Annotated in this window: 55 protein-coding genes (1 of these 55 running past the window's edge); 31 read left to right on the top strand and 24 right to left on the bottom strand. The window is 47.1% G+C overall.

Features of this window, described 5'->3' with window-relative positions; all coding sequences use genetic code 11:
- The 3 genes from glnL to glnA form a co-directional block, all read right to left on the bottom strand.
- On the bottom strand, positions 1-592 hold the 5' portion of the coding sequence (glnL, locus tag AACV20_RS01705) for a nitrogen regulation protein NR(II) (protein WP_170907846.1). Its footprint begins 455 nt before the window's first position; the window shows 592 of its 1047 coding nt (coding positions 1-592); it begins with the start codon at positions 590-592; its stop codon lies beyond the left edge, outside the window.
- Positions 593-726: 134 nt separating this feature from the next.
- The gene (locus AACV20_RS01700; protein WP_212752643.1) at positions 727-1284 is read right to left on the bottom strand and encodes a DUF4124 domain-containing protein; all 558 of its coding nucleotides are present in this window, start codon (positions 1282-1284) and stop codon (positions 727-729) included.
- A 172-nt stretch (positions 1285-1456) separates the two neighbouring features.
- Positions 1457-2866, bottom strand: coding sequence for a glutamate--ammonia ligase (glnA, locus tag AACV20_RS01695; protein ID WP_017048710.1), 1410 nt, complete (start codon positions 2864-2866; stop codon positions 1457-1459).
- A 500-nt stretch (positions 2867-3366) separates the two neighbouring features.
- On the opposite strand from glnA, the gene typA reads away from it, so the two are divergent.
- From typA to AACV20_RS01675, 4 genes are all read left to right on the top strand, one after another.
- A complete protein-coding gene (gene typA, locus AACV20_RS01690) occupies positions 3367-5190 on the top strand; it encodes a translational GTPase TypA (RefSeq protein WP_010319743.1) in 1824 nt (607 codons plus the stop codon).
- A gap of 133 nt (positions 5191-5323) precedes the next feature.
- Positions 5324-6238 carry a virulence factor BrkB family protein gene (locus AACV20_RS01685; protein ID WP_170907844.1) on the top strand — a complete coding sequence of 305 codons (915 nt, stop codon included), beginning with the start codon at positions 5324-5326 and terminating at the stop codon, positions 6236-6238.
- Positions 6210-6644 (top strand): D-aminoacyl-tRNA deacylase, encoded by a 435-nt coding sequence (gene dtd / locus AACV20_RS01680; RefSeq protein WP_013855445.1) that lies wholly within the window; start codon positions 6210-6212, stop codon positions 6642-6644. Before AACV20_RS01685 ends, dtd begins: the two co-directional genes overlap by 29 nt.
- A gap of 72 nt (positions 6645-6716) precedes the next feature.
- Entirely contained in the window at positions 6717-7649 is a 933-nt protein-coding gene (locus AACV20_RS01675; protein WP_017048711.1) for a bifunctional GNAT family N-acetyltransferase/hotdog fold thioesterase, read from the top strand.
- Here AACV20_RS01675 and AACV20_RS01670 read toward each other — a convergent pair.
- The 4 genes from AACV20_RS01670 to hslR all read right to left on the bottom strand — a co-directional run bounded on the left by AACV20_RS01670 (position 7610) and on the right by hslR (position 12911).
- Positions 7610-9544, bottom strand: a complete 1935-nt coding sequence (locus AACV20_RS01670) for an AsmA family protein (protein ID WP_170907843.1) — start codon at positions 9542-9544, stop codon at positions 7610-7612. The two genes, AACV20_RS01675 and AACV20_RS01670, sit on opposite strands and share 40 nt — an antisense overlap.
- A 107-nt stretch (positions 9545-9651) precedes the next feature.
- Positions 9652-11280: a phosphoenolpyruvate carboxykinase (ATP) gene (gene pckA, locus AACV20_RS01665; protein ID WP_013855443.1), complete on the bottom strand. Its 1629-nt coding sequence runs from the start codon at positions 11278-11280 to the stop codon at positions 9652-9654.
- A 337-nt stretch (positions 11281-11617) separates the two neighbouring features.
- Positions 11618-12493, bottom strand: coding sequence for an Hsp33 family molecular chaperone HslO (hslO, locus tag AACV20_RS01660; protein ID WP_170907842.1), 876 nt, complete (start codon positions 12491-12493; stop codon positions 11618-11620).
- Between the two features lie 31 nt (positions 12494-12524).
- A complete protein-coding gene (hslR, locus tag AACV20_RS01655; RefSeq protein WP_026028320.1) occupies positions 12525-12911 on the bottom strand; it encodes a ribosome-associated heat shock protein Hsp15 in 387 nt (128 codons plus the stop codon).
- A gap of 337 nt (positions 12912-13248) precedes the next feature.
- Between hslR and gspC the strand changes: the two genes are divergently transcribed.
- Genes gspC through AACV20_RS01595 form a run of 12 tightly spaced genes read left to right on the top strand, consistent with a single transcriptional unit; the run spans position 13249 to position 24475 of the window.
- Positions 13249-14145, top strand: a complete 897-nt coding sequence (gspC, locus tag AACV20_RS01650; RefSeq protein WP_231140402.1) for a type II secretion system protein GspC — start codon at positions 13249-13251, stop codon at positions 14143-14145.
- A 38-nt stretch (positions 14146-14183) separates the two neighbouring features.
- Positions 14184-16217 (top strand): type II secretion system secretin GspD, encoded by a 2034-nt coding sequence (gene gspD, locus AACV20_RS01645; protein WP_170889710.1) that lies wholly within the window; start codon positions 14184-14186, stop codon positions 16215-16217.
- The gene (gene gspE, locus AACV20_RS01640; RefSeq protein WP_170907841.1) at positions 16214-17713 is read left to right on the top strand and encodes a type II secretion system ATPase GspE; all 1500 of its coding nucleotides are present in this window, start codon (positions 16214-16216) and stop codon (positions 17711-17713) included. Before gspD ends, gspE begins: the two co-directional genes overlap by 4 nt.
- On the top strand, positions 17713-18933 hold the full coding sequence (gspF, locus tag AACV20_RS01635) for a type II secretion system inner membrane protein GspF (protein ID WP_017045694.1): 1221 nt from the start codon (positions 17713-17715) through the stop codon (positions 18931-18933). Before gspE ends, gspF begins: the two co-directional genes overlap by 1 nt.
- A gap of 50 nt (positions 18934-18983) precedes the next feature.
- On the top strand, positions 18984-19427 hold the full coding sequence (gspG, locus tag AACV20_RS01630; RefSeq protein WP_010319321.1) for a type II secretion system major pseudopilin GspG: 444 nt from the start codon (positions 18984-18986) through the stop codon (positions 19425-19427).
- A gap of 34 nt (positions 19428-19461) precedes the next feature.
- Positions 19462-20040 (top strand): type II secretion system minor pseudopilin GspH, encoded by a 579-nt coding sequence (gene gspH / locus AACV20_RS01625; protein WP_013855434.1) that lies wholly within the window; start codon positions 19462-19464, stop codon positions 20038-20040.
- Positions 20024-20386: a type II secretion system minor pseudopilin GspI gene (gene gspI, locus AACV20_RS01620; protein ID WP_017045697.1), complete on the top strand. Its 363-nt coding sequence runs from the start codon at positions 20024-20026 to the stop codon at positions 20384-20386. Before gspH ends, gspI begins: the two co-directional genes overlap by 17 nt.
- Positions 20373-21026, top strand: coding sequence for a type II secretion system minor pseudopilin GspJ (gspJ, locus tag AACV20_RS01615; protein WP_047688025.1), 654 nt, complete (start codon positions 20373-20375; stop codon positions 21024-21026). Before gspI ends, gspJ begins: the two co-directional genes overlap by 14 nt.
- Positions 21013-22032, top strand: a complete 1020-nt coding sequence (gene gspK, locus AACV20_RS01610; protein ID WP_017048718.1) for a type II secretion system minor pseudopilin GspK — start codon at positions 21013-21015, stop codon at positions 22030-22032. Before gspJ ends, gspK begins: the two co-directional genes overlap by 14 nt.
- Positions 22001-23212, top strand: coding sequence for a type II secretion system protein GspL (gene gspL / locus AACV20_RS01605; protein WP_170907840.1), 1212 nt, complete (start codon positions 22001-22003; stop codon positions 23210-23212). Before gspK ends, gspL begins: the two co-directional genes overlap by 32 nt.
- 10 nt (positions 23213-23222) lie before the next feature.
- Positions 23223-23720, top strand: a complete 498-nt coding sequence (locus AACV20_RS01600) for a type II secretion system protein M (RefSeq protein ID WP_170907839.1) — start codon at positions 23223-23225, stop codon at positions 23718-23720.
- Complete coding sequence (locus AACV20_RS01595) at positions 23717-24475, top strand: type II secretion system protein N (RefSeq protein ID WP_170907838.1); 759 nt, start codon at positions 23717-23719, stop codon at positions 24473-24475. Before AACV20_RS01600 ends, AACV20_RS01595 begins: the two co-directional genes overlap by 4 nt.
- Positions 24476-24557: 82 nt before the next feature.
- Here AACV20_RS01595 and cysQ read toward each other — a convergent pair whose 3' ends face one another.
- The 4 genes from cysQ to AACV20_RS01575 all read right to left on the bottom strand — a co-directional run bounded on the left by cysQ (position 24558) and on the right by AACV20_RS01575 (position 27499).
- Positions 24558-25385: a 3'(2'),5'-bisphosphate nucleotidase CysQ gene (cysQ, locus tag AACV20_RS01590; protein WP_010319313.1), complete on the bottom strand. Its 828-nt coding sequence runs from the start codon at positions 25383-25385 to the stop codon at positions 24558-24560.
- A 24-nt stretch (positions 25386-25409) separates the two neighbouring features.
- Positions 25410-25955 (bottom strand): ADP compounds hydrolase NudE, encoded by a 546-nt coding sequence (gene nudE, locus AACV20_RS01585; RefSeq protein WP_013855426.1) that lies wholly within the window; start codon positions 25953-25955, stop codon positions 25410-25412.
- 155 nt (positions 25956-26110) lie between these two features.
- Entirely contained in the window at positions 26111-26698 is a 588-nt protein-coding gene (gene nfuA / locus AACV20_RS01580; protein ID WP_013855425.1) for a Fe-S biogenesis protein NfuA, read from the bottom strand.
- Between the two features lie 99 nt (positions 26699-26797).
- Positions 26798-27499, bottom strand: coding sequence for an amidophosphoribosyltransferase (locus tag AACV20_RS01575; RefSeq protein WP_013855424.1), 702 nt, complete (start codon positions 27497-27499; stop codon positions 26798-26800).
- Between the two features lie 146 nt (positions 27500-27645).
- Between AACV20_RS01575 and bioH the strand changes: the two genes are divergently transcribed.
- Positions 27646-28410, top strand: a complete 765-nt coding sequence (gene bioH, locus AACV20_RS01570) for a pimeloyl-ACP methyl ester esterase BioH (protein WP_170907837.1) — start codon at positions 27646-27648, stop codon at positions 28408-28410.
- Positions 28411-28677: 267 nt separating this feature from the next.
- Positions 28678-29148, top strand: a complete 471-nt coding sequence (locus tag AACV20_RS01565) for a hypothetical protein (protein ID WP_026027513.1) — start codon at positions 28678-28680, stop codon at positions 29146-29148.
- A gap of 149 nt (positions 29149-29297) precedes the next feature.
- Here AACV20_RS01565 and AACV20_RS01560 read toward each other — a convergent pair whose 3' ends face one another.
- Complete coding sequence (locus AACV20_RS01560; protein WP_094129120.1) at positions 29298-31628, bottom strand: Tex family protein; 2331 nt, start codon at positions 31626-31628, stop codon at positions 29298-29300.
- 343 nt (positions 31629-31971) lie between these two features.
- Here AACV20_RS01560 and greB point away from each other — a divergent pair, with 343 nt between their 5' ends.
- Positions 31972-32454: a transcription elongation factor GreB gene (gene greB, locus AACV20_RS01555; protein ID WP_010319306.1), complete on the top strand. Its 483-nt coding sequence runs from the start codon at positions 31972-31974 to the stop codon at positions 32452-32454.
- A gap of 51 nt (positions 32455-32505) precedes the next feature.
- On the opposite strand, the gene AACV20_RS01550 is transcribed toward greB, so the two are convergent.
- The 3 genes from AACV20_RS01550 to AACV20_RS01545 are packed head-to-tail and all read right to left on the bottom strand — an operon-like array spanning position 32506 to position 34013.
- Complete coding sequence (locus AACV20_RS01550; protein WP_170907836.1) at positions 32506-33546, bottom strand: AbrB family transcriptional regulator; 1041 nt, start codon at positions 33544-33546, stop codon at positions 32506-32508.
- 11 nt (positions 33547-33557) lie between these two features.
- Positions 33558-33656 (bottom strand): NUDIX domain-containing protein, encoded by a 99-nt coding sequence (locus AACV20_RS17590; RefSeq protein WP_256375990.1) that lies wholly within the window; start codon positions 33654-33656, stop codon positions 33558-33560.
- A 6-nt stretch (positions 33657-33662) separates the two neighbouring features.
- Positions 33663-34013, bottom strand: a complete 351-nt coding sequence (locus tag AACV20_RS01545; protein WP_017048724.1) for a GlpM family protein — start codon at positions 34011-34013, stop codon at positions 33663-33665.
- 181 nt (positions 34014-34194) lie between these two features.
- On the opposite strand from AACV20_RS01545, the gene AACV20_RS01540 reads away from it, so the two are divergent.
- Positions 34195-34959, top strand: coding sequence for a tRNA (adenine(22)-N(1))-methyltransferase (locus AACV20_RS01540; RefSeq protein ID WP_249929779.1), 765 nt, complete (start codon positions 34195-34197; stop codon positions 34957-34959).
- A complete protein-coding gene (locus AACV20_RS01535) occupies positions 34943-35875 on the top strand; it encodes a LysR family transcriptional regulator (RefSeq protein WP_170907834.1) in 933 nt (310 codons plus the stop codon). The genes AACV20_RS01540 and AACV20_RS01535 overlap by 17 nt, the downstream gene beginning before the upstream one ends.
- Before the next feature lie 7 nt (positions 35876-35882).
- Here the strand turns inward: AACV20_RS01535 and AACV20_RS01530 are convergent, their stop codons facing one another.
- Together AACV20_RS01530 and AACV20_RS01525 are read right to left on the bottom strand one after the other, a co-directional pair.
- Positions 35883-36173, bottom strand: coding sequence for a putative quinol monooxygenase (locus AACV20_RS01530; RefSeq protein ID WP_013855414.1), 291 nt, complete (start codon positions 36171-36173; stop codon positions 35883-35885).
- 3 nt (positions 36174-36176) lie between these two features.
- Entirely contained in the window at positions 36177-36830 is a 654-nt protein-coding gene (locus AACV20_RS01525) for an oxygen-insensitive NAD(P)H-dependent nitroreductase NfsB (RefSeq protein WP_017049380.1), read from the bottom strand.
- Between the two features lie 282 nt (positions 36831-37112).
- Here AACV20_RS01525 and AACV20_RS01520 point away from each other — a divergent pair, with 282 nt between their 5' ends.
- The 3 genes from AACV20_RS01520 to envZ all read left to right on the top strand — a co-directional run bounded on the left by AACV20_RS01520 (position 37113) and on the right by envZ (position 40355).
- Positions 37113-38099: a DUF3187 family protein gene (locus AACV20_RS01520; protein ID WP_088728569.1), complete on the top strand. Its 987-nt coding sequence runs from the start codon at positions 37113-37115 to the stop codon at positions 38097-38099.
- A 151-nt stretch (positions 38100-38250) separates the two neighbouring features.
- Complete coding sequence (ompR, locus tag AACV20_RS01515; RefSeq protein WP_010319303.1) at positions 38251-38970, top strand: osmolarity response regulator transcription factor OmpR; 720 nt, start codon at positions 38251-38253, stop codon at positions 38968-38970.
- An 80-nt stretch (positions 38971-39050) separates the two neighbouring features.
- Positions 39051-40355: a two-component system sensor histidine kinase EnvZ gene (gene envZ, locus AACV20_RS01510; protein WP_013855410.1), complete on the top strand. Its 1305-nt coding sequence runs from the start codon at positions 39051-39053 to the stop codon at positions 40353-40355.
- A 103-nt stretch (positions 40356-40458) separates the two neighbouring features.
- Here the strand turns inward: envZ and AACV20_RS01505 are convergent, their stop codons facing one another.
- From AACV20_RS01505 to gmk, 5 genes are all read right to left on the bottom strand, one after another.
- The gene (locus tag AACV20_RS01505) at positions 40459-41853 is read right to left on the bottom strand and encodes a uracil-xanthine permease family protein (protein ID WP_047688004.1); all 1395 of its coding nucleotides are present in this window, start codon (positions 41851-41853) and stop codon (positions 40459-40461) included.
- A gap of 218 nt (positions 41854-42071) precedes the next feature.
- Positions 42072-44150 (bottom strand): ATP-dependent DNA helicase RecG, encoded by a 2079-nt coding sequence (gene recG / locus AACV20_RS01500; protein WP_026028451.1) that lies wholly within the window; start codon positions 44148-44150, stop codon positions 42072-42074.
- A 207-nt stretch (positions 44151-44357) separates the two neighbouring features.
- Entirely contained in the window at positions 44358-46478 is a 2121-nt protein-coding gene (gene spoT, locus AACV20_RS01495; protein ID WP_017045712.1) for a bifunctional GTP diphosphokinase/guanosine-3',5'-bis pyrophosphate 3'-pyrophosphohydrolase, read from the bottom strand.
- A 39-nt stretch (positions 46479-46517) separates the two neighbouring features.
- Positions 46518-46790, bottom strand: coding sequence for a DNA-directed RNA polymerase subunit omega (gene rpoZ, locus AACV20_RS01490; protein ID WP_013855406.1), 273 nt, complete (start codon positions 46788-46790; stop codon positions 46518-46520).
- 103 nt (positions 46791-46893) lie between these two features.
- Entirely contained in the window at positions 46894-47517 is a 624-nt protein-coding gene (gmk, locus tag AACV20_RS01485) for a guanylate kinase (RefSeq protein WP_017044367.1), read from the bottom strand.
- Positions 47518-47908: 391 nt separating this feature from the next.
- Between gmk and AACV20_RS01480 the strand changes: the two genes are divergently transcribed.
- The gene (locus tag AACV20_RS01480) at positions 47909-48583 is read left to right on the top strand and encodes a 7-cyano-7-deazaguanine/7-aminomethyl-7-deazaguanine transporter (RefSeq protein ID WP_026028324.1); all 675 of its coding nucleotides are present in this window, start codon (positions 47909-47911) and stop codon (positions 48581-48583) included.
- 105 nt (positions 48584-48688) lie between these two features.
- Here the strand turns inward: AACV20_RS01480 and gppA are convergent, their stop codons facing one another.
- Together gppA and rhlB are read right to left on the bottom strand one after the other, a co-directional pair.
- Positions 48689-50182 (bottom strand): guanosine-5'-triphosphate,3'-diphosphate diphosphatase, encoded by a 1494-nt coding sequence (gppA, locus tag AACV20_RS01475; RefSeq protein WP_019281051.1) that lies wholly within the window; start codon positions 50180-50182, stop codon positions 48689-48691.
- 7 nt (positions 50183-50189) lie between these two features.
- The gene (rhlB, locus tag AACV20_RS01470) at positions 50190-51500 is read right to left on the bottom strand and encodes an ATP-dependent RNA helicase RhlB (RefSeq protein WP_170907849.1); all 1311 of its coding nucleotides are present in this window, start codon (positions 51498-51500) and stop codon (positions 50190-50192) included.
- A gap of 111 nt (positions 51501-51611) precedes the next feature.
- On the opposite strand from rhlB, the gene trxA reads away from it, so the two are divergent.
- From trxA to fre, 6 genes are all read left to right on the top strand, one after another.
- A complete protein-coding gene (gene trxA, locus AACV20_RS01465) occupies positions 51612-51938 on the top strand; it encodes a thioredoxin TrxA (RefSeq protein ID WP_170907833.1) in 327 nt (108 codons plus the stop codon).
- A 199-nt stretch (positions 51939-52137) separates the two neighbouring features.
- Positions 52138-53397, top strand: coding sequence for a transcription termination factor Rho (gene rho / locus AACV20_RS01460; protein WP_010319292.1), 1260 nt, complete (start codon positions 52138-52140; stop codon positions 53395-53397).
- A gap of 108 nt (positions 53398-53505) precedes the next feature.
- Positions 53506-54501 carry a hypothetical protein gene (locus AACV20_RS01455; RefSeq protein WP_170899610.1) on the top strand — a complete coding sequence of 332 codons (996 nt, stop codon included), beginning with the start codon at positions 53506-53508 and terminating at the stop codon, positions 54499-54501.
- 77 nt (positions 54502-54578) lie between these two features.
- Positions 54579-56435 carry a 4-hydroxy-3-polyprenylbenzoate decarboxylase gene (gene ubiD / locus AACV20_RS01450; RefSeq protein ID WP_170907832.1) on the top strand — a complete coding sequence of 619 codons (1857 nt, stop codon included), beginning with the start codon at positions 54579-54581 and terminating at the stop codon, positions 56433-56435.
- Entirely contained in the window at positions 56432-56701 is a 270-nt protein-coding gene (locus tag AACV20_RS01445) for a 2Fe-2S iron-sulfur cluster-binding protein (RefSeq protein ID WP_013855397.1), read from the top strand. The genes ubiD and AACV20_RS01445 overlap by 4 nt, the downstream gene beginning before the upstream one ends.
- Positions 56702-56715: 14 nt before the next feature.
- A complete protein-coding gene (gene fre / locus AACV20_RS01440) occupies positions 56716-57423 on the top strand; it encodes an NAD(P)H-flavin reductase (protein ID WP_017044373.1) in 708 nt (235 codons plus the stop codon).
- Positions 57424-57671: the final 248 nt, after the last annotated feature.

Here is a 57671-nt window from a genome sequence, read left to right as displayed (position 1 = left end):
TTTCAGAGCACTTCTTGCCCGGTTTTTGTGGGCCGAGCAAACGATCAACGAGCGCACGCAGTCGATCGGCTTGTTCAATAATAATTTGGGTGTACTCAGTGAGACTGTGGTCCGGCAACATTCTTTCTAGCAGTTGCGCCGCTCCGCGTAGCCCACCCAATGGGTTTTTAATTTCATGCGCCAGCCCGCGAACTAAGAGTTTTGCCGCTTGCTGTTGGGCGTGCTGATTGAGCTCTTGTGTTAACCGTCGTTGTTGACCAATTTTGCGCATTTCGACCAAAAGCATCAGCTCGCGTTGCCAAGATATAGGGCTCACGGTCACTTCCAGCATCAGTGGCTTACCATCGACCACAAACGTAACATCGCTATCAGTAATACTTTGGCCACTTTGCAACGGCTGAGAAAGCAGCGCTAAATCAAGAGAAGCGTGCTGGATGAGTTTTGACAGTGGTTGGTTGATAATTCGCTTAGCACTTTGGGAGAAGAGTTGTTCAGCCGCTGGATTGGCATAACGGATACAAAGAGACTCATCGAGCATCAAGGTGGCGGTAACGATATTATTTAAAATCGTTTGGCTTAGCTCACAATTCACGTTTTCATCCTTGTCCGTGTTCCCAAATGATGCAATGCACAACTTTGGTGCATTGCATGGCTAAGTATGGCGCATCGGTGTCAGAAGAAAAAGTGAAACCTGTTGTTATATCGAGCTTATTGGCGAAGAGTTCATCACTTGATGCTGGCTCGATGTAAATGCACCGTCACAGGGTTAGACGATGCAATAATCTTGCCGTTTACAACTACTTGAATTAAAAAGCGATGCGTTCCTCTATCTAGATTTTTCAGCGTCCAAGTAGGTTGAGTGGTGGGAGCGCCATAGGCCTTGTCATTCATGACTAATTGCAACTGTTCACTGACGGTTAAGTTGCGATTGAGTTCGGCGTTGATTGAAATAACGCCCGCATTGCTGCGTAAGGTTTCATCGTCAGCCGGAGAGCGAATTGCAATGGTCAGCGGTTCTATTTTGTTGACATGGGTTGCGGATTTTTCCTGTGGCAGATTTTTGGTGAGGTCAGTGACGGGGTGAGAGGTTTCAAAGGTTGGCTCAGGAGCATCGGCTTGAAAATCAGGAATCGAAATTTGCTTTGCTCCCTTATCTTGTGGGACATCGCTAAGATGCAACACGCCGTTTGCATCCACCCACGTATAGACGTTTTGTGCAATTGAAATCGCGGAATAAAGCATGATGAGTGTTAGGAGTAAAATTCGGATCAAATTCACAGTCATCCCCCTATATAGAGATGTTTTCACGTTAAGGGTATCGGCTTTCGAGTGCCGTTATTGTTGTAACGCTAATGTTACGACGTCCGGAATTAACCCCAAATATGAAAAAGGCTCACCTGCGAGGCGAGCCTGATAAATCCGTAACCTAAGTTACATTTTGCACCAAAGCTAAGAATTATACCGAGTAGTACAATTCAAATTCTAGTGGGTGAACGGCCATGTTGACGCGTTCTACATCTTTTGCTTTTAGCGTGATGTATGAGTTGATGAAATCATCAGAGAATACGCCGCCAGCGGTCAGGAATTCACGATCTTCATCCAGTGCTTTTAGTGCCACTTCAAGTGACTCGGCTACTTTTGGAATCTCAGCGGCTTCTTCTGCTGGTAGGTCGTACAAATCTTTATCCATCGCTTCTCCTGGATGGATTTTGTTCTTGATACCATCAAGACCAGCCATTAGAAGAGCGGCAAACGCTAGGTATGGGTTTGCTGCTGGATCTGGGAAACGAGCTTCGATACGACGTGCTTTCGGGCTTGGTACTACTGGAATACGGATAGACGCAGAACGGTTACGAGCCGAGTAAGCTAGCATTACCGGTGCTTCAAACCCAGGGACAAGGCGCTTGTACGAGTTTGTTGATGGGTTAGCAAATGCGTTGATGGCACGCGCGTGCTTGATGATACCGCCAATGTAGTAAAGCGCTAAGTCAGATAGACCGCCGTACTTGTCACCAGCAAATAGGTTTACACCATCTTTTGCAAGAGATTGGTGAACGTGCATACCTGAACCGTTGTCGCCAACAAGAGGCTTAGGCATGAAGGTTGCTGTTTTACCAAAGGCGTGCGCAACGTTGTGCACCACGTATTTGTAGATTTGGATCTCATCGGCTTTAGTAGTTAGCGTATTAAAGCGAGTGGCGATTTCGTTTTGACCTGCGGTCGCTACTTCATGGTGGTGAGCTTCAACGACGAGGCCCATCTCTTCCATGATCAAACACATGGCTGAACGGATGTCTTGTGATGAGTCAACCGGTGCAACAGGGAAATAACCACCTTTCACACCAGGGCGGTGACCTTTGTTACCACCTTCAATTTCAGCGCCAGTGTTCCAAGCCGCTTCGATATCATCAATTTTGAATGAGGCACCAGACATATTGTTGGTGTATTTCACGTCATCAAAAAGGAAGAACTCTGGCTCTGGACCGACAAGAACGGTGTCTGCGATCCCTGTTGAACGCATGTAATCTTCTGCGCGTTTTGCGATAGAGCGTGGGTCACGATCGTAGCCTTGCATGGTTGCAGGCTCTAGAATGTCACAACGAATGTTAAGTGTTGCGTCTTCTGTGAACGGGTCAAGAACTGCACTTAATGCATCAGGCATCATCACCATGTCAGACTCATTGATTCCTTTCCAGCCAGCAACGGATGAACCATCGAACATCTTACCTTCTTCGAAGAAGTCTGCGTCGACTTGATGAGCAGGAATAGAGATATGTTGCTCTTTGCCTTTCGTGTCGGTAAAGCGCAGGTCAACAAACTTAACTTCGTTTTCTTGGATCAGCGATAGAACGTTTTCTACTGACATCTTGGATAACCTCCAGTGTTATTAAAGCGGTAATGGCCCGAATCGAATTGAAACTAGCATTGATTAATTTCATTCTAAACTTATTAATCGATGCTGTTTCTAATAAAGCTAAATTCGTGCCAATTAAATTAATCCTTTAATTTCAAGTGCTTTGATTGTTCTTTGTCGAATTAAAATGCTTCTCTGCACCAAAAAGATCCTTATTTGCACTATTTTGGTGCCTTGAGTTTTATGTTGCACCATTAACTACCAAAGCGCACACTATTCAGCCTAGGTTTACTAGGCTTGTCAATGCTGATTTAGTCCATTTTGATGCAATTTGTTTTAAAGCAAGTAGCGGACTAAGCTTGTGGTGAGCGAAAATCAGCGCGATAGATCACATATTTCTAGGTTTTTCGCCAAAATCTGGTACATTATTGACCGTTTTTTTAATCAAGTTCTATGCTCGTTGCGGCCTCATGCCGAAGCGAGTTACTCCCTTAATAAGTGAAGCAAAATCCATGGCTACTCCACAGATTGATAAATTAAGAAATATCGCGATCATCGCACACGTTGACCACGGTAAAACAACGTTGGTTGATAAACTGCTGCAACAGTCAGGTACGTTAGAGTCTCGCGGTAATACGGAAGAGCGGGTCATGGACTCGAACGATATCGAGAAAGAGCGCGGTATCACTATCCTTGCAAAAAATACAGCCATTAACTGGAATGATTTCCGTATCAACATCGTAGATACTCCAGGACACGCCGACTTCGGTGGTGAAGTTGAGCGTATCATGTCAATGGTTGACTCTGTTTTGCTGATTGTTGATGCGGTTGATGGCCCAATGCCACAAACTCGCTTCGTAACACAAAAAGCCTTTGCTCACGGTTTGAAACCAATCGTTGTTATTAACAAAATTGACCGTCCTGGCGCTCGCCCTGATTGGGTTATGGATCAAGTGTTCGATCTGTTCGACAACCTTGGTGCAACGGATGAGCAGCTCGACTTTAAAGTGGTTTATGCCTCTGCACTGAACGGTTGGGCGACACTTAACGAAGGTGAAGTTGGCGAAAACATGGAACCTTTGTTCCAAGCGATCGTTGACAATGTAGAGTCACCACAAGTTGACCTTGATGGCCCACTACAAATGCAAGTTTCTCAACTTGATTACAGCTCTTACGTTGGTGTTATCGGTGTTTGTCGTGTGACTCGTGGTAGCGTAAAAGCGAACCAACAAGTAACAGTTGTCGGCGCTGATGGTAAGAAACGTAACGGTAAAGTTGGTACAGTTCTGGGTTATCTTGGCCTTGAGCGTAACGAAGTTGAACAAGCTAACGCTGGCGACATCATTGCGGTAACAGGTTTAGGTGAACTGAAAATTTCAGACACCATTTGTGACCAAAACTGTGTTGAAGCCATGGTGCCGCTATCCGTTGATGAACCGACAGTGACCATGACTTTCCAAGTCAATACCTCACCGTTTGCAGGTAAAGAAGGTAAATACGTGACTTCACGTAATATCCTTGAGCGTCTGCAAAAAGAGCTTGTTCATAACGTAGCATTGCGTGTTGAAGAAACCGACAACCCAGATCGCTTCCGCGTTTCAGGTCGTGGTGAACTTCACCTATCAATCCTGATTGAGAACATGCGTCGTGAAGGCTTTGAACTTGCGGTTTCTCGTCCTGAAGTTATTTTGAAGGAAGAAGACGGCCAGAAAATGGAACCGTTCGAAACCGTAACGATCGATGTGATGGAAGAGAGCCAAGGCGGCGTGATGGAGAAGATCGGCCTACGTAAAGGTGAGCTGACGAACATGACTCCAGACGGCAAAGGCCGTGTGCGTCTTGATTTCATGATGCCTTCTCGCGGTTTGATTGGTTTCCAAACAGAATTCATGACCTTAACCTCAGGTTCAGGTTTGCTTTACCATACGTTTGATCATTACGGCCTACACAAAGGCGGTAACATTGGTCAACGTAACAACGGCGTGTTGATCTCTAACGCGACAGGTAAAGCGTTGACTTACGCTCTGTTCAACCTACAAGAGCGCGGTCGCCTATTTACTGAGCACGCAGATGAAGTGTACGAAGGCCAAGTGATCGGTATCCACAACCGTTCTAACGACCTAACAGTGAACTGCTTGAAAGGCAAGCAGCTGACAAACGTTCGTGCTTCTGGTACTGATGAAGCGCAAGTATTGTCACCTGCAATCAAGTTTACACTTGAGCAAGCACTTGAGTTTATTGACGACGATGAACTAGTGGAAGTGACCCCACAGAGCATTCGTATCCGTAAACGTCATTTGACTGAAAATGATCGTAAACGTGCAAGCCGTGGCTAATACCGTCATGGTATAAGTTAACGAGTTAATCTAAGGGCGAGGAGTGTACTTCTCGCCTTTTGCTTATCTGCAATATAGTCAGTTTTAGGTATAGAATGGTGATTGATGATAAAAATAAGCAGGGAGAAGGCATTTGAAAATCAAAAAGCTTGGCAAACAATGTTTACTGTTTACGCGTTATTTACTCAGCCGGATGGGTCATGACCGCGTCAATGTTAATGCGGGCTATTTGGCTTATATCACGTTGTTGTCGATCGTACCTATGCTTACCGTGCTGTTATCAATTCTCTCCTCATTTTCTATTTTTGCCAATGTCGGTATGGTTATTCAAGATTTTGTGATCACCCATTTTGTGCCTGCCGCAGGCGATGTAGTGCGAGAGGCGTTGCTCGAATTTATCGCGAATACAGGTAAGATGACGGCCGTGGGCGGGGTATTTTTATTCGTTGCAGCTTTAATGCTGATTTCTAATATTGACAAGAATTTGAACTACATTTGGCGAGTTAAAGATAAACGGCGCATGGTGCTCTCTTTTTCAATGTATTGGATGGTTCTTACGCTCGGGCCAATTTTAGTCGGCGCGAGTATTGCGGCAACCTCGTATATTACCTCACTCAAGATTATTGACAGCGAAGCACTCTCTGGTGCTTATAATTTGTTGCTGCGCTGGCTACCTTTTATTTTGTCATTCTCTGCTTTTGTCGGTTTGTACCTGCTGGTGCCGAATAAAAAAGTGCATCTTTCACACGCCTTGGTCGGGGCAATGGTGGCGGCTATTTTATTTGAGTTCAGTAAAAAAGGGTTTGCTGCTTATATTACTCAGTTTCCCTCCTATCAACTGATTTACGGCGCACTGGCGGCGATCCCTATTCTGTTTGTGTGGGTCTACTTATGCTGGATGATTGTGCTCGTTGGGGCGGAGGTGACGGCGACTTTGGGTGAAAAAGAGCACTGGAGCAATGAGCAAGAAATGCTAAACTCATTGCCTATCTCCGAGCAAATGATAAAGGGAAATCAGAGTGATAGCGTTGATCCAGAGAGTGAGTGAAGCGGCGGTACGTGTTGATGGGGAAGTGGTTGGCGAAATCAATCAAGGCTTACTGGTGCTACTTGGGGTCGAAAGAGATGACGATGAGGCAAAGGCCAAACGTCTAGTCGAACGTGTGACTCAGTACCGCGTGTTTGAAGATGAAGAGGGAAAAATGAACTTGAACGTGCAACAAGTGAACGGTCAGGTTTTAGTGGTGTCTCAATTTACATTGCCAGCCGATACCAAAAAAGGGACGCGTGCCGGATTTTCAAAAGGTGCACACCCTGCTGATGCTGAGCGTCTGTATGATTACTTTTCGGATTTGTGTGAGCACATTTTGCCAACTCAGCGTGGCCGCTTTGCACAAGATATGAAAGTCTCGCTGATTAATGATGGCCCAGTGACATTCTGGCTTCAGGTTTAATAAAGAAATGGATAGAGCCTCCTTCGTTGGGATCATGCGGAGTATGAGAGGCTGTGATTTAGGGATAACCAAATGTTTAAACTGATTACGCCAAGTACCGACAACCAACTGAATAAATACTACCATTTTCGCTGGCAAATGCTGCGTGAGCCATGGCATCTACCGATCGGCTCGGAGCGCGATGAGTATGATGGCATGAGCCACCACAGGATGATTGTCGATGGTCGTAACCGACCGATTGCTATTGGTCGCTTGTACATTACGCCAGATTGCGAAGGGCAAATTCGCTATATGGCGGTTAAAAGTAGCCGTCGCAATAAAGGTATGGGCTCTTTGGTGCTGGTGGCGCTAGAGTCGCTGGCTCGTCAAGAAGGTGCAAAGCGCCTAGTCTGTAGCGCCCGTGAAGATGCGATTGCATTTTATGAAAAGAACGGCTTTGAACGCCGGGGCTCGCTCAATGATGAACGCGGTCCGGTTCGACATCAACAAATGGTCAAACCGCTCGATCCCATGGCCAATGTGATTCGCAAACCTGAATGGTGTACTGAACTGCAAGAACGCTGGGCCACGCACATTCCTATCAGCGAAAAAATGGGCATTAAGGTGACTCAATATACGGGCTACCAATTTGAGTGCAGCGCTCAGCTCAATCCGAATTTGAACCCACACAACACCTTATTTGCAGGCTCGGCATTTACCCTTGCCACCTTGACCGGATGGGGAATGGCATGGCTGCTGATGCGTGAGCGAAGTCTGAATGGCGATATTGTTTTGGTTGATAGCCGCATCCGCTATCGTCACCCTGTGGTGCATAACCCTTTAGCCTTCACTTCATTGGATGGCATTAGTGGCGATTTAGATCGTTTAGCCAGTGGACGTAAAGCGCGTATCGTCGTCAATGTCACTATCACCAGTGGCGGTAAACCAGCCGTTGAATTTACGGGAACCTATATGTTGATCCCCAATTACAAGGCATTGTTAGCCGCCGCATCATTGGCTGAGTAAGTGTCGGTTTCTGGATCACACGAATAGATGGTGTGCTGTGTGTTGTGGAGCAGTTCGAAGTGCATCTCACGGCACATCTGTTGGAGGTTAAGGTTAAGTTGTCCTTTCTCCAACTTGACCAAATCCACGTGACCATCAAGGTTTGCCTTGAGCGTCTTTCCAACCAGCGGCGTTGTATTAATCATCATCCGCCCTCTGTCTGAGTGAATGACTAAACCTTCGAGCGTAAACGGCTCATGGCTGAGGTTTTGCTCAGGATCGCTTAGCGTTAATATGCCTTGTCGAATATTGAGCGTTGCTTCACCTGTGAGGGAGTGGGCGAAGGTGGCGTAGTCTCCGGCGAGGCCGTTGACCTGCGCTTCCAATTCACTGAGACCCTCTATGGTAAAGGGAAGCTGGGTGACTTTATTGAGCACCGCTAGCGGTAGCCCATCGGCATGAATGTTGGTTTGCCAAGGCTGACTTAACGTTTGGAAATTCCAACGCGCAGTGGCATCGATATAGCCGTTTTCTAACGGCATGAATAAACGATCTAGGTACCATTGGCCTTGCTCGCTGCGCATCTCAACGACGCTTTGCGTGCTCAATAGTGAATCGTAGCTGGCGCTGTTTGCGCTGATATTGAGCGTGCCTTGCCACAATCCCAAGCGTTTCTCTTTTACGAGAGTTAGTTGCTTTCCTTTGGCATGGACACCAGACAATTGCCAATAAGGTGGCGCAAACAATTGAATGAGTTGGCTATTGGCGATGGTGAGTTGCTCGATGGTGAGGTTATCAACCCACGGGCAATGCTGGCTCAGCGACGTAAAATCATCTTTGCTTTCGCTCACCCATTTTACACCGCGAATAGTGAGTTGTTGCAGCGATGCTGAGGTTGGGGTGATAACACCCGCCCATTGAATATCACCTTGCTTAAATTCACTACTAAAATCCTCAATAATCAGTTTACCCGGCTCGGTGCGCAGGCTAAAGGTCGGCTCCACCCACTGCTGACCTAGCCAAGTTGCATCGTCGGCTCGCAGCGATAATTTACCTTGTTGCTGCTGCCAAATATTGCTGTGTGGATAAATGTTCTCCAGCGAAATATCGACGTTACGCAAGCTGATATCCGCAAGCTCGATCTGACTGTTTAAAATATCTAAGCTATTGATATGGTCTATTTTGTCAAAGAGCTGAAACCAATCCGATTGGCGTAAGGAATGACTCATATCTCGGCTAAGATTGAGTTTTTCCAGTGTCACATTGATCAGCGACCAACCTTGAGGATACTGCTCGGCTTGACCTGAAATAGCCGCGCCGCGCCATGACAACGAGAGCCCATAGACGGTGCTGTTGGCAGGTTTGTAATCCATATCGAGCAGTAGGTTATTCAGCGCTTCTCCTTGCCAATAAAATTGTTCAGCTGAGAGTTGTATCTCGCCGAAAGGCAGAGCTGTTGGAGCATCCGGCCAATGTGGATTTTTAATCTGTAGGTTAACACCACGCGCTAGCCAACCTTGTTGGGCGATGTCGGCGTGATTGAGCGCGATTTGGCTCACCGAAATGGGCCATGATCGCAAATCGGTAGGAAGGCCATTTTGTAGACTGATACCACTAAGTAGCACGCTATCAACGGCGATTTTTTGGTCGCGAATGAGCTGTGGGCTGAGCCAAATATCGGCTTGCTCTATCGGGATATGCTGCTTATTTTGCCGCAGTGTTAATTGGTTGAACTGAAAATGCAAAGGATACTGGTATTGAAGAGATTGAAACGTCACGTTTCCTTTCGAAAGCCGTTCAACGAGAGTTTGAGCAACGGGAGTAGCATAAGAGGTATGTAGCAGTGCAAACATACCCAGCATGAAAGTGAGAAATAGCGCGATGATCGCAATCAGCAATGCCAAAGCCTTGTTCATGGTGTCCTTACTCGTAAATCGTTACCTGCGACAGAGTGAAACAAATTACCTCACGCAGCAACAAAAAAAGCCCCTTATCAAAGGGGCTTGCTACTGACTTATCAGTTTTAGTCGAGTTGTGGGCCTGCGGCCACTAATGCTTTACCTTCTGCGTTATCAGTATACTTGGCAAAGTTATTGATAAAGCGCGAGGCGAGATCTTCAGCTTTGCTTGTCCATTGTAGAGGATCCACGTAAGTATCGCGTGGGTCGAGAATGGTTGGGTTCACACCAGGTAGTGAGGTTGGTACTTCAAGATTGAAGATTGGAATATGCTTGGTTGCTGCCTTCTCAATCGAACCATCTAAGATAGCGTCAATGATGGCGCGGGTATCTTGAATCGAGATGCGTTTACCGCTGCCGTTCCAACCAGTGTTGACTAGATAAGCTTCAGCACCAGCTGCTTCCATACGTTTTACCAGCACTTCGGCATATTGTGTTGGGTGGAGCGTTAAAAACGCTGCGCCAAAACAGGCTGAGAAGGTTGGTGTTGGTTCGGTGATGCCACGTTCAGTACCCGCTAGTTTTGCCGTAAAGCCAGACAAGAAGTGATACTTGGTTTGTTCTGGAGTCAATTTAGAGACTGGTGGAAGCACACCAAATGCATCCGCAGATAGGAAGATCACTTTATTGGCGTGACCACCTTTCGATACAGGCTTAACGATGTTTTCGATGTGGTAGATAGGATAAGAAACACGAGTATTCTCGGTTTTAGAACCATCATCAAAGTCAATCGAACCATCGCTACGTACTGTGACGTTTTCCAGTAGCGCATCACGGCGGATCGCGTTGTAGATGTCAGGCTCGGCTTCTTTGGAGAGCTTGATGGTTTTCGCGTAGCAACCTCCTTCAAAGTTAAACACGCCATCATCATCCCAGCCGTGCTCGTCATCGCCGATTAACGCGCGTTTTGGATCGGTAGAGAGTGTGGTTTTTCCTGTGCCAGATAGGCCAAAGAAAATAGCCACATCGCCATCTTTAGCCATGTTGGCTGAACAGTGCATTGAAGCAATACCTTGCAGTGGAAGGAAGTAGTTCATCATTGCGAACATCCCTTTCTTCATTTCACCGCCGTACCAAGTACCGCCGATCAACTGCATTTTTTCCGTTAAGTTAAACACAGTGAAGTTTTCTGAGTTCAGGCCTTGCTCTTGCCATTTGTCATTGGTGCATTTGGCACCATTCATGACCACAAAATCAGGTTCGAAGTTAGCTAGCTCTTCTTCTGTTGGGCGAATGAACATGTTTTTGACGAAGTGCGCTTGCCACGCCACTTCAGTAATGAAGCGCACGCAAAGGCGCGTATCTGCGTTGGCACCACAGTAACCGTCAAGAACGAATAGACGTTTAGCGGATAGTTGACGACCCACTAGTGCTTTTAGATCATTCCATACTTCTTGGTTAATCGGCTTGTTATCGTTTTTCGCTTGTTCAGATGTCCACCATAGGGTATCGCGTGTGGTGTCATCTTTGACAATGAATTTATCTTTTGGTGAGCGGCCTGTAAAAATGCCAGTATCAACGGCAACAGCGCCAAGTTCAGTGACGACGCCTTTTTCGTAGCCTTCAAGGTCTGGGCGAGTTTCCTCGGCAAATAACAGTTCATAGCTTGGGTTGCGAACCACTTCGACTACGTTGGTTATTCCGTATTTGGTCAGGTCTAGTTGTGCAGCCTTTGTATGTTCCATAACGGTCATAGGTGCTCCTTGTAAGAGATTTTGTAGGGATTTTGTAATAATGTTTGTAATTGTTATCTGCTCACCATGCTAGCAACGGGTGGGGGATAAAACAGGGACACAGTTCAAAAATTGCCCATGACACTCCTGTGGTTTTAGGTGTCCCGTCACATATTGGCGCAACTATTTTATCGCGTACGCAAACCTTTGCGCTAGATCAATAAGATTAATACTTTTAAAAAAATAAGTACGCTATTCTGTTTGTTTAAGGCTTGATTTTGCTGGGTTTTGATCACAAAAAAAGCCAGCATAAAGCTGGCTCTGATACGTTTTCTTCGTGCTTGTTAATTCATGCAAATTAATGAATTGTGTCGCTTCCTGAGGAGGCTTGTGCGTAGAGTGTTGCGATCTCAGCCTCTTCAAATGAGTAGTTGGTGCCACAGTAATCACAATGTAAAGAAACGGATCCTTCAGACGATAAAATGTCGTAAATTTCCTCTTTCCCTATTGTGATGATGGCCGCCCCACTGCGTTCACGTGAACAACCACAATGGAATTCCACGGGTTGTGGGGTGAACAACTGAACTTTCTCTTGGTTATACAGGCGATACAACAGATCAGTGGCTTCTAAGGTGAACAGCTCTTCGTTTTTTACGGTGTTAGTTAACTGCTCTAAGTGCTCAAAATCATCGGACGTACCCGTTCCATCTGGAATAGTTTGCAGTAACATGCCAGCGGCACAGGCTTTTCCATCTTGCGTACCAATGCGTATCCAAAGGCGTGTTTTCAACTGTTCAGAGCGGATGAAGTAACCTTCCAGCACTTCCACTAAGTTATCACCCTCTAAACCGACCACACCTTGGTAGCGCTCGCCTTTCTTGGGCTCGATAGTGATAACTAAATGACCTTTACCCATCAAAGTGTGTAGGTCGGCATCATCGGCAATATCGCCTTTCCAGCGTGCGACACCACGCACTTTCTGTTCATTATCACCATTGATAACGACTAAGGAAACTGGGCCATTGCCTTGCAATTGCATGGTAATTGAGCCTTCAAACTTCAGCGTTGCGGTTAGCAAGGTCGTTGCGACGAGCAGTTCGCCCAAAAGTTTTTGTACTGGGGCTGGATATTCCTGGCTCGAAAGGATGTGTTGATACGCGTCGTCTAATTGTACCAACTCGCCACGTACGGATAGATCTTCAAATAAGTAGCGATTTAAAATGTTATTTGCCATTTAGCTATTTCCTCGGAACATGGTCCAGCTTTTATTGATGTTTAAATTTAATGATGTCACGACGCTCTTTTTTGTCTGGTCTGCGTTCGGGGCTTGGGTTGTGTGCGTTGAGCTTACGTTGCTCGGCATGATGGGCACGTTTGGCGATGCTTGCTGCGGTTTCCGAATACAGGGTTTGTGCTTCTGGCGCGCTGCGCCTTTGCCCTAACAGATTGATCACAGTGACGATTTTCTCTTCTTGGCCTTGGCGCAAGGTAATCGTTGCCCCAAGCTCGACAATTTTACTTGGCTTGGTGCGTTGGCCATTATAATGGACTTTACCACCATCGACCATACTGCGTGCGATCGACCGCGTTTTATAAAATCGTGCTGCCCATAGCCATTTATCCAATCTTATTTGCTCTGTCGCAGAACTCATACTACAAATGTGCCTCAAAGGGAGTTAGTCTTGTACGTTTTATGGCCTTTACAATGGTGTTTTGGTTCCAGATTTTCAAGCTACCCGACAAAATAATGTCAGTAAAAATGACGAGAATGTCTCCTATGATATATTAATGTGTTTTTGTAGCGCGATCTTCGCGGTCTTATGTATCTGTTCCATTTAAATGGAAGCATAGTTTAAATGAAATGGAAGTATAGTTTGAGGCCAATCCGCCGGTTTTCGTCTGGCTAACGGCTCATGAATGTGAAATATCATGGTTGAAGTAAGAAAATATCAGTAAGGACATCTTTTGAGGCGAATCGATTTTAGCAGTATGACCTCATCTCGCTTATGGCAAGCAGGTTTGCTACAAAAAATACCGCAATGGCAGAAACAAATCAGCCAATTTCTTACCTTAGTATTGCTGGTCACGTCGGCTTGGATTCTAGGAAAAATGGTGTGGCTGATTCAGCAAAACGCGGTTGATATAACGCCTTGGTCTCCAAGAGCAATCGCATCAACGCCGAATGCGGCGCGTTCGCTTGATCTCTCTTCTTTACAACAAGGAAGTTTATTTGGTCGCTATAGCGAGCAGAAGGTCGAAGCCGCACAGCCTGTGGTCAAAGATGCACCTAAAACCAGCCTTAGCTTATTATTGGTTGGAGTGGTGGCGAGCAATGAACCGAGTAAGAGTCTAGCGGTAATCGCAAATCGTGGTAGCCAAGCGACCTATGGTGTTAACGAAGTCATTGAAGGAACCCGTGTCAAATTGAAAGCGGTGTTCAATGATCGCGTTATTATTGATAACTCAGGGCGCGATGAAACCTTGATGTTGGATGGAATTGACTATCATAAACCGAGTGTAGCAACGCCTGAGCGCGTTGTTGCATCGAATGTGCGTGGTAATAACCCAGCGTCTGCAGAAGAGAAGTTGGATGACATTCGCGCCGCTATTGCCAGCAATCCGCAAGAAATCTTTAAATATGTACGCCTGTCGCAAGTGAAACGTGATGACAAAGTGCTTGGATACAGAGTGAGCCCTGGGCAATCTCCTGAGTTGTTTGAGTCGGTAGGGCTACAAGATGGCGATGTCGCAATCGCGTTAAACGGTCAGGATTTAACGGACCCGGACGCCATGAATAAGATTTTTCAGTCAGTCTCTGAGTTAACCGAAATGAACTTAACAGTCGAAAGAGACGGGCAATCCCATGACATTTATATCCAATTTTAGACAGACTGATGCATGAGCATGAGTTTAGGGAGTAAGACGTGAAGCATTGGTTAAACAAAACGACGTGGTTATTGATGGGTGGCTTGTTGTCATCGCCGTTAGCCATGGCAAACGATTTTAGTGCCAGCTTTAAAGGCACCGATATTCAAGAATTCATCAATATCGTGGGCCGTAATCTTGAAAAAACAATCATTGTTGATCCTTCCGTTCGGGGGAAGGTTGATGTCCGCAGCTATGACACACTTAATGAAGAGCAATACTACAGCTTCTTTTTGAATGTATTGGAAGTGTATGGTTTTGCCGTGGTGGAAATGGACAACGGCGTGCTCAAAGTGATCAAGTCGAAAGATGCCAAAACGTCTGCGATTCCTGTCGTTGGCGATGAAGGAAAAGAGAACGGTGATAGCGTGATCACGCGCGTTGTTGCGGTGCGGAATGTTTCGGTACGAGAGCTTTCACCTTTGCTGCGCCAGTTGATCGATAACGCAGGAGCGGGCAACGTAGTGCATTATGATCCGGCGAACATTATTTTGATTACAGGTCGTGCTGCGGTCGTCAACCGTTTAGCCGATATCATCAAACGAGTTGACCAAGCTGGTGACAAAGACATCGAGGTTGTGGAACTAAGTAATGCATCTGCCGCTGAAATGGTGCGTATTGTGGAGGCATTAAACAAAACCACGGATGCCAAAAATACTCCAGAGTTTTTGCAGCCTAAGCTGGTGGCCGATGATCGTACCAATTCGATTTTGATCTCAGGTGATCCTAAAGTCCGTGAACGTCTAAAGCGATTGATCACTCAGCTTGATGTTGAGATGGCAACAAGAGGCAATAACCGCGTCATTTATCTAAAGAATGCGAAAGCGGAAGATTTGGTTGATGTGCTGAAAGGGGTGTCTGACAACTTGCAGGCCGAAAAACAGTCTGGGCAAAAAACAGGGCAAAGTTCACAACGCACCGAAGTGATGATTTCAGCACATGCACCGACCAATTCCTTAATTGTTACCGCTCCGCAAGACATCATGAAAGAGCTAGAAGATGTGGTTGCGCAGTTGGATATTCGTCGCGCTCAGGTATTGATTGAAGCGCTGATTGTTGAAATGGCCGAAGGGGATGGCATCAACTTAGGCGTGCAATGGGGCTCACTCGACAACGGCTCTGTGATTCAGTATGGCAACGCGGGCGCGCCAATCGGTAAGGTAATGATTGGTTTAGAAGAAGCCAAAGATAGCGTTGAGAAAAAACCGATTCGAGATAGCTCAACAGGCGCAATAAAATACTACGAAGAAACAACGAAGAAAGGGGATTACTCTACTTTGGCGTCAGCGCTCGGTGCGGTCAATGGTGCAGCCATGAGCTTAGTGATGGGCGACTGGACCGCGCTGATCAGCGCCGTGTCGAGTGACTCCAACTCGAACATCTTGTCATCACCGAGTATTACGGTGATGGATAATGAAGAAGCCTCCTTCATCGTGGGCGAAGAGGTGCCTGTTTTGACAGGTTCGAGCGCGGGCGCAAATAACGATAATCCTTTCCAAACCGTAGAACGCAAAGAGGTCGGTATCAAGCTGAAAGTGGTACCACAAATCAACGAAGGCGACTCAGTTCAACTGAAAATTGAACAGGAGGTATCCAACGTATTAGGAGCGAATGGTGCCGTCGATGTCCGTTTTGCAAAGCGTCAATTAAACACATCGGTCATCATTCAAGACGGTCAAATGTTAGTGCTGGGGGGGTTGATTGATGAGCGCGCAGTCGAAAGTGAATCCAAAGTCCCACTATTAGGCGATATACCGGTTTTAGGCTATTTGTTCAAATCGACCAGTACCCAAGTTGAGAAGAAAAACCTGATGGTATTTATTAAGCCGACCATCATTCGTGATGGGATGACGGCCGATGGCATCACTCAGCGTAAGTACAACTACATTCGTGCTGAGCAGCTCTATAACGCTGATCGCGGTTTGAAGTTGATGGCGAACGATAATATCCCTGTGCTGCCCAAGTTTGGTGATGAGCGCACCCATTCTGCGGAAGTACAAGCCTTCATCGAACAAATGGAAAAACAGCAATGACCGAAGTTTTGTCGCAACCTCACTACCGTCGCTTACCGTTTAGCTTTGCCAATCGTTTTAAATTGGTATTAGAGCTGGTAGAAGACAACGAGCTGCCGACGTTATTTTATGTCGCACCGCTGGCTATCGAATCATTAGTCGAAGTGAAACGAGTCGTGAAACAGCCGCTCAACTTGGTTGAAATTTCACTGGACGAATTTGAAAGTAAGTTGACCCAAGCTTACCAACGAGACTCGTCAGAAGCGCGACAATTAATGGAAGATATCGGTGCTGACAGTGATGATTTCTTCTCATTAGCCGAAGAGCTGCCGCAAAATGAAGATTTGTTAGAGTCAGAAAACGATGCGCCCATCATCAAATTGATCAACGCCATGCTTGGCGAAGCGATCAAAGAGGGCGCGTCGGATGTTCACATTGAAACCTTTGAGAAAATCTTGTCGATTCGTTTTCGTGTCGATGGGGTACTGCGTGAAGTGTTAGCGCCGAGTCGTAAATTAGCGCCGTTGCTGGTTTCACGCGTCAAAGTAATGGCTAAGCTTGATATCGCTGAAAAACGTGTACCGCAAGATGGACGCATTTCATTACGCATTGGCGGTCGAGCGGTTGATGTTCGCGTGTCCACCATGCCTTCGTCTCACGGTGAGCGTGTGGTGATGCGTTTGCTAGATAAAAACGCCACGCGCTTAGATCTGCACAGTCTAGGAATGACGGCCGCCAACCACGAAAGCTTCCGTCAATTAATCAAACGACCGCATGGCATTATTTTGGTGACGGGCCCAACCGGTTCAGGAAAATCCACCACCTTGTACGCTGGCCTGCAAGAACTCAACAGCAACGAGCGTAATATTTTAACCGTGGAAGACCCGATTGAGTTCGATATTGATGGTATCGGTCAAACTCAAGTCAATCCTAAAGTGGACATGACTTTTGCACGAGGATTACGTGCTATTTTGCGTCAAGACCCGGATGTGGTCATGGTTGGGGAAATTCGTGATTTAGAAACCGCGCAGATTGCGGTGCAAGCGTCTTTAACCGGACACTTGGTGATGTCGACTTTGCATACCAATACCGCCATCGGTGCGATAACACGTTTGCGCGATATGGGAATCGAACCCTTTTTGATCTCATCATCGCTGCTTGGCGTATTGGCACAACGCTTAGTGCGTACCTTATGTCCCGATTGCAAAGAGGCCTACCAAGCCGACAATGAGCAGAAAAAACTGTTCAATTGTAAGAAAAAAGAGTCGCTGACACTGTATCGTCCGAAGGGCTGTGACAAATGCAATCACAAAGGGTATCGAGGCCGAACGGGTATACATGAATTGTTGCTGATTGATGATGAGGTACAAGCCTTAATTCATAGCGAAGCCGGAGAGCAAGCAATTGAAAAAGCGGTGCGGGCGAAAACACCGAGCATTCGTGATGACGGGCTTGATAAAGTGCTGAAAGGCATTACCTCACTTGAAGAAGTGATGCGAGTGACGAAGGAAGCATAATGGCGGCATTTGAATATAAAGCGCTCGACGCCAAAGGCAAACAAAAAAAGGGTGTTATTGAGGGGGACCATGCTCGGCAGGTTCGCCAGCGCTTAAAAGAGCAAGGGCTTATACCGATTGAACTCATTGAGACGCAAGCGAAAGCGGCTCAGCGTGAGCAATCGCCTTTGAGTTTTAAGCGCGGTATCAGTACACCGGATTTAGCGCTCATTACTCGCCAGTTATCCACTTTAGTGCAGTCAGGCATGCCATTGGAAGAGTGTTTGAAAGCCGTATCTGAACAATCGGAAAAGCCGCGTATTCGCACCATGTTGGCCGCTGTACGTTCCAAAGTGACTGAGGGTTATACCTTGTCAGACAGCTTAGGTGATTATCCACACATCTTTGATGACCTGTTTCGTTCGATGGTTGAAGCGGGCGAAAAATCAGGTCATTTGGATTCGGTGCTTGAGCGTTTAGCGGACTATGCTGAGAATCGCCAAAAAATGCGTTCCAAGTTACAACAAGCGATGATTTATCCAGTGGTGTTGGTGGTGTTCGCGGTGTGTATTGTGGCTTTTTTGCTGGCGGCTGTGGTGCCTAAAATCGTCGGACAATTTGTCCAAATGGGGCAAGAATTACCGAAGTCGACTCAATTTTTACTCTCCTCAAGTGATTTTATCCAGCATTGGGGTGTCCAATTGCTGGTGCTATTGGTGATCTTGATTTATCTCGTCCGATGGTTGCTAAGCAAGCCGAACTTGCGGTTGAAGTGGGATAAAAAAATCATCGGCATGCCGTTGATTGGCAAAATCACTCGCGGTCTCAATACTGCGCGTTTTGCGCGAACTTTGTCTATTTGTACCTCCAGTGCGATTCCTATTTTGGATGGGATGCGTGTAGCGGTGGATGTGATGTCCAATAAATACGTTAAGCAACAAGTGTTGTTGGCGGCTGACAATGTTCGCGAAGGGTCGAGCTTGCGTAAAGCGCTTGAGCAAACCAAGTTATTTCCACCGATGATGCTGCATATGATCGCCAGTGGAGAACAAAGTGGTGAGCTCGAAAGTATGCTGACGCGCTCGGCCGATAACCAAGACGCGAGTTTTGAATCGACGGTCAACATCGCATTAGGTATTTTTACCCCGGCATTGATTGCATTAATGGCTGGGTTGGTACTGTTTATCGTGATGGCGACCTTGATGCCGATTTTAGAAATGAATAATTTAATGAGTCGTTGATCATGACTGAATTCTGCAATGATAACGACCAAACTATGTTGGAGGTTGGAATGAGAACAAAAACAAATAAACAGTCGGGCTTTACTTTGCTTGAAGTGATGGTGGTTGTGGTTATTTTGGGTATTTTGGCGAGTTTTGTGGTGCCTAATTTGCTCGGTAATAAAGAAAAAGCTGACCAACAAAAAGCGATTACCGATATTGTCGCACTCGAAAATGCGTTGGATATGTATAAATTAGACAACAGCGTGTACCCAACGACAGATCAAGGCTTAGAAGCGCTAGTGACCAAGCCGTCGAATCCTGAGCCACGCAACTACCGCGATAACGGTTATATTCGCCGTTTGCCAAATGATCCTTGGGGCAACCCTTATCAATACTTAAGCCCTGGTGATAACGGTACGATTGATATCTTCACGCTAGGTGCTGATGGTCAAGAAGGTGGCGAAGGCGCCAGTGCCGACATAGGCAACTGGAACATGCAAGATTTCCAATAAGAGAGAGGGCGGCCTTAGCCGCCCCATTTATCTGATGCTATCTCAACGCGGTTTTACCCTACTCGAAATACTGCTGGTGCTCGTGCTGCTCTCGCTCAGTGCTGTGGCCGTTATATCGACGCTACCTAGCACGAACAACGATGATGCGAAACAGTACGCGATGAGCCTTTATCAGCGTCTACAACTGAGTAATGAAGAAGCCATTCTCAGTGGCAAAGATTTTGGTTTGCGGGTCGATGAAAAAAAATCGCATCTGGTTTTCCTATCGATGGAGGATAAGGGATGGCAGCCGCTAGAGAGCAAGAAAATGGCTTCACAGCTCCAACTGCCTGAGGGGTTATCTCTCCAGTTTGAGCTGGGAGGAAGTGCATGGAAAAACGATGATCGACTCTTCAAACCGGGCAGTCTGTTTGATGATGATAAGTTTGCTGATGAAAACGAACAGAAAAAGCAGCTACCACCACAAGTGTTTATTTTATCGAGTGGTGAGCTGACCCCTTTTGTCCTGAGCATCCATCTTAATCAGCAAGATGCAGAGCAAGGCTGGCGAGTGGTAGTGAAAGAAAACGGGGAAATCACGCTGTTCGCTCCGGGAGATGCGATCGATGGGTAAACAAAAAGCGATGACGCTGTTAGAAGTCTTGGTGGCGCTGGCTATTTTTGCCACCGCTTCCATCAGTGTGATCCGTTCGGTCAGCCAACACATCAATACCGTGAGTTATTTGGAAGAAAAAGCGTTTGCCGCCATGGTGGTCGATAACCAGATGGCGCAAGTGATGCTTACTCCTCAAAACGTACAAGCGAAAAATGGCAGTGAGGTATTGGCGGGCCGAACCTGGTATTGGAAAGTCACTTTAGTACCCACTGCGGATAATTTATTGAAAGCTTTTGATGTCAGCGTGGCTAGTGAAAAAGAAGGATCACCTTTGGTGACAGTGAGAAGTTATGTCGCCAAATAAACAAAACAAAGGCTTTACCCTGATTGAAGTGCTGGTGGCGATTGCGATTTTCGCTAGTTTGAGCGTTGGTGCTTACCAAGTATTGAACCAAGTCCAGCGCAGTAATGAGATTTCAGCCCAACGTAGCCAACGTTTGAACGAATTGCAGCGCGCCATGGTGTTAATGGATGGCGATTTTCGGCAGATGGCAACGCGTCAATTTCGCACCAATGGTGAAGAGCCAAGTCAACAGATGCTGATTTGGAAAGAGTACTTGCTCGACTCCGATCAAAAAGGAGTGCTGTTTGCACGATTAGGTTGGCATAACCCACAGCAGCAATTTCCACGCGGGGAAGTCACTAAGGTCGGCTACCGAATTAAAGAGGGCGTGTTAGAGCGTATATGGTGGCGTTATCCTGATACTCCTGCAGGGCAAGAAGGGATCATCACGCCATTGTTACATGATGTTGAGTCACTATCGCTGCGCTTTTATAACCAAGATAAATGGAGTGAAGAGTGGACTGATGCCTTGAAAATCCCACAGGCGGTGGCCGTGAAATTGGCGCTGAAAGATTATGGCGAGATTGAGCGTATCTACCTTACTGCTGGTGGTGGCATCAATTCGACCAACAAAGAGGCTGATAATAATGGCGCACCCTAATCGAGCCCAACGCGGTGTGGCGTTAATCGTTATCTTGCTGTTGTTGGCGATTATGGTGTCGATTGCCGCAACCATGTCTGAACGTTTATTCACACAGTTTCAAAGAGCGAATAATCAAATTAGTTACCAGCAAGCCTATTGGTATAGTGTGGGTAGTGAAGCTTTAGCCAAAGTCGCTATCGAGCAGAGCTACAAAGACAACGAAACGATTAACTTAAGTCAACCTTGGGCGATGAAAGAGCAAACGTATCCATTGGATTACGGCACTTTGAAAGGGCGCATCCTTGATAAACAGGCTTGTTTTAACCTGAATGTACTCTCGAGAGCCAGACCTGCGGCAGGGAGTGTCGAAAAACCCTATTTAGTGCAAGTGTTGCAACGGTTATTGGAAGAGCTTGAGGTCGACAGCTATCAAGCCGAAGTGATTGCCGATTCGGCTTGGGAGTATATTGATGGCGATTCAGATGTGCAGTCCTCTTATGGCGTAGAAGACAGCCAGTATGAATCAATGTCTCCTGCTTATCTGGCGGCGAATAGTTTACTTGCGGATAACAGTGAGTTGCGCGCGGTTCAGCAGGTGAGCGGTGATGTAATGAATAAAATAGCGCCTTATATCTGCACTCTCCCCACTGATGATTGGCGTTTGAATATCAATACCTTGGAACCCGATCATGCCAAGTTATTGGTGGCGATGTTCAGCCCGCACTTAAGTGAAGGGGATGCAAAAAACTTACTCGAGAGCCGACCATTTGATGGTTGGGCTTCGGTAGACAATTTTCTCGCAGAGGCCGCATTGGCTGCTGTGGAGAGCAAAGTGAAAGAAGAAGCGAAACAGTACCTAGCTGTCGATAGTGCTTATTTTGAACTGGATGCTCAAATCTTGGTTGATGACTCGCGAGTTCGTATTCGCAGTTTATTGTTTAGTGATAATAGAGAAACCGCAACGGTCATACGCCGTCGCTTTGGAGGGATCAGTGAGCGAGTTTCTGACCGTTCGGCTGAGTAGTCAACAAGACGCTGAAATACCTTGGCTGGTGTGGTCAACACAGCAGCAAGAAGTGATTGCCAGCGGTGAAATATCCGGATGGGAGCAGCTATCTCAGCTCTCTAGCTATGCGGCTGAACGCGCCACGATTGTGCTGCTCGCTGCCAGTGATTTAGTTCTCACTGAGGTCGCGATTCCATCAGGGGCGGCTCGTCGCTTAGAGTCAATGTTACCTTATCTAATCGAAGATGAGATCGCACAAGATGTGGATGATCTGCATTTTTCAATTTTGCATAAAACCGCTTCCACTGCTTACGTTGTCGGGGTGGATCGTGCTTGGTTGCGTACCCTCTTAGATGAGCTCAAAGCCGCGGGTTTTGACGTGAAAAAGGTATTACCGGATGTGTTGGCTATCCCTGCATCAGAGGGGTTGTCGGCACTGCAGATCGGCCAAGAATGGTTAATCCGTAAAGGTGAGTATTTAGGGGTGAGCATTGAACCGCAGTGGTTAACGCTGTTTAGTGCGTCAGAGTGGGTCAAGCAAGAGGGGCACTATTTACCGCTAGAGGCGTATACCCAGCTCCCTGAGCTGACACTGGCTGAAGAACAACATTGGCAACAAGCCGAGCCTCATTTAGTCATGGCGCTGCTGACTCAGCAAGCGATAGCGAGCAAAGTGACTTTACTGACGGGAAGTTTTAAAACCAAGTCCTCGTTTTTGAAGCATTGGCAAGTATGGCAAAAATGCGCATTAGCGGCCGCGGTGTTGATTGTAATTTCAACCAGCCACCATCTTTTGCAAGCTGGGCACTACGAAGCGCAAGCCGATGCTTATCGAGCGGAGAGTGAACGTGTTTTTCGCGCGGTTTTCCCTGATAAACAGAAAATACCCACCATCAGTTACCTGAAAAGACTGATGAATGATGAAGCGGCTCGGCTCTCTGGCGGCGAAGCCAATGGTTCGATGTTGGAGTGGTTGTCGAAGTTGCCCAGCAGTGTCGGCAGCGTACCGAACATGCAGTTGCAAAGTGTTAAATATGATGGCAATCGGGGTGAAATTCGCCTTGAAGTTCAAAGTAATGATTTTGAAAGCTTTGAACAAGCGCGCCTTAAATTGGAAAAACAGTTTGTGGTTGAGCAAGGGCAGTTAAACCGCTCGGGTTCTGTAGTCAATGGTACCTTCATACTGAAAAGCCAGTGAGGTGAGTGACATGAAAAATAGCCTGAGAGCACTTCAACAACGATGGGCGGCCTTTTCCCCTCGTGAACAGAAATTACTGTTAGGTGGTGTATCGTTGTGTGTGGTTGCGATCATTTATTGGGGCATTTTAGCGCCACTTAATCAGAAAACCGAGCTTGCGCAAGCCCGGATTATCAGTGAAAGACAATTGCTTAATTGGGTGACGGATAAGGCTGATGCCATTACTCAATTGCGCGCACAAGGTGGTGGGGTGGCAACGACGCAACCGCTCAATCAAGTCATCTCATCAAGTGTGCAGCGTTTTCAAATTGAGCTTATTCGTATTCAACCGCGTGATGAAATGATGCAGGTTTGGATACAACCACTTCCTTTCTCTAAATTGGTGGATTGGCTTGCTTTTCTAAAAGAGCAGCAAGGTGTCGATGTCGAGTTTATGGACATCAACCGTGCTCAGCAAAGCGGCGTTGTCGAAGTAAAACGCTTACAACTGAAGCGAGGTGGTGAGTGAAAAAGAAATTGCTCTATAGCGGGTTCCTTGTAATGGTTTTTCTCATCAGTGTGGTCGCGCATATCCCGGCCTCCTTGGTGATGAATCAACTCTCCTCTTCCGAAGTCATGCGTGTCACTGGTGTTGACGGTACGGTGTGGTCTGGTAGTGCTCAACAACTGTTTTGGCAAGGGCAAAATGTCGGCGATCTCAACTGGGACATCCAAGTATTGCAACTGTTGATGGCCAAGTTTGAAGTGGCGGTACGCTTTGGACGCGGTAGTGATATGGGAGTTCGTGGCAAAGGCAATCTTGGTCTGGGGTTTTCTGGCCCTTATGCAGACAAGGTTGTGGTTTCTGTCGCGGCTAATAAATTGGCGACGCTGTTTCCACTGCCTGTGCCAGTGACTTTTCAGGGGCAAGTCGAATTGTCCTTGAATCATTACCGCTATGATAGTCCGTGGTGTGAATCTGCCGAAGGCTCACTTGCGTGGACCCATGGCCGAGTTGACTCACCTTTAGGAGAGCTCTCGCTTGGTCCGGTAGTCGCAGATCTGCAATGTCAAAGCAATCAGATGACATTGAACGGCCAGCAAAACAGTGATCAAATGAGCAGTGAGTTTGCCCTGCAGCTGCAACCAGACATGAGTTACAGTGCGAAAGTATGGTTTAAACCTGAAGCGCAATTCCCACCCGAAATGGCGGATCAATTACAGTGGATTGGAGCGCCAGACAACCAAGGTAAATATCAGTTTAATTATCAAGGCCAGCTTTGATTGGTTTTTTTAACCGTAATCATTTCATACCCCCAATAAAAGTGCTGAGTCTATTGATCAGCATTTTTATTGGTAATGGCCGTTATGGTTTGACTTGTAAAATGGTATTCCAAGGCAAATCAGCATCCCCTAACACAATAAAGTTGGGGTTTTCTAACGTTTCACGCTCATTGTAGGACAGCGGTTGCAGTTGCGTGTTGAGGATGCGTCCGCCCGCCTCTTCTACGATGCATTGCGTGGCGGCGGTATCCCATTCACCGGTTGGGCCGAGGCGCAAATAGCAGTCGACAGCACCTTCTGCGACTAAACACGCTTTCAGCGCTGCCGAGCCCAGCGGTACTAACTCATAATTCCATGCGCTGCTCATACAACTTGTAATACGGTTAATATCTTGGCGGCGACTGATCGCAATCGCGATGGATTGCCCAACGGTTTCGTGCTTGTGTGTTTCAATACGCAAGCTTTCAGACATGTCGGGGATCTTCCATGCGCCTTTGCCTGCGTAGGCGTAGTAGGTCACGCCAGAAACTGGCCCATAGACGACGCCCATCACTGGTTGGTTTTCTTCGATCAGTGCGATAATGGTGGCAAAGTCACCACTGCGCGCAATAAACTCTTGCGTACCATCAAGTGGGTCAACCAACCAGTATCGCTGCCATTGGCTGCGTTTTTCTAGGCTAATGTCCGCCGCCTCTTCCGACAAAACAGGAATATCTGGCGTGAGTTCACTCAGTCGTTCGCAGATCAGTTTATGCGCAGCAAGATCGGCACTGGTGACTGGGGTGTGGTCACTTTTGGTGAACGCTTCGTAGTTTTTCTTTTCGTAGATATCGAGAATCAATTGCCCAGCAGAGCGAGCGATTTCAATTACGTCAGGCAGTAAGTAAGATAAATTATTGGCTGTTGGCATCATCAATCCTATAGCTCTACTTTGTTATTTTAGGCTGCGCAGAGCAAGCAGTAGTGCGGTAATGCTTCGGGCTTCACAGAAATCGAGGTGAGTCAGTAGCTCTTCTGCTTGGGCCAGAGGCCAGCGAATGACCTCTAAAGGTTCGGGTTCATCGCCTTCCATTACTTCTGAGTATAGATCTTGTGCTAAGAAGAGTGTCATTTTGCTCGAAAAGTAAGAGGGGGCAAGTACCACCTCTTTTAAGGGGGTTAAGGTGCTTGCGCCAAAACCAATTTCTTCTTTGAGTTCACGATTTGCTGCTTGTTGCGGGCTTTCTCCTTGGTCAATCAAACCCTTAGGGAATCCGAGCTCATAGCGTTCAGTGCCAGCGGCATACTCTCGAACCAGCAGTAAATCTCCTTGTGCCGTTACTGGCACCATCATAACTGCATGCCGGCCGCTCGGTTTCATTCGTTCATAGGTCCGCTGTTCGCCGTTAGAAAAGCGTAAATCTAATGATTCGATGGTAAACAGGGTCGATTGAGCTGCCGTTCTTTGGGCTAAAATTTCGGGCAGTTTTCTGGTTGGCATACACTAATTCCCGTAAGGCAAATGACTTTTCTAACTATATGAGAAAATGACCTTAATTGAAAAGGACTTGAGCGCGGCAAATGATTTTAAGTATAAAAAAGCCGAGAATCTCATCTCGGCTTCGTTTTTCTGTAATCCACGTATCTAGCGAGTCACTAGTAGTAAGAGTGCTCACCACGATCGTGTTCAGTAGCATCGCGCACCGCGGTTAATTCGCCTTCAAATTGTTGAAGCAGTTCTTTTTCAATGCCTTCTTTGAGGGTGACATCGACCATTGAACAACCGTTACAGCCGCCACCAAAGGCGACAATCGCAATACCATCTTCGGTGATTTCAACCAAGCTGACATGGCCACCATGGCCAGCTAACTGCGGGTTGACTTGAGTTTGAATCGCATATTCCACACGTTCAATCAGGCTTGCGTCATCAGACACTTTACGCATCTTTGCATTCGGAGCTTTAAGTGTCAGTTGTGAACCCATTTTATCAGTGACGAAATCGATCTCTGCGTCTTCTAAAAACGGCAAGCTCAGTTCATCGACATACGCAGAAAAACCTTCAAAGGCAATTTCAGTATCAGTCGCTTCCACTGCCTCTGGTGGGCAGTAAGAGACGCCACACTCTGCATTTTGAGTGCCTGGATTGACTACAAAAACTCGGATGTTAGTACCATCAGGCTGTTGCCCAAGCAACTTGCCGAAATGGGTTTGGGCTGTTTCGGTAATAATAATAGAATTTGACACGACGAATACCTGAGTAAATTTATAGGTTATTACTTGCCATTCTACTCCTGAAACACGGCGGATCCAGTCCTTTTTACGCGCTAAATAAAACCGTGTTGGTTAATCTTTAGGTTCAGGAGTGCGGCATATGCAGTAAATATCAATCCTTTCGACACCGACTTCAAGCAGTAATTGACAGATTTGCTGCACGGTGCTGCCCGTGGTTACTACATCATCAACAAGTGCAATGTGCTTGTGCGTGGGAAGGTGCCGTAGTGTGAATGCATGTTTGAGATTTTGTTTGCGCTGTAATTTAGAAAGCCCTTGCTGCTGGGGTGTTGCGCGATTGCGTTTGATCAACTGGTTATCGCAGCTAGCCCCCAGTTGTTGACTTAATTGAGAGGCAAGTAGTGCACTTTGATTGAAGCCGCGTTTTAAGCGCCGTTGCCAGTGCAGCGGAACGCTGGTGATGAGCGGGGCGGGAGTGTCGATACGTGGCGTCAGTAAGGCACTCAAATGGCGAGATTGCCAAAATTGACCTTCATATTTGAGTTGATGAATGGTGTGACTGAGCGGAAAAATATAGTCGCCGACACAGTATAGGCGTTGCCAAGGCGGAGGATTCGCTAAACATTGCCCACATTGAGGCACGGTAATAAGCGTTGGCAGGCCGCACTGTTGGCAGCGAGGTTGCGGTGAAAAATAGGTTAGGCAGGTCTTACACCAAGCCCCAGTTTGGTGAGTTTCAATCGGTAAACGACACAGTAGACACTGACGGCTTACCAAGCGAGTGATGGTTTTTTGAACCCAATGCGATAACATAACCCAACCAAAGCTGTGAAACGAAGTATGGTTATACTCTTGCAACTTGAATCAGTCTTTGTGTTGACCGTGATTTCAAGTCAGTGAGTGTATGATCGGTATTTTTTCAGCGAAGAAGTGTGAATTTAGTGGGGGAATTTGTGAGCATGGCCACAGCGTTATATTGGCAAGCCTCAGGCGAGGGCGATGATCTTGTCTTGGTGCACGGTTGGGGGATGAATGGTGCAGTATGGCAGCAAGCGGTCGATGTGCTTAAAGGACATTTTCGTGTGCACGTGGTTGATTTGCCTGGTTATGGTCACAGCGCTGCTAGCCACGCCGCTGATCTAGAAGAGATCGCGCAAGCGCTAATCATGCAAGCACCTAAACAAGCCATTTGGGTCGGTTGGTCTTTGGGTGGGTTAGTGGCGACTCATATGGCACTGCATCACCCAAGTTATGTGAGCAAATTGGTCACTGTGGCGAGTTCTCCCAAATTTGCGGCACAGAAACCGTGGCGTGGCATTCTTCCTCAAGTGCTCAGTGCCTTTACTGAACAGTTAATGGACGATTTTCAGGCTACTGTTGAGCGCTTTATGGCACTGCAAGCGATGGGCAGCCCTCAGGCAAAGCAAGATGTGAAATACCTAAAACAAGCGGTGTTATCACGGCCCGCGCCGAACCCACAATCCTTGTTAGCGGGTTTGGTCATGTTGGCGGAGGTGGATTTGCGCCAGCCGTTGACAGCACTCTCGATTCCCATGCTTCGTCTATATGGTCGGCTTGATGGTTTGGTGCCGGTTAAGGTGGCGCAAGAGTTGCAAAAAACCTTGCCCAATAGCGAGCAGTACATTTTTGGCAATTCCTCCCACGCACCGTTCATCACTGAACTGGACGATTTTTGCCAGCAGCTCATCGCCTTTGCAGGTTAAGGCATTGATACCCATGCAATGTTTTTCTATTTAAAGCTACAGCTGTGTTGGCTCACCTCAATCACATCGTTGATCTCTCTCATGGGGATTCGCCCGCTTGCTGTCTCTATCTGCGGCGTCTTGAAACGTCAAGTCGTTGGGTGAAAATGTTAAATTAAAAATAAATTTGCTAAAAGTTTGAGCAATCTGGTCGATATAAAGTCTAACCCAGTAGTGCTGAGCGAAAGCAGGTCTATCGGGGCGGGCGATACTGAGGAGGTTTCGGCTATGATGGTGTCACCAACGAACGTAAGTGTGCCACTTATCGCCCCATCGGTTAATGTGCAAACGGAACAGGCCGCGCGTGACAATCGGATCCGCGCCCCTGTGATGCCAACCGTCGAACTGGCTAAAACCAACGCTGAGCGTAAGGTAAAGGCGGATGATAAAAGACGAAAACAGTCGTCATGGGACCCTTCAGAGCATCCAAGCTATGAGGTTGGCACCGAATACGAAACATCGACTTCTTATCAAGAGGAGCAGAAAAGCGAGCTCGAAAGGCTGTTTGACTTGCTCGCTCTCGCCACCTACAGCAAGGATCAAGGTAAAAGCTATACGATGCGGTTTAGGTTACCTAAACACATTATTGATGCTGCGATAACCGAAGGCAAAATGGCGCGCCGGCGAACTGTAATTAAGTACTATTATGGTCACGCGGTTGCCCCCAATACGCCTTCTGAAGTGATTGCGGTGTTGTAGGTCGATGAATGCGACTTATCGCGATAAATAAAATCCCCACTTAGGCGTTGGCCGCAGTGGGGATTTGTGTTTTTTGCGGCTCTGGTATGAGCGACGCGGTTAGGTGCTTTTCACTGTGATTCGTTTATCCAGTAAGCTACGCATCGCCGCTATTTTTTCGCTTTAGCAAAGGCGGCAGCGAAAGCTCCACCCATTGCCGCGTTTTGTTGTGGCTCTTCACGACGGCGTTGCGGTTGGCCACTATTTTGATGCGAACGCGTGTTGCTACTTGTTGCGCCAGAGCGTTGGCTGCGGTTATCTTGACCCGGCTCATCGTTTAAGCGCATCGAGAGTGCAATGCGTTTTCGCTGCACATCGACTTCCATTACTTTGACTTTGACGATGTCGCCCGCTTTCACCACTTCACGCGGGTCGGCAATGAAACGATCAGTCAACGCAGAGATATGCACTAAGCCATCTTGGTGAACGCCAATATCAACAAAAGCACCAAAGTTGGCCACATTCGATACCACGCCTTCCAAAATCATCCCAATTTCCAGATCTTTCATTTCAGTCACGCCGTCAGCAAAGGTCGCGGTCTTAAACTCAGGGCGTGGATCGCGGCCCGGTTTATCGAGCTCTTTGATGATGTCAGTGACAGTCGGCAGGCCGAAATGCTCGTCGGTATAATCGACGGCGTGTAAATTGCGCAAAAACTCACTATTGCCGATCAGTGCTTTGATCTCTTTGCTATTTTTTTCGGCGATGGCTTTCACCACTGGATAAGCTTCTGGGTGAACCGAAGAGGCATCGAGTGGATTTTTACCATCCATAATGCGTAAGAAGCCCGCACATTGCTCAAATGCTTTTGGCCCTAAGCGCGCGACTTTTTTCAGTGTAGCGCGTGAGGCGAAGCGTCCATTTTCATCCCGATAATCAACGATGTTTTGCGCCAGTGCGTTAGACAAGCCAGCCACGCGTGTTAACAGCGCGGCAGAGGCAGTATTCACATCCACGCCTACCGCGTTGACGCAGTCTTCAACAATCGCATCTAAGCGTTTGGCGAGCATCGACTGGCTGACATCGTGTTGGTATTGGCCCACACCGATCGATTTCGGATCGATTTTCACCAGCTCGGCAAGTGGGTCTTGCAGGCGGCGAGCTATCGACACCGCGCCGCGTAGCGACACATCCATATTGGGGAACTCTTTGGCCGCCAACTCAGAGGCTGAGTAGACCGAGGCCCCTGCTTCGCTAACAATGATTTTCTGCACTTTCAGGTTGCCGCGCTTAATGACATCGGCGACAAAAGTATCGGTTTCGCGCGATGCGGTACCGTTGCCAATCGCAATCAAATCGACGTTAAATTGGCGTACCAACTGCTCAACAATTTTCGCTGATTTGTCATGTTGGTTATGCGGTTGATGCGGATAAATCGTCTCGGTCGCCAGTACTTTACCCGTGGCGTCCACTACCGCAATTTTCGAACCCGTTCGCAAACCAGGATCTAAGCCGAGAGTGGCGCGTGGACCAGCCGGTGCGGCCATCAACAAATCTTTTAAGTTGGTGGCAAACACTTCAATCGCTTCGATTTCGGCACGCTCTTTCATTGCGCCCATCAGTTCGGTTTCCATGTGCATTGACACTTTAATGCGCCACGCCCAACTGATCACTTGTTTGCGCCACCCATCGGCAGGGGCGCTGCTTAAGTGAATGCCATAGTGTTGTGCAATCAGCGTTTCGCAATACGATTGGCGCACGCCCTCTTCTTGCTCTGGGTCGGCATTCATGCTCAAGCTTAAAAAGCCTTCATTGCGGCCGCGAAGCATGGCCAATGCGCGGTGTGAAGGCACTTTACTGAGCGTTTCATTATGCGCGAAGTAATCTTTAAATTTCTCCCCTGCTTGCTCTTTGCCTTCGACCACGCGAGAGACCAATTCGGCACTGCGCGTCAAATGGCGGCGCACTTTGTCCAGCAGGTTGGCATCTTCAGCAATGCGTTCCATGATAATGGCGCGTGCACCGTCCAGTGCTGCTTTGATATCACTGATCCCTTTCTCGGTGTTCACATAGTGTGCGGCCTCGGTTTCAGGGTCGGTTTGCGCTTCATTCCACAGCTTGTCTGCCAGGGGTTCAAGCCCTGCTTCAATCGCAATTTGACCTTTAGTACGACGCTTAGGTTTGTAGGGCAAATAGAGATCTTCAAGGCGAGTTTTACTATCTGCTTGGTTGATCTCTTGTGCTAGCTCAGCGCTGAGCTTGCCTTGTTCTTGAATCGATTTCAGAATGGTTTGGCGGCGATCATCGAGTTCGCGCAGATAGGATAAACGGCTGTCTAAGGTACGCAGTTGGGTGTCGTCTAGCCCACCCGTGACCTCTTTACGGTAACGGGCGATAAAAGGAACGGTGTTTCCGTCATCAATAAGTGTGACAGTCGCTGTCACTTGCTCAAGACGCACATTTAGCTCTTGTGCGATCAATTTGCAGATAGCTTGGCTCATCCGTGGTTTCTCTTTTGTAGTTCAGTAGCACCACCACTCAGGGTGGTTTGAATAGGGTAACTATTGGGGCACGTTAGACTTATTTCTAGTCTAACGGCGCGCTGTTATGAGATTAGTGAGATAACCTTCTACCCGATTGTGCCAAAGAGGTCACGTAACGCGTGTGATTTTGATGTCATTTTTCAGCGTTGGCAGCGCTAAAACCGAAGATGAGTTTGGTGGCTAAAGATAAGCTCAGTCAGTTGGTGCCGAGCGAAAATGACAGTATAGTAGCAAGCCATCGTGATGAATGTATAACCCGCGGCTACCTTGAATGTGCGGCAGTGTGTAATGGGAAAAGATCTTGAAGACCAAACTGATTACCCGTGAGGGCTACAATAAATTAAAGGCAGAGCATGACCATCTTTGGCATGAAAAACGGCCAGAAATTACCAAAATAGTCACTTGGGCTGCTGGCCTCGGGGATCGCTCTGAAAACGCAGACTACACCTTTAATAAGCGTTTACTGCGCCAAATTGATCGCCGAATTCGTTTTTTGAGAAAATTTTTACCGGAAGTGACGATAGTTGATTATTCGCCTCAACAAGAGGGGAAAGTGTTTTTCGGAGCTTGGGTGGAAATTGAAAATGAAGCGGGTGATGTAAAGCGCTTTCGCATTGTGGGCCCAGAAGAGATTTACGGTGACGCGAAAGATTACATCTCCATCGATTCACCGATGGCGCGTGCTCTGCTGAAAAAAGAGGTTGATGACGAGGTGCAAGTGCCCACGCCCACCGGTATCAAAGAGTGGTTTATTAACTCGATTGAGTATGAAAAAGGGCAGTGAACGGAGTATTCGGTTATCCAAAATATTCCTCGGTCGCTCATTTTTCTCACCTCACTTGCTTCGCAACGCCTCTAACGGCTTTTTCAACACGGCGGGTAGCGAGTAGAGCAGCAGTAGCCGTAGGGCGTGGTTGATCATCACAAACGCGGGTTCCATGCCCAGCAGTAGGGCGACGGCGGTCATCGCTTCTACACTGCCGGGGACCCAAGCTAGAAGTAATACCACCCAAGATTTATCCAGCAGTAACGCAAACAAGCCAGACACGGTGACGGCGACCAGCAGACCAATCAGTGTAACCATCACACCCGCGCGCGAATAAGCCATGGCTTCGCGCAATGTGGTATCGGCAAGGCGTGCGCCAATCAAAATGCCCAACAGTGCGGTGGCGAATACCACCATCCATGTTGGAAGTTGTAGCGCAATGCCTGTCGAAAAACTATTGAAACTGGCCGTGACCAGCAGTGCCGCCAACATATAGGGCGCGGGAATGCCGAGCAAGGTCGAGCCTTTGCCCAGCAGTAGACTAAACAGCGCAAGCGCAAAGAAAATCAACCACGCGTAAATCGTTAAACTGCTCTCAACGGGGGCAGCGTCGGGCGTGCTATTGGAGATAAAAAGGGCCAGTAAAGTGAGGATCATCAAGCGTACCGAGTGCGAATAAACCACTTTGGTTGAAGGAGTCTGGCTTGATTCGCTGATCACCAAAATCGCTGCCATCGCGCCCGGTACCGCACCGAGTAGAGATTCAAACGGTGACCAACCTTCTCTTTTGCGGAGCCAAAGAAAGCTGCTGGCGATCTGCAAGCTTAAGCAGCAAACCAAACCGATAATCACCGGTAGGGTTAAGGTTTCGCCCAATTGACTTAAACTGATGGTCGCCCCAACGCTGATGCCGAGCACAATTTGCACCGTCAACAATAACCCGTTAGGAACGCGAATGGATAAGAGGTGTTTTTTATGCAGCACAATGACTAAAGCTGCGGCAATAAACATTTCAGAAAGCGGAATGGCGAGCAGGCTTCCCACACTTGCCGCAACAGCTGCGATCACCACAATGTGAATAAACAGAGTAAAAGAAGCTCTTTCGAACATTATGCCTTTCCTTAATAAATTGTGCAGCGTAAATGCCATCGTTCCTCTAGCACTTCACGTTGCAGTGCTTGCGTTTGGCTTTCTCCCGTATCGATATGACCGTCGGGGATGATGATTTAGGCCATCGCAGGGTTTAAACGTGTCCAGCTTACTAACAATAATGCAGCGAATGCCAACCACACCAAAGTGGCACATACCAGTGTACTGGTGAGAGGTAGCCAATAACTGAAGTAGTATACTGCCAACAGGTATGCCGCATACGGGATAAGCGAGTAAAGGCCAAACAACGCGGTGGTGCGCAGGTCTTCCATCGTGCGTTCGGTGCCGACAATGTAATGCGCAATCAGAGCGAAGGTAGGAAACAGCGGTACAAGACCAGCAATAAAAAAGCTTTTGCTTTTGGAGAGCAGGGCGATGATCAACACGGCAAGCGCACCAAGCAGGCACTTGAAAAACAGAGCTGCCATGACATTTCCTTTTGTCAGAATAGATTAAGTGTTGCTCACTATAAATCACTGACAGGTTAACTAGAAATGTTCATTGATGGGTTTGTTATTTTCTATGCAACATTTCTTCAAATCCAAGTAAAATGGCCGCCACTCTTTTTATTCGGCGGCGTGTTGTATCATGCGGCTTGGTTGGGCAAAGATGAAATTAGGAAAACGGCTCACGCAGTTAGTACAGCAGATCAACCGCCACTACGATCATATTTGGGATTGCTGCTGCGATCACGGTCTGCTTGGCGCGGCGTTACTGAAGCGCTGTCCAAATAGTGTGGTGCATTTTGTAGATATTGTGCCAGCGTTGATTGAAAAGGTGACGCTTGATTTAACGCGCTATTTCCCTGCAACGGCGGCGTTACCGCGCTGGCGTACACATTGCCTTGATGTGCGCGATTTGCCGCTTGATAGCCATTCTGGCTCGCATCTACTGATCATCGCTGGGGTTGGCGGTGATTTAATGAGTGAATTCATTGCCGCGCTGGTTGAGCGTTATCCGCATCGCTCGTTCGATTTTCTGCTTTGTCCTGTGCATCACGGCTATACCTTACGTGAACAGTTGATGACACTGGGCGCGAGATTACAACAGGAACAACTGGTGGAAGAGAATCGGCGTATCTACGAGCTGCTGAACGTGCAGATTAATCCGCCTGCAGTACGAGGCAAAGAACCAACATTACCCCTCCTTAGTTTGGCCGGCGAATCGATCTGGCAAGTGGCCAATGATGAGCAAAAAATGATTGCCCAGCGTTATCTGACGCAATTGCAACAGCATTATCAGCGTAAAGCGCAAGGCGGCGATGTTAGCGCGCAAAAGTGTTGGCAAGCCTATCAGCCGATTAATATCACTTGTCATGGAAATTTTCGCGATGGAAATAGCCCAATAGGCGGAGAATATGAAAGCACTCAATGATCTGAACTTGTTTGTCGAAACCGCACGCCAAGGCAGTTTTTCTAAGGCGGCCAACAGCGTATCGCTGACCACGGCCGCGGTCAGTGCCGCCATTCGCCGTTTAGAAGAGCAGGTGCAGTTTCCGCTCTTTGTCCGCTCGACACGTCATATGCGCTTAACCCAAGAGGGGGAGATTTTCCTCGCCAAAACTCAGACAGCCCTTGCCACGTTGCAAGAAGGGCTCGATCAGATAGCATGCGCGCGCGGTCAACTGGCGGGGAAGCTGCACCTCAGTGCCCCTTCGGATTTGGGGCGCAATTTACTGCTGGATTGGATCGATGAATTTATTGCCTTGCACCCGAACGTCATTATTAAACTGGATCTCTCCGATCGCTTAGCGGATATGTATGCTCACCCGATGGATATTGCGATTCGTTATGGCCATCCTGCTGATTCCAATTTGGTTGCAATGCCGCTGTGTGAATCAAACGAGCGCGTGTTGTGCGCCTCGCCAGAATATTTGGCAACGCATCCACCTATCCTCCATCCTGACGATCTGCAACATCACAATTGTCTTTGTTATATGCTGGCCGACACCCTGCATAATAAGTGGGTTTTGAGCCGAGAGGGCGAAACGCAGAGTGTGGTAGTGCAAGGAAACCCCGCATGCAACGATGGTGACGTGGTACATCGATTGGCTGTTAAAGGCAAAGGCATTGCCAATAAGTCATTAATGGATATCAGTCAGGATATTATTGATGGGCGCTTAGTACGTATTTTACCGCAATGGGAAAGTGGGCCAGTGCCAATTTATATCGTGTGCGCAGACCGACGTTTGATCACTCCAACCATTCGCGCTTTTCAGGAATTTATTCGTGGAAAAGGCTGCCAGCAACGACAAGCGGTACTGACAGCCATCAAACAGCGTGAGAGTTAATCCTGCATTAGCCAACAAACGTTAGCGGGCGGATTTGTAGGTATTCCAATGCCTCTTGCTCGCTAAGCTGTTGTTGAAAGTGCTGAAAATGTGCACTCTGTTGGTGTTGTTGCAAGCTCTCCTCTGAGCACCAAATCTCCTGCATCAAGAATAACCCGTCAATCGAGTTATCACGATAGAGCTCATATTGGCAGCAGCCTGTTTCGTTGCGGCTCGGTTCAAGCAGCGCTTCAAGCATAGCTTGCACTCGCTCTATTGAGTCGGGAAGGGCTTTGATTTCGGCTAATAAGTGGATCATGGCTTATAACTCAGTAAAGACGGTTTGCTCTGGCCAGCGAGATTTCGGCAGCTTGGCGTTGAAATCTTCTTCGCTGTGGTAACCGAGCGGTACAATCACTAAGCTGGTGAACCCTTTTTCAGTCAGGCCAAACTCTTGGTTGAGCACCTCGGCATCAAACCCTTCAATGGGGACTGCATCAATGCCCATCGCAGCCGCTCCGAGCAGCAGTGTTCCAACATTTAAATAAACTTGTTTTTGCATCCAGTGTTCGGCGTCATTGAGCGTTTCTCTATGCAAGTTAACAAAATAGCTGCGTCCGCCGTGCATGCCTGTTTTCGCTTCTTCATTGGCAAAGCGGCCATCTTTCTCTTCGTTTTCCAGCAGCGTCAATAAGTAGTGATCATCAATATCGGTTTTGGCGCAAAACACCATCACGTGAGACGCATCCAAAATTTTGCGTTCGTTAAAGGAAAATTGACCTTGCGCCGCTTTGGCGATACGCGTTTTGCCTTCCTCGCTAGCCGCCAAAATAAAATGCCAAGGCTGCGAATTGACGCTAGAGGCGCTCATGCGTACCAGTTCTTTAATATCAGCGACTTGCTGTTCAGTCAGTTTACGGTTGGTGTCAAACGCTTTGGTGGAATAGCGCGCTTGCGATGCTTGAACAATATTCATTTTTCCCTCCTAGGGAAGATAACATTCGAGATGGCGCTAAGATAACGGACTGAGTCCAAACAAGAAACCGCCTCTTGCTTAATTCATTTTCAAAAAAAATTTGATAATCCGAATTTGAAAACGCCCTAGCTTGCGGAAAAAGTTAGCACTATCTCATGATATTTCTGAATTAGCGCATACACTTAATGTGTACGGTAGATCATCATTAAGGGATATGGTCACTCACTAAGCGTTAATGATTGTCTAATATATTCAAAAGGTTGCTTTGGCCGGAGAGTATGCATGACGGAGTGTAAGTGCATTTGTTGGTTTATTCTCTTTTCTCTTCCCATCCACTCGGCGTGGGCGGATATTGACTACGGGCCTGCGCAAAGCTATGTGCAATCGCCACTGCATACCAATAGCCTTTCTGCACAACTTCGCTCCGGCTTTTCGATGCAAGAGGAAGAAGTGGAGCTCTATACCAGCGCGACTATCGCCAGCATTTGGGCGATCACGCCTGACTATACGCTGGATTATTACCAGAATCAGATAGCGATGGGCGGTAAATGGCAGCTCTCTTCGAAGTGGCAGGCTGAGCTTAATTATCGTTGGAACTTTGCTGCCAATAATCATTTAGATGGCTTAACCATTGCTTTTCATGATGGGTTTGGCATTGATCAAAACGGGCGTGAGGATGTCGATAACGATCGCTTCATCATTCAAATGCCAGAGTACGGCATTGATCAGGAAGCGTTCCGAGGCGAGACATTGAGCCGTGCGTTGACCAGTTATTTACAGTACCAGCTGGTGGATAAGTCTCATCACGGTTTGTCATTGGGAGTTTCACTCTATTACAACGATCCACACCATGGAATATTCAACCTATCCGAGTTTGAACAAGCGGTGCAGCTTAATTATGGCTACCGAAGAGGTAAGCATGCACTTGATACGCTGTTGGCTATCACCTTTCGCAACCCGACCAATGTACCAGGCCAAACACAGTATCATTCGAGTACTTGGTCGATGGGTACCAGTTATCGATATCAGTGGTTAGAACGCCATTATCTGATTGGGCAGGTCTCATTCTATCAAGGCCTTTCAACGGGGGAGGATGACTTTTCTAAACCATCGACCGAGTTTATTTTGGGGTATCGTTATCAAATGAGCCATTCAGCGATTGAAGTTACTGTGGTCGAAAATATGTTTAATGCCAACAACAGCACCGATATTGCCTTTGGTTTAGGCTATCGCTATCGTTTTGGCCGTTTTGATAAAGAGCCGAACTGACAAACGATGTCATCCGCTTAGTGTCTAACAACGAAGCGCGACAAAAGACATAAACGTTAACAATTCTTTGCATGATTTTAGCCGCAACGGTGTTACATTTTACTCGCTCGGTTTGATATTGGCTGAAGCTCAGAATTAGGTGGGATCTCAGATGCAAGAAAACTATAAAATTTTAGTGGTGGATGATGATGCGCGTTTACGTGCATTGCTTGAGCGTTACTTGTCAGAGCAAGGTTTTCTGGTGCGTAGTGTCGCCAATAGCGAACAGATGGATCGCCTGCTCACTCGTGAAAACTTCCACTTAATGGTGCTTGATTTGATGTTACCGGGTGAAGATGGTTTGTCTATTTGCCGCCGCTTGCGTAACGCCAATAACATGTTGCCGATTTTAATGCTGACCGCCAAAGGCGACGAAGTGGATCGTATTGTTGGCTTGGAGGTGGGTGCGGATGATTACCTGCCCAAACCGTTTAACCCGCGTGAACTACTGGCGCGAATCAAAGCCGTGCTGCGCCGCCAAGTGATTGAAGCCCCCGGCGCGCCAAGTGCTGAAGAATCGGTGGTTGAATTTGGTGAGTTTCGCCTGAATTTAGGTACCCGCGAAATGTTCCGTGGCGATGAGCCGATGCCGCTCACTTCCGGTGAATTTGCTGTATTGAAGACCTTAGTCACCAATGCGCGTGAGCCAATGTCGCGCGATAAGTTGATGAATATGGCAAGAGGGCGTGAATACTCCGCAATGGAGCGCTCGATTGATGTGCAAATCTCGCGTTTACGTCGCATGCTTGAAGTGGATCCAAGCAAACCACGCTACATACAAACGGTATGGGGCTTAGGTTACGTCTTCGTTCCAGATGGTAAAGAGTCTTAAATTTCAATCAGCTCCTGTCGGTTAACCCACAGGAGCTTTTTTGTCGCCTTTTTGATAGTACGTTCATAGCGGGTTTTCCTATGCGCATTCGCAGTTCCTTTACTCAATCGATTTTGCTCTTCTTTTCATTGCTGATCGCCAGCCAAGTGTATTCTTATTACGCCGTATTTAACTATGCTTTGATGCCCAGTTTGCAGCAGTTCAATAAGATTTTGGGCCATGAGATCAACCTAATGCTGGACGATGCGGCGAACAATACATCGAAGCTGGGAATGGACGCCTTACAGCGCCGCCGAGTGTTAGAACAGTTGGGCGTCACCATTCATAGTGAAGAGAGTGAGATGGCCCAAGAGTATCACGATGCCATCAGCATTGATTTGATGAGCGAGGAGATGAGCAATGAGCTCGGCTCGCCGACCGATGTGCGGATGATTTTGGGTAAAGAGAGTTATATTTTATGGATGAAAGTGGACTCTTTTCCGGGGTCATTAATACGCATCCCTCTCTCTGAGTTGCAAAAAGAGGATTTTGCGCCACTATTTCACAATAGTTTGGTGATGGCGTTACTGATCGTCTTAGGGGGATGGCTGTTTATTCGTCTACAAAATCGTCCCTTAATTGCCTTAGAAAAAGCCGCCAAAGCCGTTGGCCGAGGCGAGAACCCGCCACCATTGCCGCTCAAAGGCGCTTCTGAAATTCGCGCGGTGACGTTGGCGTTTAATCAAATGTCGAAAGGGATCCAAGCGCTTGAAGAGGATCGCTCATTATTGATGGCGGGGATCAGCCACGACTTACGTACGCCGCTGACTCGTATTCGCTTAGCCACGGAAATGATGTCTCCAGAAGAGAGTTATCTCGCCGAAGGGATCATCAGTGATACGGAAGAGTGTAACGAGATCATCAGTCAGTTTATGGACTACCTTAAACCCGTCAATAAACAGACCTTTACCGCCGTTGATCTCAATGAGATCGCCAATGATGTCGCCACTGCCGAAGGGGGCTACGAGATCAAAATCGATGTCGCGCTGCATTTACCAATGCAGCCAGCCTTTGGCAATGCGATCGCCATTAAACGCGCGGTGAGCAACTTAGTGGTGAACGCCATTCGTTATGGTAATGGTTGGGTTAAGGTGAGCACGGGCAGTACCGCAGATAACAAAATGGCTTGGGTTTGTGTGGAGGATAATGGCCCGGGTATTGATCCTAGCCAAGTGAGTAAAGTGTTTGAACCTTTTACGCGTGGTGATACCGCGCGCGGCAGTGAAGGCACAGGACTTGGTTTGGCGATAGTGAAACGGATTGTTAGCCAGCATCATGGCAGCGTTGTGGTGAGTAACCGCAGTGAAGGTGGACTCAAAGCGCAACTGAGCTTCCCGACCAAATAGGGGCTTAGTCACTAAATAACACAATGGGCTCAGTTGAGCCCATTGTGTTTACGGTTTATGCCTTTTCGGCTGCTGACCGAAGTTTTTGGGCACATCCATGCAATCAGTTGGTTTTGAGCTCTTCGAGTTCTTCTTCTTCGCGTGGCAATTTTTCTGGCAGTAGCAAGTTGAGCAAAATGGCGGTGATACCGCCAGCCGCTACGCCGGATGAAAAAATGCTCTTAATGAACTCGGGCATAAATTGCAGAATCTCTGGCTTTTGCGCAATGCCTAACCCCATCGAAAACGACAGCGCCATGATTAAAATCGCGCGGCGGTCGAGATCCACACGGGAAATAATACGCACACCCGCGGCGGCAATGGTGCCGAACATGACGATGGTTGCACCGCCAAGTACCGGTTCAGGAATCAATTGTACAAAGCTTGCCACGCCTGGGAACAGGCCGAGCAACACCAGCATGGCGGAAATAAAGTAACCCACATAACGGCTGGCAACCCCGGTGAGCATAATTACGCCATTGTTTTGGCTAAAGGTCGAGTTGGGAAAACTGTTAAAGACCGCCGCCAGCGCGGAGTTCAAACCATCAGCCAGCACACCACCTTTAATACGCTTCATGTAAATCGGCCCTTTGACAGGCTCGCCCGACACTTCGGAAGTGGCGGTGATATCACCAATCGCTTCCAATGCGGTGATCAAGAAAATCAGTACCAGAGGAATAAAGAGTGACCAATCAAAACCTAAACCAAACTGCATAGGTATTGGTAGGGCAATCAGGGCAGTCTCACTCAGTGAATCAGTGTTCACCATCCCCATCAAGTAGGCCATGATATAACCGACGAACATCGCAATCACAATCGATGCTACGCGAATGTATGGGTTACTTGAGCGGTTGAGCAGCACGATAAGTCCAAGCACGGTTCCCGCCAATGCCAGTTTGTCTAAGCTGCCAAAAGTGCCATCGCTGAGCGCAGCATAGCCGCCACCCATAGAAACTAAACCAACTTGTACCAGTGTTAAGCCTATCAGGGTAACCACAATGCCCGACACCAGCGGCGTGATCACGCGGCGCGCGTATTGCAGCACTCGTGATAATAGGATTTCAGCAAAAGAGGCAACTAAAATGGTGCCAAAGATCGCCGCCATCATAGTGCTGATATCTGCACCACCCGCTTTTAATGACAAGCCTGCGCCAATAATTGGCCCAAGAAAGTTAAAACTGGTGCCTTGGATAGAAAGTAAACCGGAGCCAATCGGGCCAATGGTGCGGATCTGGATAAAGGAGGATAAGCCAGATGCAAACAGCGACATGCTGATGATGGTGTTAGTCTGTTCGGCAGAAACACCAAGTGTTTGGCAAATAATGAGCGAAGGGGTGATGACCGCAACAAACATGGCTAGCAAATGTTGTAAAGCGGCGAAAATGGTTTGGGGTAGCGGTGGCCTATCGTTGAGTTGATAAACCAAATCAGACTTACGCGAAGCGTTGTGGATAGTCATACTGTTTTCCTAATGGTGCGTTGTTGTCTTAGCGTTCGCTGAGTGGGAGCACTAAGTGGAGCAGACACGTCATCTGTGATTGCTGTTAATCAGAATCTGCTCGGACTGGATAAGTGAGTAGTTCACTAAAAAAATTGGCGAAATTATAGAGGGTTTACGCAAGAAAGCAAACGTTTGCTTTGCTGTGTAAGGGAGAGGGGAATACAGAACGAACAATCTTATGCTTTGGCGTAGATGTCCTTCTCTCCTAACCAGCGATCGATAATGGCGGTCGCGTGGCTTGGATAATGGTCGTGTAAGTAGCGAGCAATGCGCTGTACTTCAGGAATTAAACGTTGGTCACGGACTAAATCCGCAATTTTGAAATCCGCGAGGCCGGTCTGTTTGGTACCAAGCAGCTCCCCCGGACCGCGAATTTCTAAGTCTCGCTGAGCAATTACGAAACCGTCATTGCTCTCACGCAGTACACCCAAGCGTTTTTGCGCGGTTTTCGATAGCGGTGCATGGTAAAGCAATACGCAGTGGCTGGCGACAGAGCCTCGCCCTACGCGGCCGCGTAATTGGTGCAACTGTGCTAAGCCCAAACGCTCAGGATTTTCGATGATCATCAAGCTCGCATTCGGCACGTCAACGCCAACCTCAATCACCGTTGTGGCAACCAGCAAGTGCAGTTCATTGTTTTTAAAGGCTTGCATCACCGCTTGTTTTTCGCTCGGCTTCATTCGGCCATGCACCAAACCGATTTTGACATCGGGCAGAGTGCGTTGTAGTTCTTGCGCTGTGTCGGCGGCGGCTTGCGCTTCTAGCACCTCAGACTCATCAATCAAAGTACAGACCCAATAAGCCTGTTTTCCTTCACTCAAACAGGCATGACGTACGCGCTCGACGATATCATCACGCTTTGTATCTGGGATTGCGACAGTTTGAATGGGCGTTCGTCCCGGTGGCAGTTCATCAATAACGGAGGTTTCTAAATCAGCGTAAGCAGTCATCGCTAAAGTTCGTGGGATCGGCGTTGCGGTCATGATTAACTGGTGCGGATACGCGCCTTGCTTCGCTCCTTTCTCACGCAGTTCTAAACGCTGGTGGACACCAAAGCGGTGTTGTTCATCAATGATGACGAGCGCAAGGTGATGAAATTCAACTTGTTCTTGGAAAAGAGCGTGAGTACCCACTATCATTTTTGCCTCACCGCTGGCAATGCGAGCCAGTTCTGTTTCTTTCGCTTTGCCTTTTAATTTACCCGCCAGCCAGCCGACTTGGATGCCCATTGCTTCAAACCAGTTGGCAAAGTTAATTGCGTGCTGCTCGGCCAGCAATTCCGTCGGTGCCATTAATGCTACTTGATAGCCATGTTCGATAGCACGTGCGGCGGCTAATGCAGCGACCAGGGTTTTCCCTGAGCCCACATCACCTTGTACTAAACGCATCATGGGGTGAGCTTGTGCCAGATCGGCTTCGATCTCTGTCACAACACGTGTTTGTGCTTTAGTGGGAGAGAAAGGCAGTTGTGCAAGCAGTTGTTGTTTGAGTGTGCCAGACCCAGCCAGCGGCAATGCGATATCTTGCTGGCCTTGATGGCGTACAGCCAGCATGGAGAGGTTTTGCGCCAACAGCTCTTCCATAATTAAGCGAACCTGCGCCGGGTGTTTCCCTTCATCAAACAGTTGCAGGTTAATGCCCGGTGGCGGCCGGTGAATGATGTGCAGCGCTTCAGAGAGCGTAATTTGGTGATCATACAACCCGGCAGGTAGCAATTCTTGTACGGCGGCTTTGTCGAGTAAACTTAATGCTTGATCAGTGAGTGTGCGTAGTGTGAGTTGGCGCAGGCCATCGGTTGTTGGGTAAACGGGTGTTAAGTTAGCTTCGACATCTGGCTGTTGCTGAGGAGCATAAAATTTATAATCAGGATGAACAATTTCAAGGCCGAATCCACCACGCTTAATTTCACCGTAAGCGTGCACTAACTTACCTTCAGCAAAATTGTTTTTCATCCCAGCCGTAAAGTTAAAAAAACGCAGCGTAATGGTGCCGTTACCATCGCTTATTTTTACTGTGAGCATTTTGCGTTTGCCAAAAACCGTATCCACCGCCATGACTTTACCTTGCACGGCGGCCCAAAGCCCGGGATGCAATTTAGCAATAGGGTAGATCCGTGTGCGGTCCTCATAACGTAAAGGGAGATGGAACAGCAGATCTTGCACACTGATTAAGCCAACCTTTTCCAGTTTTTCAGCCACTTTAGCGCCCACGCCAGAGAGTGAGGTGAGAGGAATCGCGGACAGTAGCTGTGACATAACAGGGCTCATTAACAGTATCGTTATCTATTATTCAACCATCGAACTGTTTTTTTGTACAGCATAAAATCATGTAATGGTCGATAAGCGGCAGACCATCGGTTAATTTGAATAGTGACGCCTAAAATGCAAGATGGGGGTAGGGTGTCGGAAAATAAAAAACCCCATGAGTGGTTAGCCGCAAGGGGTTTTATTTATTTGGATAGTTTAATTTTTCCGGCGTCGCACTTTCAGTGCATGAGGCATCACACGAATTTTTTTCATGATGTTTGCTAAGTGAATGCGATCTTTGGTGGTCAGCAGCACAGTGACAGTATACAAACGTCCATCACGCTCCTCGGTGGAGAGGCCATGAATGTTGGAACCTGTTTTCGAGATTACATTCGTCAGTTCCGCTAACGCACCTTGGTGGTTTTGCATGTCCACTTTCAGTTCGGTGATGAACTCTTGGTCGTAATCTTTAGACCACTCAACCGCCATGTAACGATCCGGCTCTTTTTGGTAGCCACGAACATTAGGGCAGGTTTCACGATGCACCACTAAACCACGACCCGGAGATACATGCGCAATGATGTGATCGTCTGGGATGGGGTGGCAGCAGTTAGCAAACGTGAGCAAAATACCTTCAGCGCCGCGGATCGGCAGTTTCTTTTTCGGTTTGCCATCATTGCTTTCCACTTCGGTCAGCTCATCAGCATCGCCAAGCAGACGACGCGCAATGACAATACTCATCAGTTCGCCTAAACCAATCGCGGCCAGCAGATCATCGACCGTGGCCATTTTAAGCTCACCAATCACATGCTTAATGTTCTCGTCACTGATGTCACTGAGTGAAAGATCACCCAGCGCGTGATTGAGCAAACGTCTACCAAGTGTGATCGATTCCTCACGGCGCATGGTTTTAAGTACTTGACGTATCTTAGTACGAGCGCGAGACGTGACCACATAGTTGAGCCAAGCGGCATTAGGACGAGCCCCAGGTGCGCTGATGATTTCAATCGTTTGGCCGTTTTTCAGTGATTTACTTAACGGATAAGGGTTTCGATCAACACGAGCTCCAACACAGGTATTACCGACATCGGTGTGTACCGCGTAGGCAAAATCAACCGCAGTTGCCCCGACAGGCAGCTCAACGATGCGGCCTTTGGGGGTGAAGACGTAGATTTCATCAGGGAAAAGATCCGACTTAACGTTCTCAATAAACTCAAACGAGTTGCCAGCGCTTTGTTGTAGCTCAAGTAGGCTTTGCATCCAGCGCTGTGCTTTAATTTGCGCGGTGGTGCCAGTGCGTTCGCCATTACCTTTGTAAGACCAATGAGCAGCAACACCTTTGTCGGCCATCTGTTCCATGTCTTCAGTGCGGATCTGCACTTCAACTGGGACGCCGTGTGGGCCGACCATCGAGGTATGCAAAGATTGGTAGCCGTTCGCTTTGGGCACGGCGATGTAATCTTTCATGCGCCCCGGGCGAGGTTTGTACAAGCTATGAACTTGGCCTAATGCACGATAACAAGTATCTGCAGTGTCGACCACGACTCGAAAAGCGTAGATGTCCATAATGGTATGAAAGCGCTGCTCTTTGGTTTTCATCTTGTTATAGATGGAGAACAGGTTCTTTTCACGGCCGACCACGCGTGCTTTCAAACCGAAATCTTGCAAGCGGCCTTCAATTTCACTGTGGATGCGTTGGATCATCTCTTTGCGGTTACCGCGAGCGGATCTTACCACTTCTTTCAATACGCGATAACGATTTGGGTACAATGCTTCAAAGCCAAGCTCTTCTAGCTCAGTCTTGATGTTATGAATCCCTAAGCGGTGAGCAAGAGGCGCGTAAATCTCTAACGTTTCACGGGCAATACGACGCTTTTTATCCGGGCGCAATGCGCCAAGGGTACGCATATTGTGTGTGCGGTCAGCAAGTTTGATGAGAATAACGCGAATGTCTTGCACCATTGCCAGCACCATCTTACGAAAGTTCTCGGCTTGAGCTTCTTTACGATCACGAAATTTCAACTTGTCGAGTTTAGAAACTCCGTCTACCAATTCCGCCACGGCGTGACCAAATTGCGCTTCAAGATCGTCTTTAGTGACATCGCAATCTTCGATGACATCATGTAATAACGCTGCTTGTAGCGTTTCCAAATCAAGGCGCATATCAGCCAAAATTCGAGAAACCGCAACAGGGTGAATGATGTAAGGTTCGCCGCTAGAACGGGTTTGCCCTTCATGGGCTTCACGTGCGACCACATAAGATTGACGCAGAGCCTCAATTTGAGGCTCTGTTAGGTATTCTTGGACAACGTCTTTAAGGCTATCAAATAGATACAAATTATAGGCCCGGAAGGTTGTTGAATTTGAATGGCAGAATTAACGGTTGTGAGCGATGCTGCTTACGGCGGCCAATTCTGCGGCTTCTTGCTCTTTCTGCTCTTGGCGCTCACGAGCATCAAGCACATCTTTCGTGATAAGACCTTCTTCGATTTCGCGCAGAGCGATAACGGTTGGCTTATCGTTCTCTTCTGGCACCAATGAATCTTTACCGCCAGTTTGCATTTGACGAGCGCGGCGAGCCGCAATCAGAACTAGGTCGAAACGATTGCCCACTTTTTCAACAGCGTCTTGAACAGTTACGCGTGCCATGAGAACTCCAAATAGTTAACTAAAAATTTTTAAATGACGAGAAAGTATACAGTCTAATCTTTGTTTATACTAGCGATAGACTTTGCCTTGTTTGAGCGGGTGATTATTCCGCCAGTAGCGCGTTGAGCATGCTGTTATATTTAGCAGCTTGCTTGTCTTGCTTCAATCGTTCAGCACGTAAAATAGCTCTGAAATCCATTAATGCCACATCGAAATCATCATTTATGATGACATAGTCGTATTCGGTGTAATGCGAGATTTCAGCTTGAGCTTCATTCATACGTTTAGCAATGACGGCTTCACTGTCTTGACCACGAGCATTCAAGCGGCGTTCCAATTCTTCTTTTGAAGGAGGAAGGATAAACACACTTTTTGCATCCGGCATTTTGTCGCGTATTTGACGCGCGCCTTGCCAGTCAATATCAAGAAAAACGTCAATGCCTTTGTTGAGGTTATTTTCAATCCATACCTTAGAGGTGCCGTAGTAGTTGCCAAATACTTCAGCATGTTCGAGAAATTCACCTTTAGTAATCAACTCTTCAAACAGCTCTTTTTGTACAAAATGGTAATGAACACCATCTTGTTCGCCCGGACGCATGCCGCGTGTGGTATGTGAAACAGAGACTTTCATCGCATAGGTTGGGTTGGTTTCCAACATCGCAGAGATCAAGCTTGATTTGCCTGCACCACTGGGTGCAGAGACGATATAAAGAGTACCTTTGCCCATCTGTTCTGTTCCACGTTAGGTTAGGATTGAATGCTGATATTTGCGTCTATCAGCATGTTAAAAGATAGCACTGACCCAGAGAGTTTCATCCTAGAAAATGAAAATAAGGCCAGAAAAAATGGAGGCGAAGAGTAGCACGTTCCCATGGATGTCTACAACAAAAAGGTCGGCCTTTAGCTGTGAAAGGGGAATTTTAAAACGGTGATATTTTCTTCAATGGGTAAACGTTTGCTCTTATTTCAAGGCTTGTCGAGGGGGTTTATTGCTGTATAATCGCCCGCCGCTGAGCTCGTGATTTGAATATGATCGCGTGGTAAGCCTATAAATTAATGCAAGACTAATTCTTCGATTTGGGTTCCCTCGCCCCCAAAACAAACTAAAAAGGTACACAATGAGTTACTTTACCCTTGCGCAGCAGCGCAAAGCTTTGGCACTTTTAGTGCTATTTCATTTGATCATTATCGCATCAAGCAATTATCTGGTTCAGTTGCCCTTTACTGTATTCGGTTTACATACCACTTGGGGCGCATTTACTTTCCCATTCATTTTTCTGGCAACGGATCTCACTGTACGCATTTTTGGTGCAGCGTTGGCTCGTAAAATCATTTTCTTAGTGATGTTACCGGCTTTGATTGTTTCTTATGCACTCTCGGTGCTATTTTTTGAAGGTCAATTCCAAGGGCTTGCTCAGCTTCATGAGTTTAATCTGTTTGTTGCGCGTATTGCGATTGCCAGTTTTATGGCGTATTTGCTAGGGCAAATTATGGATGTGCATGTGTTTAATCGTCTGCGCCAGATGAAGCAATGGTGGGTTGCGCCAACATGTTCTACGTTATTTGGTAATGCATTAGACACGGTCGCTTTTTTTGCGATTGCTTTCTATCAAAGCCCCGATCCATTCATGGCTGAACATTGGACCGAAATTGCCTTGGTCGATTATGGTTTTAAACTGGTGATCAGTTTAGGCCTGTTTGTGCCGATGTACGGTGTGCTGCTCAATTACTTGATCCGGAAGCTGACAGCGGTCAACCCTGATTTTCGAACCGTTGGGATCAATGCTCAGTAGTTGAAATGTTCAGTAGTGGAGTAGCAAGCTATTATACTAGGAAGATAGAAAATCAAAGCCCGAGCAAGTGCTGCTCGGGCTTTTTTATGTGTCTGCATCTTATAACTATGATGGGTCGATAATGAGTGGCCAACCAATGTCGCTTTGACGGTTTGCTTCAATATCCAGCTCGGCGGTGGTGAGAGGATTGGCCGCTAACCATTTGGCGGATAACCGAAGAGTCAGTTGGTCACCTTGAGCTTGCAGTGTAAATTTAGGCTGTAGTGCCTCGTTACGACGATGGCTGAGCAATACGGCAAGGCGCAGTAAACGTAACACCCGTTTGGCGCTGTTGCCCGACAGAGCGTACTGCTCTGGCAATGAAGAGAGCTGCTCGCGATAACGACGAGCAATTTCGCCTAGAAAGTGTTTCTGTGCACGGGTATAGCCGGGTAAGTCGAGGTTTTGTAACAGGTAGGCGCTGTGTTCACCGCCTTTTTTTAAATCAATCGCTAACCCTATTTCATGCAATTGTGCAGCGGTAGTGAGCAGCATTTCAGCTTGCGGTTCCGCAATCCAATCTTCCCCCCCACACTGTTTGAGCAGCGATTGGGCAAGTTGAGCCACTTGCTTGGCGTAGTCAACATCAATTTGATATCGCACCTGAACGCTATTGATGGTACGCGTTCGAATGTCATCTTGGCGCAGCTCTTCGACCATTTCATACACTAAGCCTTCACGCAATGCGCCGCCAGCTAAAGTCATCGATTCAATCTCGAGCAGTTCAAAGATGGCAATTAAAATCGAGAGGCCACTTGGGAAAACTAACGCTCGCTCTAAAGTTAAGCCTTCAATATCAAGCTCTTCCAAGTGATCGGCGAGCATCGCTTGTTTTTGCAAGCGTTTTAGTTTGGTATGAGTGATCACCTCATCCATCCCTTGCGCTAGCATAATTTCTTGCAACGCTTGTACTGTGCCACTGGCACCCACGCACACATCCCAACCTAACTGTGAGTATTGTTCAAGGATAGGCGCTAACGTCTGTTTTGCCGCATCGATCGCTCGATTAAAGTTAGCCGCGTTAAGTTGTCTGTCTTTAAAATGGCGCTCAAGCCAAGTGACGCAGCCCATTTTTAAACTGGTTAACGCTTTGGCATCGAACCCTTCACCAATGATGAGTTCAGTACTGGCCCCACCAATATCGACAACCAAGCGTCGTCCTAAGCCACCTGAAGTGTGCGCCACTCCTTTATAGATAGTAGCCGCCTCTTCTTCACCGGAAATAACCTGAATGGGGTGGCCGAGTATTTGGTTGGCTTGAGTTAAAAACAGTTCAACGTTGGTGGCTGTACGCAGTGTGGCAGTGCCAACAATACGGATATTGCTGGCGGGTACATCTTGCAGTCGTTCCGCAAATAAACTGAGGCAGTCCCATCCTCGCTGCATCGCTTCTTGGCTAAGAGCGTTGTTATCATCTAACCCGGCGGCCAAGCGTACTTTGCGCTTTATTTTGGCCATCGTTTGTACACTGCCATCAATATGACGCACGATGAGCATATGAAAACTGTTCGACCCAAGGTCGATGGCAGCGTAGAGCGGCGAGGAGACGGCTTTACTCATAAATGGATTACGAACCCTTATTACTTTGATGCGGTTGACGTGGGCGACGACTTTGTGGCTTACGGTTGCCAGTACGAGGGCCATTGTTATTAGTACGGCGCTGCTGAGGATTACGAGAACGCAGACGAATTGGCGGTGGTAAGTCTTCAATCAACGCCGATGCATCGTAATCAGAAACAGGAACTGCGTGCCCGGTGTACTCTTCAATCGCGGTTAGGTTAATGGCGTACTCTTCACAGGCAAAACTAATCGAGTGACCACTCTCTCCTGCGCGACCTGTACGACCAATACGGTGCACGTAGTCTTCACAGTCATCAGGTAAGTCGTAGTTGAATACGTGTGTGACTTGAGGAATGTGTAAGCCTCGCGCTGCCACGTCGGTTGCAACAAGAATGTCGACATCACCGGTAGTGAATTGCTCAAGGATCTTTTCACGTTTCTTCTGTGGTACATCGCCCGTTAGCAAGCCGACACGGTGCCCATCTGCGGCTAAATGACCCCAAATAGAGTCGCAGCGGTGTTTTGTGTTGGCAAAAATGATGGCGCGATCTGGCCAGTCTTGTTCTATCAGTGTCTGTAATAGCGCCATCTTATGTTCGTTAGACGGGTAGAACAGCTCTTCTTGGATGCGATGGCCAGTTTTTTGTTCTGGTTCAACAACCACGTGCTCAGGGTTATGCATGTGCTCGAACGCCAATTCTTGAACGCGATAAGAAAGCGTGGCTGAAAATAGCATGTTCAGGCGTTCTTTAGGTTCAGGCATACGGCGAAACAGAAAACGAATGTCCTTGATAAAACCAAGGTCAAACATGCGATCGGCTTCATCCAGCACTACAGCTTGAATATTATTCAAGTTAAACACGTGTTGTTTGTAGAAATCGATGATACGTCCTGTTGTACCGATCAATATGTCGACACCATCTTGCAGCTTAGACAATTGCTTATCGTAGCTTTCACCACCGTAAGCCAGCGCGGCTTTGATGCCAGTACTGGCAATCAGATGTTCGGCGTCGTTATAAATTTGAATCGCTAACTCACGAGTCGGAGCCATAATAATGGCACGCGGCTGCGTCGGTTTTCGCCCTTCATGTTCAGGGGTTGTTAGTAAGTGGTTAAAAGTAGCAGCGAGAAACGCAAGCGTTTTACCAGTCCCTGTTTGGGCCTGGCCTGCAATGTCTTGGCCGGTGAGCAGTACCGGCAACGCCAAGGCTTGGATCGGGGTACAGTAATCGAACCCTTTTTTTTCCAATCCTTCAACAACTTGAGGATGTAATCCCAAATCGGCGAACTTTTGCTCTGTGATATGTGTCTTTTTCATCGCCATAGAATATCAGCTTAAGCTTGCAATACGAAAGTAAATACATTCCAATAGAGCATCTATTTACTGGTTAGCTTATAATCAGTGCAGAAAAACATATTGGAGTGGAAGATGAGCGATAAGATTTTGCAGCTTACAGATGATGGTTTTGAGAACGATGTAATCAAAGCTGCAGGCCCTGTTCTTGTTGATTTTTGGGCAGAATGGTGTGGTCCTTGTAAGATGATTGCGCCAATTTTGGATGAAATCGCTAGCGAGTACGAAGGCAAACTGACTATCGGTAAATTAAATATCGACCACAACGCAGGTACTCCACCTAAGTTTGGTATTCGTGGCATCCCAACCTTGCTGCTGTTCAAAAATGGCAACGTCGCTGCAACGAAAGTTGGTGCGTTATCAAAAACTCAATTGAAAGAGTTTTTGGACGTAAACCTATAACAGGTATCGCAAAGCCGTACATTTTCTGATGCACGGCTTTGTTTTTTTGAAAAGAAACAAACTCTAGACTAGGCTATTATTTAGTGCTAGTTTATCGCACGTTAATTAGACAAGTGTTCACTTCTTGGTCGATCCTGAGACCAAAATCCATCTTAACTAGAAAATAGATCCTATTTTGACTAAACAAGTATCCACCACAATGAATCTAACAGAATTGAAGAACAGACCTGTGTCTGATCTTGTGAAACTTGGTGAGAGCCTAGGCCTCGAAAACCTAGCGCGTCTAAGAAAACAAGACATCATCTTCTCCATCCTAAAAGCGCACGCAAAAAGTGGTGAAGATATATTTGGTGATGGGGTCTTGGAAATTCTTCAAGACGGTTTTGGTTTCTTACGTAGCGCCGACTGTTCATATTTAGCTGGCCCTGATGATATCTACGTATCACCAAGCCAAATTCGCCGTTTCAACTTACGCACCGGTGACTCAGTATCCGGCAAAATTCGCCCACCAAAAGAAGGCGAACGTTATTTCGCATTGTTAAAAGTTAACACCGTTAACCACGACAAACCGGATAATGCACGTAACAAGATTTTATTTGAGAACTTAACTCCACTGCATGCCAATGAACGTATGATCATGGAGCGTGGTAATGGCTCGACAGAAGACATTACGGCACGAGTTCTAGACCTTGCCTCTCCGATTGGTAAAGGCCAGCGTGGTTTGATTGTTGCTCCGCCAAAAGCGGGCAAAACCATGTTGCTACAAAATATCGCGCAAAGTATTGCTAACAACCATCCTGATTGTGTGTTGATGGTGCTACTGATTGACGAACGTCCTGAAGAAGTAACGGAAATGCAACGCCTTGTGAAAGGCGAAGTGGTTGCTTCTACGTTTGATGAGCCAGCTTCACGTCACGTACAAGTGGCAGAAATGGTGATCGAAAAAGCAAAACGTTTGGTTGAGCATAAGAAAGATGTCGTTATCCTGCTTGATTCCATCACACGTTTAGCTCGCGCCTACAACACAGTGATCCCGTCATCTGGCAAAGTGTTGACTGGTGGTGTGGATGCCAACGCATTGCAACGCCCTAAGCGCTTTTTCGGTGCGGCTCGTAATGTAGAAGAAGGCGGTAGTTTAACGATTATTGCGACGGCATTGGTTGATACCGGCTCTAAAATGGATGAAGTTATCTACGAAGAGTTTAAAGGTACAGGTAACATGGAATTGCACCTTAACCGTAAAATTGCGGAAAAACGTGTCTTCCCTGCTATCGACTTCAACCGCAGCGGTACTCGTCGTGAAGAGTTGCTTACTAAGCCTGATGAGTTACAAAAAATGTGGATTCTGCGTAAGATCGTTCACCCAATGAGTGAAAGTGACGCAATGGAATTCTTAATTGATAAGCTCGCGATGACGAAAACCAATGATGAGTTTTTTGATGCGATGCGCCGTCAATAATAGACGCTAAGTTTAGTATGACCAACGCCACCATTTATCGGTGGCGTTTTTGTTTGCATTTGACCCATTAACCTTCCACAATAGGCCAAATGTTACAAGGAGGTTAAAATGCAACAAGGAATGTTGTCGTCGCTTCTCCTCTCGCTATTTTTATTTTGTGCGTGGCCAAGTGCTGCCTCTATAGAAATAACGTCTGATACAGCTCAAAAATGGCTTCAGGAAGAACAAATTCGCCATAAAAGTGCAGAGCTATTGCAGTACGCGGTACATGATGAATTTGATTCTTTGCGTTTTTCATTACAACGTTTAGCGCTATTACCGCAAGAAGCCGCACGTTTTCTGTTGCTGCAAAAAATCGAGCAGTTGGATCTCGCCCTAACGCCGAATATGGTGATATTCATTGAAGAGCAGCAAGCGCTTGCACCCACTTACCAAGTTGTTGAAAAAGAACAAGGCTATGAATTCTCAACTCCAGCTTTTGACTCTTCTGTGATAGCCAGCCGTTTATTAAAGCGTTGGCGGCAGGAACAAACCATTCTCGACTTCTTGGTGAAGGCGGAGCGCCAAGAGCTAGTACTGCAAACATGGTTGTCAGGGACTCAATATCAAGTAAAAATTCGCGAAACGTTACTGATCCGCGAGTTAGATACACTATCCCCAAGTGCTTTGGCTGCGCTCACTGAGCAACTGACATCAGAGCCAGTGACCGGGTGGTTGCCTTCCACACAAGTGATGGTTCGATTAGCTCAAGTTAGTGAAGATCCTAAAATCTATAAACTCCTGTGGCTGATGCGGGTCGATTTCTCCATTCAGCAGGAACTCACACGATTAGCCAGCGTAAGCGATGAATTTGCGATAAAACAGATCATGGCCGCCAGTGAAAATCCAAGTTTAAAAGTACAAGCGATTAAGGCATTAGTTCGCATCAGCCCCATGCGTTCTGATATCCGCGACTTTCTGATAGCCAAAATGTCAATCAATGAAGAGGTCAATTTAGTGGCCAGTGCTTTGGTCGAGCAGGGACACAGCCGCTGGCTAAAGGATTTACTGGTGAGTAATTCTCAGGTGAAAAGTCGTGGTATTTTGCAAGCCCTCTCTCAATAACCCTATGAAATTTGGGGATCGTTAATGGGTTGTTTTTGTTATACTGCCTGCAGTTTAATCAGCGATGTAGTAGGCCTATGAGCTTTAAGGATTTACGTGAATTTGTTGACCATCTGGAAAAAACAGGCCAACTAAAACGCATTACTTGCCCGATTGACCCTCATTATGAAATGACGGAAATTAGCGACCGCACTTTGCGTGCCGCAGGTCCTGCCTTGCTATTTGAAAACCCGATCGGTTATACGGTTCCCGTGCTCACTAACTTGTTTGGCACCGCAAAACGCGTCGCGATCGGCATGGGGCGTAAAGAGGTCCAAGAGTTAAGGGAAGTCGGCAAATTACTGGCTTATCTCAAAGAGCCCGAGCCACCACAGGGCTTCAAAGATGCTATCGATAAATTGCCTTTATTTAAGCAAGTGCTCAACATGCCAACCAAACGACTACGCAAGGCTCCTTGCCAGGAGATTGTTTGGCAGGGCAACGATGTTGACTTAGACAAAATCCCAGTGATGAGTTGTTGGGCCGATGATGTTGCTCCTCTTCTGACTTGGGGGCTGACCATCACTAAAGGGCCAAACAAGAAGCGACAAAATCTCGGGATTTATCGCCAACAGAAACTCAGTAAAAACAAAGTCATTATGCGTTGGTTGGCGCATCGTGGTGGTGCTCTAGATTTAAGAGATTGGATGGACACTCACCCCGGAGAGAATTTCCCAGTTTCAGTGGCTTTTGGTGCTGATCCTGCAACCATTTTAGGCGCGGTGACACCAGTGCCAGATACGCTTTCTGAATATGCTTTTGCGGGATTGCTACGAGGCAGTAAAACAGAAGTGGTTAAATCGCTCAGTAATGATCTAGATGTGCCTGCTAGTGCGGAAATTGTGCTGGAAGGCTACATAGATCCAAACGAATATGCTGACGAAGGGCCTTATGGTGATCACACGGGTTACTATAATGAAGTTGAAAAGCATCGTGTCTTTACGGTTACGCATATCACAATGCGCAGCAATCCTATCTACCATAGCACTTATACCGGACGCCCACCTGATGAACCAGCTGTGCTTGGTGTTGCGTTAAATGAAGTGTTTGTACCTATACTCCAAAAACAGTTCCCTGAAATCGTCGATTTCTATTTACCGCCGGAAGGTTGTTCTTATCGAATGGCGGTGGTGACGATGAAAAAGCAATACCCTGGTCATGCAAAGCGAGTCATGATGGGAGTTTGGTCGTTCCTTCGCCAGTTTATGTACACTAAATATGTGGTGGTGTGCGATGAATCAGTCGATGCTCGTGATTGGAATTCAGTTATCAATGCAATGACAACACATATGGACCCACTCCGAGACACTTTATTCATCGAACATACACCGATTGATTCACTTGATTTTGCCTCTCCAGTGGTGGGGCTAGGCTCCAAAATGGGCTTAGATGCTACCATTAAATGGGATGTTGAGAGTGACGGTACAAGACAACAGTCATCACCATCAACGACTCCTCAGATCAAAACTGAGCATTTGGATCAGCTTAGAGCTCAGCATTCTGAGATTGTTGATATCTATTTAGTGCCATTTTCTAATGATGGTTTCTTGATGGTATCCATGAACAAAGCGTTTGCTGGTCAATCTCAAGAGCTGTTAAAAAAGATATGGGCATTTTTAGAGACATTTTCAAACCTGAAGTTTGTTGTGCTCTGTGATGATGATGTGAATATCCGAGATTGGAATGATGTGATTTGGGCGATAACCACGCGCATGGATCCGTCTCGGGATACTGATCGTATAGAAGCTAATGAAGGGCAATGTTCCAAGCTCCTGCTGGATGTAACCAACAAACTCTCTGGTGAAGTTCAGCGAGAGTGGGGGACGCCAATCCAAAAAGATCACGAGGTCGTCACCAAAATAGACTCGCTCTGGGATGAGCTAGGTATTTTATGACTTATACGGTGATCTTGCTGCCGAAAGGCGATACTTTTGAAGTGCAAGACGGTACAACGGTGTTGGAAGCTGCGCTCAACAAGAACATCTCTTTTCCACACCGTTGTCAAATAGGTGCATGCGCTATGTGTATGTGCAGAAAATTAGAAGGTGTAGTGGAATATAACTTAGAACCTATGTTGACTGACGAAGAGCAGCGACAAGGTTGGATATTCCCTTGCCAAGCCTTTGCAACAAGTAACTTAGTACTTACTTTTGCAGAGTAAGTCAGAGGAAAAACATGACCACCCAATGTAAAGTAAAGTCAATTGAGCCATTAGCCTCTAATACTTATAAAATCATCCTCCAACCTGAAAGCGTTCTTGCATTTAAAGCTGGGCAATATCTCATGGTAGAAATGGGTGAGAAAGATAAACGTCCATTTTCTATCGCAAGCAGCCCTTGCCGTACTGGTGAACTAGAGTTGCACATTGGTGCCGCCGAGCACAATGCTTATGCACAGGAAGTGGTTGAGAAAATGAGAACGGCATTAAGCAACAAGGGTTTAGTCAATATAGATGCACCTCATGGTGATGCGTGGGTAAAAGAAAATGAGCGCCCTCTACTACTCATTGCTGGAGGAACAGGTTTTAGCTATGTACGCTCGATTTTAGATCACTGTATTAGCCAAAAGAAAAGTAACGCTATCTATTTGTACTGGGGAGCAAAAGACGTTTACCAACTCTATGCAAAAACAGAACTGAGTGAGATTGCTCAGCAATTTGAGAACATCCACTTTGTACCTGTTGTTGAAACGGCTGATGAAGGTTGGAATGGCAAGGTTGGCAATGTACTCCAAGCGATCAATGATGATTTCGAGTCGTTAGAAGCGTACGACATTTATATTGCAGGTCGTTTTGATATGGCTGGAGCAGCAAGAGAACAGTTTACCCAATACAAAAATGCAAAAAGCGATCACATGTTTGCTGATGCCTACGCTTTTATTTAAGATCGAGAGAGATTAAAGCCTATCAAAAGAGAGCGAAATGCTCTCTTTTGACGCTTTGTGGCTGCTATTTAAACAAAATAGATGTTTTTCTTATTTTTTATTAAAAACCGCTTGCACTCACCTTCGTTCTCCCTATAATGCCGCCTCACTGACACGGCACAGCCAGTAAGGGTTCAAGCCCAACGAGCAGTCAATCAGTAGGTCAAATCGGTAAGACGAAATAATTTAATAAAGTGTTTGACACTTTT

This window comes from Vibrio sp. B4-6, from assembly GCF_963888245.1.
GTDB lineage: Bacteria > Pseudomonadota > Gammaproteobacteria > Enterobacterales > Vibrionaceae > Vibrio > Vibrio anguillarum.
Note: the sequence above shows the minus strand (reverse complement) of the source record. Positions and strands in the feature narration are given on the sequence as shown.

What these genes read in the sequence shown, in the direction of transcription:
- AACV20_RS01445 (WP_013855397.1), top strand. Translation starts at nt 56,432, where the DNA reads ATGACTTATACGGTGATCTTGCTGCCGAAAGGCGATACTTTTGAAGTG.
- AACV20_RS01455 (WP_170899610.1), top strand. Translation starts at nt 53,506, where the DNA reads ATGCAACAAGGAATGTTGTCGTCGCTTCTCCTCTCGCTATTTTTATTT.
- gspE (WP_170907841.1), top strand. Translation starts at nt 16,214, where the DNA reads ATGACCGAAGTTTTGTCGCAACCTCACTACCGTCGCTTACCGTTTAGC.
- gspC (WP_231140402.1), top strand. Translation starts at nt 13,249, where the DNA reads ATGACCTCATCTCGCTTATGGCAAGCAGGTTTGCTACAAAAAATACCG.
- AACV20_RS01545 (WP_017048724.1), bottom strand. Translation starts at nt 34,013, where the DNA reads ATGGCAGCTCTGTTTTTCAAGTGCCTGCTTGGTGCGCTTGCCGTGTTG.
- pckA (WP_013855443.1), bottom strand. Translation starts at nt 11,280, where the DNA reads ATGACCGTTATGGAACATACAAAGGCTGCACAACTAGACCTGACCAAA.
- AACV20_RS01560 (WP_094129120.1), bottom strand. Translation starts at nt 31,628, where the DNA reads ATGAGCCAAGCTATCTGCAAATTGATCGCACAAGAGCTAAATGTGCGT.
- fre (WP_017044373.1), top strand. Translation starts at nt 56,716, where the DNA reads ATGACCACCCAATGTAAAGTAAAGTCAATTGAGCCATTAGCCTCTAAT.
- cysQ (WP_010319313.1), bottom strand. Translation starts at nt 25,385, where the DNA reads ATGCCAACAGCCAATAATTTATCTTACTTACTGCCTGACGTAATTGAA.
- gspI (WP_017045697.1), top strand. Translation starts at nt 20,024, where the DNA reads ATGCGATCGATGGGTAAACAAAAAGCGATGACGCTGTTAGAAGTCTTG.
- AACV20_RS01535 (WP_170907834.1), top strand. Translation starts at nt 34,943, where the DNA reads ATGAAAGCACTCAATGATCTGAACTTGTTTGTCGAAACCGCACGCCAA.
- AACV20_RS01575 (WP_013855424.1), bottom strand. Translation starts at nt 27,499, where the DNA reads ATGTTATCGCATTGGGTTCAAAAAACCATCACTCGCTTGGTAAGCCGT.
- AACV20_RS01480 (WP_026028324.1), top strand. Translation starts at nt 47,909, where the DNA reads ATGAGTTACTTTACCCTTGCGCAGCAGCGCAAAGCTTTGGCACTTTTA.
- AACV20_RS01550 (WP_170907836.1), bottom strand. Translation starts at nt 33,546, where the DNA reads ATGTTCGAAAGAGCTTCTTTTACTCTGTTTATTCACATTGTGGTGATC.
- gmk (WP_017044367.1), bottom strand. Translation starts at nt 47,517, where the DNA reads ATGGGCAAAGGTACTCTTTATATCGTCTCTGCACCCAGTGGTGCAGGC.
- AACV20_RS01525 (WP_017049380.1), bottom strand. Translation starts at nt 36,830, where the DNA reads ATGAATATTGTTCAAGCATCGCAAGCGCGCTATTCCACCAAAGCGTTT.
- rpoZ (WP_013855406.1), bottom strand. Translation starts at nt 46,790, where the DNA reads ATGGCACGCGTAACTGTTCAAGACGCTGTTGAAAAAGTGGGCAATCGT.
- hslR (WP_026028320.1), bottom strand. Translation starts at nt 12,911, where the DNA reads ATGAGTTCTGCGACAGAGCAAATAAGATTGGATAAATGGCTATGGGCA.
- AACV20_RS01540 (WP_249929779.1), top strand. Translation starts at nt 34,195, where the DNA reads ATGAAATTAGGAAAACGGCTCACGCAGTTAGTACAGCAGATCAACCGC.
- AACV20_RS01700 (WP_212752643.1), bottom strand. Translation starts at nt 1,284, where the DNA reads ATGACTGTGAATTTGATCCGAATTTTACTCCTAACACTCATCATGCTT.
- bioH (WP_170907837.1), top strand. Translation starts at nt 27,646, where the DNA reads ATGGCCACAGCGTTATATTGGCAAGCCTCAGGCGAGGGCGATGATCTT.
- gppA (WP_019281051.1), bottom strand. Translation starts at nt 50,182, where the DNA reads ATGAGTAAAGCCGTCTCCTCGCCGCTCTACGCTGCCATCGACCTTGGG.
- ompR (WP_010319303.1), top strand. Translation starts at nt 38,251, where the DNA reads ATGCAAGAAAACTATAAAATTTTAGTGGTGGATGATGATGCGCGTTTA.
- AACV20_RS01600 (WP_170907839.1), top strand. Translation starts at nt 23,223, where the DNA reads ATGAAAAATAGCCTGAGAGCACTTCAACAACGATGGGCGGCCTTTTCC.
- trxA (WP_170907833.1), top strand. Translation starts at nt 51,612, where the DNA reads ATGAGCGATAAGATTTTGCAGCTTACAGATGATGGTTTTGAGAACGAT.
- AACV20_RS01520 (WP_088728569.1), top strand. Translation starts at nt 37,113, where the DNA reads ATGACGGAGTGTAAGTGCATTTGTTGGTTTATTCTCTTTTCTCTTCCC.
- AACV20_RS01530 (WP_013855414.1), bottom strand. Translation starts at nt 36,173, where the DNA reads ATGATCCACTTATTAGCCGAAATCAAAGCCCTTCCCGACTCAATAGAG.
- AACV20_RS01670 (WP_170907843.1), bottom strand. Translation starts at nt 9,544, where the DNA reads ATGAACAAGGCTTTGGCATTGCTGATTGCGATCATCGCGCTATTTCTC.
- AACV20_RS01505 (WP_047688004.1), bottom strand. Translation starts at nt 41,853, where the DNA reads ATGACTATCCACAACGCTTCGCGTAAGTCTGATTTGGTTTATCAACTC.
- AACV20_RS01565 (WP_026027513.1), top strand. Translation starts at nt 28,678, where the DNA reads ATGATGGTGTCACCAACGAACGTAAGTGTGCCACTTATCGCCCCATCG.
- rho (WP_010319292.1), top strand. Translation starts at nt 52,138, where the DNA reads ATGAATCTAACAGAATTGAAGAACAGACCTGTGTCTGATCTTGTGAAA.
- glnA (WP_017048710.1), bottom strand. Translation starts at nt 2,866, where the DNA reads ATGTCAGTAGAAAACGTTCTATCGCTGATCCAAGAAAACGAAGTTAAG.
- AACV20_RS01675 (WP_017048711.1), top strand. Translation starts at nt 6,717, where the DNA reads ATGTTTAAACTGATTACGCCAAGTACCGACAACCAACTGAATAAATAC.
- ubiD (WP_170907832.1), top strand. Translation starts at nt 54,579, where the DNA reads ATGAGCTTTAAGGATTTACGTGAATTTGTTGACCATCTGGAAAAAACA.
- gspG (WP_010319321.1), top strand. Translation starts at nt 18,984, where the DNA reads ATGAGAACAAAAACAAATAAACAGTCGGGCTTTACTTTGCTTGAAGTG.
- rhlB (WP_170907849.1), bottom strand. Translation starts at nt 51,500, where the DNA reads ATGAAAAAGACACATATCACAGAGCAAAAGTTCGCCGATTTGGGATTA.
- hslO (WP_170907842.1), bottom strand. Translation starts at nt 12,493, where the DNA reads ATGGCAAATAACATTTTAAATCGCTACTTATTTGAAGATCTATCCGTA.
- envZ (WP_013855410.1), top strand. Translation starts at nt 39,051, where the DNA reads ATGCGCATTCGCAGTTCCTTTACTCAATCGATTTTGCTCTTCTTTTCA.
- gspJ (WP_047688025.1), top strand. Translation starts at nt 20,373, where the DNA reads ATGTCGCCAAATAAACAAAACAAAGGCTTTACCCTGATTGAAGTGCTG.
- recG (WP_026028451.1), bottom strand. Translation starts at nt 44,150, where the DNA reads ATGTCACAGCTACTGTCCGCGATTCCTCTCACCTCACTCTCTGGCGTG.
- gspK (WP_017048718.1), top strand. Translation starts at nt 21,013, where the DNA reads ATGGCGCACCCTAATCGAGCCCAACGCGGTGTGGCGTTAATCGTTATC.
- gspH (WP_013855434.1), top strand. Translation starts at nt 19,462, where the DNA reads ATGCTATCTCAACGCGGTTTTACCCTACTCGAAATACTGCTGGTGCTC.
- gspF (WP_017045694.1), top strand. Translation starts at nt 17,713, where the DNA reads ATGGCGGCATTTGAATATAAAGCGCTCGACGCCAAAGGCAAACAAAAA.
- typA (WP_010319743.1), top strand. Translation starts at nt 3,367, where the DNA reads ATGGCTACTCCACAGATTGATAAATTAAGAAATATCGCGATCATCGCA.
- nudE (WP_013855426.1), bottom strand. Translation starts at nt 25,955, where the DNA reads ATGCCAACCAGAAAACTGCCCGAAATTTTAGCCCAAAGAACGGCAGCT.